This window comes from Citrobacter sp. MGH106, assembly GCF_001037495.1.
GTDB lineage: Bacteria > Pseudomonadota > Gammaproteobacteria > Enterobacterales > Enterobacteriaceae > Citrobacter > Citrobacter murliniae.
Genome location: NZ_KQ089822.1, coordinates 576,714 through 633,680, shown reverse-complemented (window position 1 = coordinate 633,680; position 56,967 = coordinate 576,714). Strand labels below are relative to the sequence as shown.

57 protein-coding genes and 5 tRNA genes (2 of these 62 running past the window's edge) are annotated in these 56,967 nt (G+C 52.8%); 25 read left to right on the top strand and 37 right to left on the bottom strand.

Annotated elements, in window-relative coordinates; all coding sequences use genetic code 11:
- Together emrA and emrB are read left to right on the top strand one after the other, a co-directional pair.
- Positions 1-407: the final stretch of a multidrug efflux MFS transporter periplasmic adaptor subunit EmrA gene (emrA, locus tag SK36_RS02880; protein ID WP_045446596.1), read on the top strand. Its footprint begins 766 nt before the window's first position; 407 of the gene's 1,173 nt are visible here — the last part of the coding sequence; its start codon lies off the left edge, out of view; it ends in the stop codon at positions 405-407.
- A 16-nt stretch (positions 408-423) separates the two neighbouring features.
- The gene (emrB, locus tag SK36_RS02875) at positions 424-1,962 is read left to right on the top strand and encodes a multidrug efflux MFS transporter permease subunit EmrB (RefSeq protein WP_045446599.1); all 1,539 of its coding nucleotides are present in this window, start codon (positions 424-426) and stop codon (positions 1,960-1,962) included.
- A gap of 128 nt (positions 1,963-2,090) precedes the next feature.
- Here emrB and luxS read toward each other — a convergent pair whose 3' ends face one another.
- The 15 genes from luxS to mltB form a co-directional block, all read right to left on the bottom strand.
- Complete coding sequence (luxS, locus tag SK36_RS02870) at positions 2,091-2,606, bottom strand: S-ribosylhomocysteine lyase (protein WP_016154160.1); 516 nt, start codon at positions 2,604-2,606, stop codon at positions 2,091-2,093.
- 149 nt (positions 2,607-2,755) lie between these two features.
- Positions 2,756-4,312, bottom strand: coding sequence for a glutamate--cysteine ligase (gene gshA / locus SK36_RS02865; RefSeq protein ID WP_045446602.1), 1,557 nt, complete (start codon positions 4,310-4,312; stop codon positions 2,756-2,758).
- 76 nt (positions 4,313-4,388) lie between these two features.
- Positions 4,389-4,817, bottom strand: a complete 429-nt coding sequence (locus SK36_RS02860; RefSeq protein ID WP_045446605.1) for a YqaA family protein — start codon at positions 4,815-4,817, stop codon at positions 4,389-4,391.
- Complete coding sequence (gene yqaB, locus SK36_RS02855; RefSeq protein ID WP_048220699.1) at positions 4,814-5,380, bottom strand: fructose-1-phosphate/6-phosphogluconate phosphatase; 567 nt, start codon at positions 5,378-5,380, stop codon at positions 4,814-4,816. The genes SK36_RS02860 and yqaB overlap by 4 nt, the downstream gene beginning before the upstream one ends.
- Before the next feature lie 306 nt (positions 5,381-5,686).
- Positions 5,687-5,763: transfer RNA gene (locus tag SK36_RS02850), tRNA-Arg, on the bottom strand.
- A 194-nt stretch (positions 5,764-5,957) separates the two neighbouring features.
- Positions 5,958-6,034, bottom strand: a tRNA-Arg gene (locus SK36_RS02845).
- Between the two features lie 63 nt (positions 6,035-6,097).
- Positions 6,098-6,174, bottom strand: a tRNA-Arg gene (locus SK36_RS02840).
- A 192-nt stretch (positions 6,175-6,366) separates the two neighbouring features.
- Positions 6,367-6,443: transfer RNA gene (locus SK36_RS02835), tRNA-Arg, on the bottom strand.
- Between the two features lie 3 nt (positions 6,444-6,446).
- Positions 6,447-6,539: transfer RNA gene (locus SK36_RS02830), tRNA-Ser, on the bottom strand.
- Between the two features lie 337 nt (positions 6,540-6,876).
- Positions 6,877-7,062: a carbon storage regulator CsrA gene (csrA, locus tag SK36_RS02825; RefSeq protein WP_000906486.1), complete on the bottom strand. Its 186-nt coding sequence runs from the start codon at positions 7,060-7,062 to the stop codon at positions 6,877-6,879.
- Between the two features lie 237 nt (positions 7,063-7,299).
- Positions 7,300-9,927, bottom strand: coding sequence for an alanine--tRNA ligase (gene alaS / locus SK36_RS02820; RefSeq protein WP_048220698.1), 2,628 nt, complete (start codon positions 9,925-9,927; stop codon positions 7,300-7,302).
- A gap of 128 nt (positions 9,928-10,055) precedes the next feature.
- Positions 10,056-10,556: a recombination regulator RecX gene (gene recX / locus SK36_RS02815; protein ID WP_045446616.1), complete on the bottom strand. Its 501-nt coding sequence runs from the start codon at positions 10,554-10,556 to the stop codon at positions 10,056-10,058.
- Positions 10,557-10,625: 69 nt separating this feature from the next.
- Positions 10,626-11,690: a recombinase RecA gene (gene recA / locus SK36_RS02810; protein ID WP_016154166.1), complete on the bottom strand. Its 1,065-nt coding sequence runs from the start codon at positions 11,688-11,690 to the stop codon at positions 10,626-10,628.
- A gap of 92 nt (positions 11,691-11,782) precedes the next feature.
- Positions 11,783-12,280 (bottom strand): nicotinamide-nucleotide amidase, encoded by a 498-nt coding sequence (gene pncC, locus SK36_RS02805; protein WP_045446621.1) that lies wholly within the window; start codon positions 12,278-12,280, stop codon positions 11,783-11,785.
- Between the two features lie 162 nt (positions 12,281-12,442).
- On the bottom strand, positions 12,443-13,522 hold the full coding sequence (gene mltB / locus SK36_RS02800; protein WP_045446624.1) for a lytic murein transglycosylase B: 1,080 nt from the start codon (positions 13,520-13,522) through the stop codon (positions 12,443-12,445).
- A 242-nt stretch (positions 13,523-13,764) separates the two neighbouring features.
- Between mltB and srlA the strand changes: the two genes are divergently transcribed.
- The 7 genes from srlA to gutQ all read left to right on the top strand — a co-directional run bounded on the left by srlA (position 13,765) and on the right by gutQ (position 18,727).
- Entirely contained in the window at positions 13,765-14,328 is a 564-nt protein-coding gene (gene srlA, locus SK36_RS02795) for a PTS glucitol/sorbitol transporter subunit IIC (RefSeq protein WP_045446627.1), read from the top strand.
- The gene (gene srlE, locus SK36_RS02790) at positions 14,325-15,296 is read left to right on the top strand and encodes a PTS glucitol/sorbitol transporter subunit IIB (RefSeq protein WP_045446629.1); all 972 of its coding nucleotides are present in this window, start codon (positions 14,325-14,327) and stop codon (positions 15,294-15,296) included. The genes srlA and srlE overlap by 4 nt, the downstream gene beginning before the upstream one ends.
- A gap of 12 nt (positions 15,297-15,308) precedes the next feature.
- Positions 15,309-15,671 carry a PTS glucitol/sorbitol transporter subunit IIA gene (srlB, locus tag SK36_RS02785; protein ID WP_045446632.1) on the top strand — a complete coding sequence of 121 codons (363 nt, stop codon included), beginning with the start codon at positions 15,309-15,311 and terminating at the stop codon, positions 15,669-15,671.
- Positions 15,672-15,688: 17 nt separating this feature from the next.
- Complete coding sequence (srlD, locus tag SK36_RS02780) at positions 15,689-16,468, top strand: sorbitol-6-phosphate dehydrogenase (RefSeq protein ID WP_045446635.1); 780 nt, start codon at positions 15,689-15,691, stop codon at positions 16,466-16,468.
- Positions 16,469-16,569: 101 nt separating this feature from the next.
- Positions 16,570-16,929 (top strand): transcriptional regulator GutM, encoded by a 360-nt coding sequence (gene gutM / locus SK36_RS02775; RefSeq protein WP_048220697.1) that lies wholly within the window; start codon positions 16,570-16,572, stop codon positions 16,927-16,929.
- Positions 16,930-16,995: 66 nt separating this feature from the next.
- Entirely contained in the window at positions 16,996-17,769 is a 774-nt protein-coding gene (srlR, locus tag SK36_RS02770) for a glucitol operon DNA-binding transcriptional repressor SrlR (RefSeq protein ID WP_045449764.1), read from the top strand.
- The gene (gene gutQ, locus SK36_RS02765; protein WP_045446641.1) at positions 17,762-18,727 is read left to right on the top strand and encodes an arabinose-5-phosphate isomerase GutQ; all 966 of its coding nucleotides are present in this window, start codon (positions 17,762-17,764) and stop codon (positions 18,725-18,727) included. The genes srlR and gutQ overlap by 8 nt, the downstream gene beginning before the upstream one ends.
- Here gutQ and norR read toward each other — a convergent pair.
- Positions 18,724-20,241, bottom strand: coding sequence for a nitric oxide reductase transcriptional regulator NorR (norR, locus tag SK36_RS02760; protein WP_048220695.1), 1,518 nt, complete (start codon positions 20,239-20,241; stop codon positions 18,724-18,726). The genes gutQ and norR overlap by 4 nt on opposite strands.
- Before the next feature lie 186 nt (positions 20,242-20,427).
- Here norR and norV point away from each other — a divergent pair, with 186 nt between their 5' ends.
- A complete protein-coding gene (gene norV / locus SK36_RS02755) occupies positions 20,428-21,876 on the top strand; it encodes an anaerobic nitric oxide reductase flavorubredoxin (protein WP_048222537.1) in 1,449 nt (482 codons plus the stop codon).
- Entirely contained in the window at positions 21,873-23,006 is a 1,134-nt protein-coding gene (norW, locus tag SK36_RS02750; protein ID WP_048220694.1) for an NADH:flavorubredoxin reductase NorW, read from the top strand. Before norV ends, norW begins: the two co-directional genes overlap by 4 nt.
- 111 nt (positions 23,007-23,117) lie before the next feature.
- Here the strand turns inward: norW and hypF are convergent, their stop codons facing one another.
- The 3 genes from hypF to SK36_RS02735 all read right to left on the bottom strand — a co-directional run bounded on the left by hypF (position 23,118) and on the right by SK36_RS02735 (position 27,165).
- Entirely contained in the window at positions 23,118-25,358 is a 2,241-nt protein-coding gene (gene hypF, locus SK36_RS02745) for a carbamoyltransferase HypF (protein ID WP_048220693.1), read from the bottom strand.
- Positions 25,359-25,460: 102 nt separating this feature from the next.
- Positions 25,461-26,006: an electron transport protein HydN gene (hydN, locus tag SK36_RS02740; protein WP_003037366.1), complete on the bottom strand. Its 546-nt coding sequence runs from the start codon at positions 26,004-26,006 to the stop codon at positions 25,461-25,463.
- Between the two features lie 145 nt (positions 26,007-26,151).
- The gene (locus tag SK36_RS02735; RefSeq protein WP_045446651.1) at positions 26,152-27,165 is read right to left on the bottom strand and encodes a LacI family DNA-binding transcriptional regulator; all 1,014 of its coding nucleotides are present in this window, start codon (positions 27,163-27,165) and stop codon (positions 26,152-26,154) included.
- A 263-nt stretch (positions 27,166-27,428) separates the two neighbouring features.
- On the opposite strand from SK36_RS02735, the gene ascF reads away from it, so the two are divergent.
- The 3 genes from ascF (at position 27,429) to SK36_RS02720 (ending at position 30,742) form a co-directional block, all read left to right on the top strand.
- A complete protein-coding gene (gene ascF / locus SK36_RS02730) occupies positions 27,429-28,883 on the top strand; it encodes a PTS cellobiose/arbutin/salicin transporter subunit IIBC (RefSeq protein ID WP_048220692.1) in 1,455 nt (484 codons plus the stop codon).
- Between the two features lie 22 nt (positions 28,884-28,905).
- Positions 28,906-30,330, top strand: a complete 1,425-nt coding sequence (locus SK36_RS02725) for a 6-phospho-beta-glucosidase (protein WP_048220691.1) — start codon at positions 28,906-28,908, stop codon at positions 30,328-30,330.
- 172 nt (positions 30,331-30,502) lie between these two features.
- Positions 30,503-30,742 carry a SymE family type I addiction module toxin gene (locus SK36_RS02720; RefSeq protein WP_045446659.1) on the top strand — a complete coding sequence of 80 codons (240 nt, stop codon included), beginning with the start codon at positions 30,503-30,505 and terminating at the stop codon, positions 30,740-30,742.
- Between the two features lie 59 nt (positions 30,743-30,801).
- Here SK36_RS02720 and hycI read toward each other — a convergent pair whose 3' ends face one another.
- The 9 genes from hycI to hycA all read right to left on the bottom strand — a co-directional run bounded on the left by hycI (position 30,802) and on the right by hycA (position 38,682).
- A complete protein-coding gene (gene hycI / locus SK36_RS02715; RefSeq protein WP_048220690.1) occupies positions 30,802-31,272 on the bottom strand; it encodes a hydrogenase maturation peptidase HycI in 471 nt (156 codons plus the stop codon).
- The gene (locus tag SK36_RS02710; RefSeq protein ID WP_003037385.1) at positions 31,265-31,675 is read right to left on the bottom strand and encodes a formate hydrogenlyase maturation HycH family protein; all 411 of its coding nucleotides are present in this window, start codon (positions 31,673-31,675) and stop codon (positions 31,265-31,267) included. The genes hycI and SK36_RS02710 overlap by 8 nt, the downstream gene beginning before the upstream one ends.
- Positions 31,672-32,439: a formate hydrogenlyase subunit HycG gene (gene hycG, locus SK36_RS02705; protein ID WP_045446665.1), complete on the bottom strand. Its 768-nt coding sequence runs from the start codon at positions 32,437-32,439 to the stop codon at positions 31,672-31,674. The genes SK36_RS02710 and hycG overlap by 4 nt, the downstream gene beginning before the upstream one ends.
- A complete protein-coding gene (hycF, locus tag SK36_RS02700) occupies positions 32,439-32,981 on the bottom strand; it encodes a formate hydrogenlyase subunit HycF (protein WP_045446668.1) in 543 nt (180 codons plus the stop codon). The genes hycG and hycF overlap by 1 nt, the downstream gene beginning before the upstream one ends.
- A 9-nt stretch (positions 32,982-32,990) precedes the next feature.
- A complete protein-coding gene (hycE, locus tag SK36_RS02695; RefSeq protein WP_045446672.1) occupies positions 32,991-34,700 on the bottom strand; it encodes a formate hydrogenlyase subunit HycE in 1,710 nt (569 codons plus the stop codon).
- Between the two features lie 17 nt (positions 34,701-34,717).
- A complete protein-coding gene (locus tag SK36_RS02690; protein WP_045446675.1) occupies positions 34,718-35,641 on the bottom strand; it encodes a respiratory chain complex I subunit 1 family protein in 924 nt (307 codons plus the stop codon).
- 2 nt (positions 35,642-35,643) lie between these two features.
- Complete coding sequence (hycC, locus tag SK36_RS02685; RefSeq protein WP_048220689.1) at positions 35,644-37,470, bottom strand: formate hydrogenlyase subunit 3; 1,827 nt, start codon at positions 37,468-37,470, stop codon at positions 35,644-35,646.
- A complete protein-coding gene (gene hycB / locus SK36_RS02680; RefSeq protein WP_045446680.1) occupies positions 37,467-38,078 on the bottom strand; it encodes a formate hydrogenlyase subunit HycB in 612 nt (203 codons plus the stop codon). The genes hycC and hycB overlap by 4 nt, the downstream gene beginning before the upstream one ends.
- A gap of 145 nt (positions 38,079-38,223) precedes the next feature.
- Positions 38,224-38,682 (bottom strand): formate hydrogenlyase regulator HycA, encoded by a 459-nt coding sequence (hycA, locus tag SK36_RS02675; RefSeq protein ID WP_045446683.1) that lies wholly within the window; start codon positions 38,680-38,682, stop codon positions 38,224-38,226.
- Between the two features lie 198 nt (positions 38,683-38,880).
- On the opposite strand from hycA, the gene hypA reads away from it, so the two are divergent.
- From hypA to SK36_RS02640, 7 genes are all read left to right on the top strand, one after another.
- Complete coding sequence (gene hypA / locus SK36_RS02670) at positions 38,881-39,252, top strand: hydrogenase maturation nickel metallochaperone HypA (protein ID WP_045446686.1); 372 nt, start codon at positions 38,881-38,883, stop codon at positions 39,250-39,252.
- Between the two features lie 102 nt (positions 39,253-39,354).
- Positions 39,355-40,227, top strand: a complete 873-nt coding sequence (hypB, locus tag SK36_RS02665) for a hydrogenase nickel incorporation protein HypB (protein WP_045446689.1) — start codon at positions 39,355-39,357, stop codon at positions 40,225-40,227.
- Complete coding sequence (hypC, locus tag SK36_RS02660) at positions 40,218-40,490, top strand: hydrogenase 3 maturation protein HypC (RefSeq protein WP_045446692.1); 273 nt, start codon at positions 40,218-40,220, stop codon at positions 40,488-40,490. The genes hypB and hypC overlap by 10 nt, the downstream gene beginning before the upstream one ends.
- Positions 40,490-41,611: a hydrogenase formation protein HypD gene (hypD, locus tag SK36_RS02655; protein ID WP_045446696.1), complete on the top strand. Its 1,122-nt coding sequence runs from the start codon at positions 40,490-40,492 to the stop codon at positions 41,609-41,611. The genes hypC and hypD overlap by 1 nt, the downstream gene beginning before the upstream one ends.
- On the top strand, positions 41,608-42,618 hold the full coding sequence (hypE, locus tag SK36_RS02650) for a hydrogenase maturation carbamoyl dehydratase HypE (RefSeq protein ID WP_048220688.1): 1,011 nt from the start codon (positions 41,608-41,610) through the stop codon (positions 42,616-42,618). The genes hypD and hypE overlap by 4 nt, the downstream gene beginning before the upstream one ends.
- A 157-nt stretch (positions 42,619-42,775) precedes the next feature.
- On the top strand, positions 42,776-44,854 hold the full coding sequence (gene flhA, locus SK36_RS02645) for a formate hydrogenlyase transcriptional activator FlhA (RefSeq protein WP_048220687.1): 2,079 nt from the start codon (positions 42,776-42,778) through the stop codon (positions 44,852-44,854).
- Positions 44,855-44,898: 44 nt separating this feature from the next.
- Positions 44,899-45,327, top strand: a complete 429-nt coding sequence (locus SK36_RS02640) for a TOBE domain-containing protein (RefSeq protein ID WP_003037421.1) — start codon at positions 44,899-44,901, stop codon at positions 45,325-45,327.
- Between the two features lie 62 nt (positions 45,328-45,389).
- Here SK36_RS02640 and SK36_RS02635 read toward each other — a convergent pair whose 3' ends face one another.
- Positions 45,390-45,734 carry a nitrous oxide-stimulated promoter family protein gene (locus tag SK36_RS02635; protein ID WP_048220686.1) on the bottom strand — a complete coding sequence of 115 codons (345 nt, stop codon included), beginning with the start codon at positions 45,732-45,734 and terminating at the stop codon, positions 45,390-45,392.
- Positions 45,735-45,921: 187 nt separating this feature from the next.
- Between SK36_RS02635 and sitA the strand changes: the two genes are divergently transcribed.
- From sitA to sitD, 4 genes are read left to right on the top strand one after another with little or no spacing between them, the layout of a single operon-like run.
- Positions 45,922-46,839 (top strand): iron/manganese ABC transporter substrate-binding protein SitA, encoded by a 918-nt coding sequence (gene sitA / locus SK36_RS02630; RefSeq protein WP_045446707.1) that lies wholly within the window; start codon positions 45,922-45,924, stop codon positions 46,837-46,839.
- Positions 46,836-47,651 (top strand): iron/manganese ABC transporter ATP-binding protein SitB, encoded by an 816-nt coding sequence (gene sitB / locus SK36_RS02625; RefSeq protein WP_045446710.1) that lies wholly within the window; start codon positions 46,836-46,838, stop codon positions 47,649-47,651. Before sitA ends, sitB begins: the two co-directional genes overlap by 4 nt.
- Positions 47,652-47,653: 2 nt before the next feature.
- Positions 47,654-48,517, top strand: a complete 864-nt coding sequence (sitC, locus tag SK36_RS02620; protein ID WP_045446713.1) for an iron/manganese ABC transporter permease subunit SitC — start codon at positions 47,654-47,656, stop codon at positions 48,515-48,517.
- Positions 48,508-49,359, top strand: a complete 852-nt coding sequence (sitD, locus tag SK36_RS02615; protein ID WP_045446715.1) for an iron/manganese ABC transporter permease subunit SitD — start codon at positions 48,508-48,510, stop codon at positions 49,357-49,359. Before sitC ends, sitD begins: the two co-directional genes overlap by 10 nt.
- 49 nt (positions 49,360-49,408) lie before the next feature.
- Here the strand turns inward: sitD and SK36_RS02610 are convergent, their stop codons facing one another.
- From SK36_RS02610 to SK36_RS02575, 8 genes are all read right to left on the bottom strand, one after another.
- Positions 49,409-50,521 carry a M20 family metallopeptidase gene (locus SK36_RS02610; RefSeq protein ID WP_048220685.1) on the bottom strand — a complete coding sequence of 371 codons (1,113 nt, stop codon included), beginning with the start codon at positions 50,519-50,521 and terminating at the stop codon, positions 49,409-49,411.
- Between the two features lie 12 nt (positions 50,522-50,533).
- The gene (locus tag SK36_RS02605; RefSeq protein WP_045446722.1) at positions 50,534-50,998 is read right to left on the bottom strand and encodes a YjiG family protein; all 465 of its coding nucleotides are present in this window, start codon (positions 50,996-50,998) and stop codon (positions 50,534-50,536) included.
- Positions 50,995-51,714 (bottom strand): nucleoside recognition domain-containing protein, encoded by a 720-nt coding sequence (locus SK36_RS02600; RefSeq protein WP_045446725.1) that lies wholly within the window; start codon positions 51,712-51,714, stop codon positions 50,995-50,997. Before SK36_RS02600 ends, SK36_RS02605 begins: the two co-directional genes overlap by 4 nt.
- A 291-nt stretch (positions 51,715-52,005) precedes the next feature.
- Positions 52,006-52,365, bottom strand: a complete 360-nt coding sequence (locus SK36_RS02595) for a hypothetical protein (RefSeq protein ID WP_048220684.1) — start codon at positions 52,363-52,365, stop codon at positions 52,006-52,008.
- Positions 52,349-52,873 carry a chemotaxis protein CheW gene (locus tag SK36_RS02590; RefSeq protein WP_045446731.1) on the bottom strand — a complete coding sequence of 175 codons (525 nt, stop codon included), beginning with the start codon at positions 52,871-52,873 and terminating at the stop codon, positions 52,349-52,351. The genes SK36_RS02595 and SK36_RS02590 overlap by 17 nt, the downstream gene beginning before the upstream one ends.
- Positions 52,870-54,561 carry a diguanylate cyclase gene (locus SK36_RS02585; RefSeq protein WP_048220683.1) on the bottom strand — a complete coding sequence of 564 codons (1,692 nt, stop codon included), beginning with the start codon at positions 54,559-54,561 and terminating at the stop codon, positions 52,870-52,872. Before SK36_RS02585 ends, SK36_RS02590 begins: the two co-directional genes overlap by 4 nt.
- A gap of 14 nt (positions 54,562-54,575) precedes the next feature.
- Complete coding sequence (locus tag SK36_RS02580) at positions 54,576-54,938, bottom strand: response regulator (protein ID WP_045446737.1); 363 nt, start codon at positions 54,936-54,938, stop codon at positions 54,576-54,578.
- A gap of 22 nt (positions 54,939-54,960) precedes the next feature.
- A protein-coding gene (locus tag SK36_RS02575) for a hybrid sensor histidine kinase/response regulator (RefSeq protein WP_048220680.1) crosses the window boundary here: on the bottom strand, positions 54,961-56,967 show its 3' portion. Its footprint extends 120 nt past the window's final position; the window shows 2,007 of its 2,127 coding nt (coding positions 121-2,127); its start codon lies beyond the right edge, outside the window; it ends in the stop codon at positions 54,961-54,963.

Here is a 56,967-nt window from a genome sequence, read left to right as displayed (position 1 = left end):
CAAACTTTAAAGAAACGCAATTAGCCCATATGCGTATCGGCCAACCTGCTACGGTTATCAGTGATATTTACGGCGATGACGTTAAATACACTGGTAAAGTTGTCGGCCTGGATATGGGGACAGGCAGCGCCTTCTCCCTGTTACCAGCACAAAACGCGACCGGTAACTGGATCAAAGTGGTACAGCGCCTGCCGGTTCGCATCGAGCTGGATGCGCAGCAACTGGCGCAGCATCCACTGCGTATTGGTTTATCTACGCTGGTTACGGTAGATACCTCAAATCGTGACGGACAGATTCTGGCAAGCCAGGTCCGTACGACACCGGTAGCTGAAAGTAATGCACGTGAAATCAACCTTGATCCGGTCAATAAGATGATCGAAGAGATCGTGCGGGCCAACGCGGGTTAATTCAAAGGTGCGTGTGATGCAACAGCAAAAACCGCTGGAAGGCGCGCAGCTCGTCATCATGACGATCGCGCTTTCCCTGGCGACATTCATGCAGGTGCTGGACTCCACCATTGCGAACGTGGCGATCCCCACTATCGCCGGGAACCTGGGCTCTTCGCTGAGCCAGGGGACCTGGGTGATCACCTCTTTCGGTGTGGCGAATGCTATCTCCATCCCGATCACCGGCTGGCTGGCAAAGCGCTTTGGCGAAGTCAGACTCTTCATGTGGTCTACCATTGCCTTCGTTATTGCGTCATGGGCATGTGGGATGTCCAACAGCCTGACCATGCTGATTTTCTTCCGTGTGATTCAGGGGATTGTCGCCGGCCCGTTAATTCCACTGTCACAAAGCCTGTTACTGAATAACTATCCTCCTGCCAAGCGGTCTATCGCCCTGGCACTTTGGTCGATGACGGTGATTGTCGCGCCTATTTGTGGCCCGATTCTCGGAGGCTACATCAGCGACAACTATCACTGGGGCTGGATATTCTTCATTAACGTGCCGATCGGCGTTGTGGTGGTGTTGATGACGCTGCAAACCCTGCGTGGTCGGGAAACTCGTACCGAACAGCGGCGCATTGACGCGATTGGTCTGGCACTGCTGGTTATCGGTATCGGCAGTTTGCAGATCATGCTCGACCGCGGCAAAGAGCTGGACTGGTTTGCCTCGCAGGAGATTATCATCCTGACGGTAGTCGCCGTAGTGGCCATCAGCTTCCTGATTGTCTGGGAGCTCACCGACGATAACCCAATTGTCGATCTCTCCTTGTTTAAGTCGCGAAACTTTACCATCGGCTGTTTGTGTATCAGCCTGGCCTATATGCTCTACTTCGGCGCAATCGTCCTGTTGCCACAGCTGTTGCAGGAAGTCTACGGATATACTGCGACCTGGGCGGGTCTGGCATCCGCACCGGTTGGGGTGATTCCGGTGCTCCTGTCGCCGATTATTGGTCGCTTCGCGCACAAGCTGGATATGCGTCGACTGGTTACGTTCAGCTTTATTATGTACGCAGTCTGTTTTTACTGGCGTGCATGGACGTTCGAACCTGGTATGGATTTTGGCGCGTCAGCCTGGCCGCAGTTTATTCAGGGGTTCGCCGTGGCCTGCTTCTTTATGCCACTGACCACTATCACGCTGTCAGGTTTACCACCTGAGCGTCTGGCGGCGGCATCAAGCTTGTCTAACTTTACGCGAACACTGGCGGGTTCTATCGGAACGTCGATTACAACGACAATGTGGACTAACCGTGAATCGCTCCATCACGCGCAGTTGACGGAGTCAGTCAACCCATACAACCCCAACGCACAGGCTATGTATGACCAGTTGCAGGGGCTGGGGATGACCCAGCAGCAGGCTTCCGGCTGGCTGGCGCAGCAAATTACTAACCAGGGCCTGATTATTTCTGCTAACGAAATCTTCTGGATGTCGGCGGGGATTTTCCTGGTGCTGCTCGGGCTGGTCTGGTTTGCCAAACCGCCATTTGGCGCGGGCGGTGGTGGTGGCGGTGCGCACTAACAGAACGTAAAAAGGGCCCGTGTGGGCCCTTTTTTATTGCCCGGTAGTTCGTTGCTTACCGGGCCTGCACTCAGCACAATTCTGTAGGGCCAGATAAGGTGCGTAGGCACCATCCTCCGGCGCGATAACTAGATATGCAGTTCCTGCAGCTTCTCTTTCGGCAACGCCAGCTCTTCATTGCTGTTGACGCGCACATCATGCTCAAGAATATGGCGTGCAATATCCTGCGCCTCACTGAGGGAGTGCATCTGATACGTACCGCACTGGTACACGTTAAGTTCCGGGATCTGATTCTGATCCTGCACTTTCAGCACATCAGCCATCGCTGCTTTCCAGGCATCAGCCACGCGCTGCTCGTCAGGCGTACCAATCAGACTCATATAGAAACCGGTACGACATCCCATTGGAGAAATATCGATAATCTCGACACCATTACCGTTGAGGTGGTTACGCATAAAACCGGCAAACAGGTGTTCCAGAGTGTGGATACCTTTCTCAGGCATCACCTCTTTGTTTGGAATACAGAAACGCAGATCAAACACGGTGATTGCGTCGCCATGCGGGGTGTTCATCGTTTTTGCGACCCGGACTGCAGGAGCTTCCATCCGGGTATGATCGACAGTAAAACTATCTAACAACGGCATTTAGCCACCTCCGATAAATTTTTTAAAAATAATCTGAACTCTTTGTTCCGGGGCGAGTCTCAGTATATGAAAGACGCGCATTTGTTATCATCATCCCTGTTTTCAGAGATGAAATTTTGGCCACTCCCGAGTGGCCTTTTTCTTTTGTATCAGGCGTGCTTTTCCAGCCACACGTCAAACGACTCAGTATCGGCCGCTTCAATTTCCTGCTGACGACGCTTTGATGCCTCGGTTTCAGCAATAAACTCTTCTTCCTGCAACATTTCCAGCGGCTCTTCACGCAGCAGATTACGGTAAGCCTCTCCCAGCGCTTTGCCAGTGCCGCCAATGCCTGTATCAATCATAGACCGCAGGATCCGGGCTGAAAATGTCAGTTCAGGATTGTCAAAGCACGCGACCAGTTCATCACAGACTTTTTGATATTCCTCTCCGCCGTGGATGCTGTCCAGCGTTTGTGCTACGCGTTTCAGATCACGGAACAGATCTTTGCCCACTTTAGGCAGAGGGAACTGGGCAGTTTCGCAGCCAATGCCTAACGTCAGGCCCGGCTTACGTCCTTCCAGAATCACACGGTTCCAGTTAGTACGAGTGCATAACAGCTCATCGCTACTCATCTCCGGCGCATCAGCCAGTACACACCAAACCATAAACAGATCGAGGAAACGCACCTGCTGCTCATCCACGCCAATGGGTGAGAATGGATTAATATCCAGCGAACGCACTTCAATGTACTCAATGCCGCCGCGCAGAAGCGCATCAGACGGCGATTCACCACTGCGAGTAACGCGTTTCGGGCGAATAGGTGCATACAATTCGTTTTCAATCTGCAGCACGTTGCTATTGATTTGCAGCCGCTTACCGTCTTTCTCCAGACCGATCGCCGCGTACTCCTCGGAAGGGGTTTTAATCGCGCGCTTCAATCCTGCCACATACTCATGCAGATCGTTAAACGTAATTCCGAGATTGCTTTGCGACTTATTGGTATAACCCAGGTCACTCAGGCGCAGAGACGTTGCATATGGTAGGTAATACATACCACAGTCGGTTTTTTCAAACGGCAGGGTCGTTGGTTTTCCTTGCAAGAAGGAGGAACAAATTGCCGGAGAGGCACCAAACAGATACGGGATCACCCAACCAAAACGGTAGTAATTACGGATCAGACGGAAGTAGCCTGCGGAGACTTTCTCTTTGGCGTCATCATCGCTCGTTACGCCGCACTTTGCCTGCCAGAATGCCATTGGCAGAGAAAAATTGTAATGTACGCCGGAGATGGTTTGCATCAACGCGCCGTAACGGTTCTTGAGGCCTTCACGGTAGAGCGTTTTCAGACGACCAATATTTGAAGTACCGTACTGCGCCAGTTCAATATCCTGACCTTCGGCAATATAACAAGGCATGCTCAACGGCCACATACGCTCATCGCCAAGGTTTCTGGCGGTATAGCGATGCAGATCGCGCATGAATGTGAGCATTTTCTGAATGTCGTCGCCAGGAGGAGTAATAAACTCCAGCAGCGTTTCGGCAAAATCGGTGGTTATCCATTTATGCGTAAGCGCTGAGCCTAATACATCAGGATGTCCCGTCGTTGCCAATGAGCCATCAGCATTAACGCGCAGCGTTTCACGCTCCAGCCCACGTTGAATCCCCTTTAACGCCTGGGGATTTTTTTCCAGCCAGGCCAGCGCCTGTGATACGTCCGGGATCAAATTGACCTCCCGCCTGTCAAAATCGTTTTAATTAGCATAATGGTATTGGTTACCCTACAGGCTATCCACAACACAATTAGTGCCACCACATAATGCCTTGCGTCGTAACCGCTGCCACCACAACGTAGCGCAGCGCTTTGCCAAGACATAAAAAAAACATCACCGGGCCCCACGAGATACGCATCCATCCCGCTAACAGGCACAGTAAATCACCCACAACTGGCATCCAGCTTAATAATAGTGTGACAGCGCCATAGCGCTTCAACCAGCCAGTGGCTTTCTCTTGCCAGCGTGATGTTTTACGCAACGGAAAGAAACGCCCAAGGATAACGTTAGTTAACCCTCCAAGGCTATTACCCATTGTTGCTGTTAAGACTAAGACCCAGGGATGACTTACCCCAGAGACCAGCAAAGCCACTAAAACAACTTCAGAATTACCAGGTAATAGCGTGGCGCTGAGAAAACTGCTGGCAAACAGTGACAGGAGCGACAGTCCATCACTCACAATAACCGGACATCCACGGCATCCATTCCGGCTGCGTATGCCGCCTGCAGTCCAAAATCGGCATCTTCAAATACTACGCAGCGAGTTGGCTCCACCCCCATACGCTCGGCACACAGTAAGAACGTATCAGGAGCAGGCTTATGGCATTGCACGTGGTCTGCAGCAACGACAGTATCAAAATAGTGACGCAGCCCGAGATGAGCGAGCAGAGCTTCAGCAATCGCACTTTCGCTCCCGGTACCTACCGACATTGGCCGACGACCATGCCAGGCTTTCACCACATCGACTAACGGCAAAGGCTGGACACTGTCCAGCAGCATGCTTTTAACTTTATCGGTTTTTTCGCGAGCCAGTGCATGAGGATCCAGATCGGCCTGATTCAGTTCAATAACCGATTGGGCAATACGCCATGTTGGGGAGCCGTTGAGTGCAACCATGGCCTGCTCATCAAAACGTAGTCCATAGCGCCCTAATACTTCACGCCACGCTTTACGGTGCGTCGGTTCAGTATCCAGGATGGTGCCATCCATATCAAAAATCAAACCCGCATAACGTTCGTACATCGTCTTCTCACAAGCCGAATGACCAGACGTTATTTTATCGTAATTGATTGATTTTGTCGCTGACGGAGAATTGAGGATTGTTCAGATTGAAAGAAAATGACTAAGGAGGAAAATAGAAACTTGCGATTATCTTGCAGATGATGAAACAACAGAATCGCTGTTATCTCGGAGAAGATGGTGCATCCGGGAGGATGACTCACTGACGTTCGCCCTACGGGCCGTTGCTGAAGCAACGTTATCCTCCCTGGTTCTAGCGACTATCTCGCAGACCATGAAACAACAATCCAGCTGTTATTTTGGAGAAGATGGTGCATCCGGGAGGATTCGAACCTCCGACCGCTCGGTTCGTAGCCGAGTACTCTATCCAGCTGAGCTACGGATGCATCAGGGAACTTATTTTACTGCTGATACTGAAATCGCTATAAAAACGGTTTCATGTAATAGATGGTGCATCCGGGAGGATTACTCGGCTGCGCCTTGCCCTACGGGTCGTTGCTGAAGCAACGCTATCCTCCCTGGTGCTCGCGATTATTTCGCAGACCATGAAACAACAGCTTAGCTGTTATCTCGGAGAAGATGGTGCATCCGGGAGGATTCGAACCTCCGACCGCTCGGTTCGTAGCCGAGTACTCTATCCAGCTGAGCTACGGATGCATCAGGGAAACTTATTTTACTGCCGATACTGAAATCGCTATAAAAACGGTTTCAAGTAAGAGATGGTGCATCCGGGAGGATTCGAACCTCCGACCGCTCGGTTCGTAGCCGAGTACTCTATCCAGCTGAGCTACGGATGCATCAGGGAAACTTACTTTACTGCAGATTTGACATCGCTGCTAAAGCAACATCAGATAATATGGTGCATCCGGGAGGATTACTCGGCTGCGCCTTGCCCTACGGGTCGTTGCTGAAGCAACGCTATCCTCCCTGGCACTCGCGATTAACTCGCTGACCATGAAACAACAGCTTAGCTGTTATCTCGGAGAATATGGTGCATCCGGGAGGATTCGAACCTCCGACCGCTCGGTTCGTAGCCGAGTACTCTATCCAGCTGAGCTACGGATGCAAATGGCGGTGAGGCGGGGATTCGAACCCCGGATGCAGCTTTTGACCGCATACTCCCTTAGCAGGGGAGCGCCTTCAGCCTCTCGGCCACCTCACCAACAACGCCTCTTGCGAGTGCTTCGAAGAACTTGTTTCTGCTCATCGTCGCTGCGTGGCGCACATATTACTTTCTGGGACTTATAAGTCAAACAATTTTTCCAGTGCTTTTATCGTTTGCACATTTCACGCGCAATTAGTCTGCAAAAACGGCAAAAAGAGTGTTTTATCAACAGATAAATTGGCATTTTCTCCAGACGATGAACAAACAGAAAAATCGCAGAGAAAGGGGATAAGAGGATAGAAGTAGAGAAACAGGAGAGAAATGAACAACAGGAGAGAAAAAGAAACCAACTAAATCAGGTTGCGCCTCACCTGAAAGGTGAGACGCGAAAACCTTAGTAACTGGACTGCTGGGATTTTTCAGCCTGGATACGCTGGTAGATCTCTTCACGATGGACAGATACTTCTTTCGGGGCGTTGACGCCAATGCGCACCTGGTTGCCCTTCACCCCTAAAACTGTCACGGTGACCTCATCGCCTATCATGAGGGTCTCACCAACTCGACGAGTCAGAATCAGCATTCTTTGCTCCTTGAAAGATTAAAAGAGTCGGGTCTCTCTGTATCCCGGCATTATCCATCATATAACGCCAAAAAGTAAGCGATGACAAACACCTAAGTGTAAGCAGTCACGGCATCACATTCTGTTAAACCTAAGTTTAGCCGATATACACAACTTCAACCTGACTTTATCATTGTCGATAGCATTGATTCGCATGCCGTAACCCAAGGCTACAGCATGCGCTAATGCTTATAGTTATTACAGTTTCGCGCTGACCCAGCCTTTCACACTGGCTAACGCTGCAGGCAGAGCCGCGGCATCCGTACCACCGGCTTGCGCCATGTCCGGACGACCACCACCCTTGCCGCCTACCTGCTGAGCGACCATCCCAATCAGCTCCCCTGCTTTCACGCGGTCTGTCACATCCTTAGACACGCCCGCAATCAGAGAAACCTTACCTTCTACTACCGTTGCCAGAACGACAACCGTAGATCCCAGTTGATTTTTCAGATCATCAACCATAGTACGCAACATTTTAGGTTCAACGTCCGTCAGCTCACTAACCAGCAGCTTCACGCCGTTGATATCAATCGCTTTACTGGAGAGATTTGCACTTTCCTGCGCCGCGGCCTGTTCCTTCAATTGCTGCAATTCTTTCTCGAGTTGACGTGTACGCTCCAGTACCGAACGCACTTTGTCACCCAGATTCTGGCTATCACCTTTTAGCAGCTGTGCAATATCGCTTAAGCGATCGCTCTCAGAATGCACGGTATTGATAGCGCCTTCACCGGTTACGGCTTCGATACGACGAACGCCCGCAGCAGTGCCGGATTCAGACACAATACGGAACAGACCGATATCACCGGTACGACTGGCGTGAGTACCGCCACACAATTCGGTTGAGAAATCGCCCATGCTCAGAACGCGTACATGGTCATCATACTTCTCACCAAACAGCGCCATTGCTCCTTTGGCTTTTGCCGTCTCAAGATCCATGACATTCGTTTCAATCGGCAGGTTGCGACGAATTTGCGCATTCACCAGATCTTCAACAGCACGAATTTCCGCCGGTTTCATCGCTTCAGTGTGAGAGAAGTCGAAACGCAGAACTTTATCGTTAACCAGTGAGCCTTTCTGTGACACGTGCGTGCCCAGGATCTGGCGTAACGCCGCATGCATCAGGTGTGTTGCGGAGTGGTTCAGACGAATACGCGCACGACGCGCTTCATCCACATCAGCCTGTACCGCATCGCCCACTTTCAGTGAACCCGCTGACAGCTTGCCAATGTGACCAATTGCCTGGCCATACTTTTGCGTGTCGCCCACTGCGAACGTAAAGCCAGCGCCTTTCAGCTCTCCTTTATCGCCAACCTGGCCACCGGATTCCGCATAGAACGGCGTCTGGTCCAGAACAACGACGGCATCCTGACCTGCGTTAATCGCATCTACCGCTTTACCATCCACAAACAGGGCGGTCACTTTGCCGTTCAGTTCCAGATGATCGTAGCCTTTAAATTCAGATGCACCATCAACGCGAATCATCGCGTTGTAATCTGCACCAAAACCGCTGGCTTCACGCGCACGACGGCGCTGCTCTTCCATCGCGGCTTCAAAACCAGCTTCGTCAACTTTGATGTTGCGCTCACGGCAAACGTCCGCCGTCAGGTCAACCGGGAAGCCGTAGGTGTCATACAGGCGGAATGCGGTTTCACCATCCAGCGTATCACCAGACAGTTTAGCCAGTTCTTCATCCAGCAGTGCCAGACCACGCTCCAGCGTACGAGCAAACTGCTCTTCTTCCGTCTTCAGAACCTGCTCAACCAGCGCCTGCTGACGTTTCAGCTCTTCACCCGCAGAGCCCATCACCTCTACCAGCGGACCAACCAGCTTGTAGAAGAAGGTATCTTTCGCACCGAGCATGTTGCCATGGCGTACCGCGCGACGAATGATACGACGCAGCACATAACCACGGTTTTCATTCGACGGAACAACGCCATCGGCGATCAGGAATGCGCAGGAACGGATATGGTCGGCTATTACGCGCAGTGATTTGTTGCTCAGATCGGTTGCACCGGTCACTTTCGCCACGGACTCAATCAGCGAGCGGAACAGGTCAATCTCGTAGTTGGAGTTAACATGTTGCAGCACTGCCGCAATACGCTCCAGACCCATCCCCGTATCCACGGACGGTTTAGGCAGCGGTTCCATAGTACCGTCAGCCTGACGGTTGAACTGCATGAAGACGATGTTCCAGATCTCAATATAGCGATCGCCATCTTCTTCAGCACTTCCCGGAGGGCCTCCCCAAATGTGGTCGCCGTGATCGTAGAAAATTTCGGTACACGGACCACACGGACCGGTGTCGCCCATCTGCCAGAAGTTATCGGAAGCATATGCCGCACCTTTGTTATCACCAATACGGATGATACGTTCGCGCGGAATCCCGACTTCTTTTTCCCAGATTTCATAGGCTTCATCGTCAGTTTCATAGACGGTTACCCACAGACGCTCTTTCGGCAGGGCAAACCAGTTTTCACCGGTCAGCAGTTCCCATGCATATTGAATAGCATCGTGTTTAAAGTAGTCGCCGAAGCTGAAGTTACCCAGCATTTCGAAGAAGGTATGGTGACGTGCAGTGTAACCGACGTTTTCCAGGTCATTGTGTTTACCGCCCGCGCGTACGCAACGCTGCGAGGTGGTTGCGCGGGAATAATTACGCTTATCGAGGCCAAGGAATACATCCTTGAACTGGTTCATCCCGGCGTTGGTAAACAACAAAGTAGGGTCATTGTTTGGTACCAGGGAGCTGCTGGCAACTACCTGATGTCCTTTACTATGGAAAAAATCGAGAAACGCCTGACGGATCTCAGCGGTGCTCTTGCTCATAATTATCCTGAAGAAATCAAGCTAACGAAATGTCATTACCAGCATCGGCACGCGATCTGCGCCTCTGGCAATCGAAAAGTGGGAATAAGATAAGTTTTCTTTACTGGGAAGTAAAATCCCGTATGCGCTCAATCGTCAAAATTTCGCCATATCGCCTGAATATCTTCCATCAGATAACCACGATAGAGCAAAAAACGCTGAACCTTTACCTTTTCTGAAAAAGCCACAGGCAAAGGCTCACCGTATTTTCTGATTGCCTGTTCTCGCGCAAGCTGCGCCCAGTCAATTTCACATTCACGCATTGCGCGCTCAATGGATTCACGTTGGATCCCTTTTTGCCCCAGCTCCTGGCGCACACGCGCGGGGCCATAGCCTTTGCGGCTGCGGCTGGCGATAAACTGCCGAACGAATCGGTCATCATCCAGGTAGCGACTTTCAATACACCAGGCAATAACCTTGTCGTAATCCTCAGGCGTAGCATCAATTTCTTCCGGTCCATTTTTCCCCATGACCGGAGCAGCCAGTTTTCGTCTTAGCTCCTGCTCACTGTGATCGCGCATGGCAAGAATACGAACAGCGCGGTCAAGTAGTCGGGACCAGGCGGAACGGCGAGGAGTTGAATCTGTCATAGTGAGCCTTCAGAAATGGAAAAGGGCTGCATGATATGCAGCCCTTCTATGTGCGATAACGTCAGATTATCAGAAATCTTCGTTCGTTTCTTTTACATCTTCACCGCTGTCATCAACAGAGAAGTCTGGTTTTGAATCCGGGTTATTGAGCAGTAACTCGCGTACTTTCTTCTCAATTTCCTTCGCAGTTGCCGGGTTTTCCTTCAGCCAGTTAGTGGCATTCGCTTTACCCTGACCAATTTTCTCACCGTTGTAGCTGTACCATGCACCGGCTTTTTCAATCAGCTTCTCTTTAACGCCCAGATCAACCAGTTCGCCGTAGAAGTTGATACCCTCACCGTACAGGATCTGGAATTCAGCTTGTTTAAATGGCGCTGCAATTTTGTTTTTCACGACCTTAACGCGGGTTTCACTACCCACCACGTTATCGCCCTCTTTTACCGCGCCAATACGACGGATATCCAGACGGACAGAGGCGTAGAATTTCAGTGCGTTACCACCGGTGGTAGTTTCCGGGTTACCGAACATGACGCCAATTTTCATACGGATCTGGTTGATAAAAATCAGCAGCGTATTGGACTGTTTCAGGTTACCTGCCAGCTTACGCATTGCCTGGCTCATCATACGCGCCGCGAGGCCCATGTGAGAGTCACCAATCTCGCCTTCGATTTCAGCTTTTGGTGTCAGTGCAGCAACGGAATCGACAACGATAACATCGACTGCGCCAGAACGCGCCAGCGCGTCACAGATCTCCAGCGCTTGTTCACCGGTATCCGGCTGAGAACAAAGCAGGTTGTCGATATCAACGCCAAGTTTACGAGCATAGACAGGATCAAGCGCGTGCTCTGCATCGATGAACGCACAAGTTTTACCTTCACGCTGTGCGGCAGCAATAACCTGCAGTGTCAGGGTCGTTTTACCGGAGGATTCTGGCCCGTAGATTTCGACGATACGCCCCATCGGCAAACCGCCCGCACCCAATGCGATATCCAGAGAAAGCGAACCGGTGGAGATGGTTTCTACGTCCATAGAACGGTCTTCACCCAGGCGCATGATGGAGCCTTTACCGAATTGCTTTTCGATCTGGCCCAGCGCTGCCGCCAACGCTTTCTGTTTGTTTTCGTCGATAGCCATTAATTACTCCTGTCATGCCGCTTTCGGGTTAAACCGCGAAACGTGAAAGATGATGTTCTGTTGTCGCAATTATACTGTATGCTCATACAGTATCAAGTATTTTGTAGAAATTGTTGCCACAGGGTCTGTAACGCATAGGCGGTCGCCTGCCGACGTACTGCATCGCGGTTACCACTGAAGCATTCCCGACGGGTAACCCCCTCGCCGCTTGCGCTGGCAAAAGCAAACCACACGGTGCCGACGGGCTTATCTTCACTCCCACCATCTGGCCCTGCAATACCGCTGATCGAGACAGCGAAATGCGCACGAGCAGCTTTCAGCGCACCAATCGCCATTTCGACGACTACCGGTTCACTCACCGCGCCATGCTGTACCAGCGTTTCTTCTCGTACACCGATCATCTGTGATTTAGCTTCATTACTGTAAGTCACAAACCCGCGTTCAAACCAGGCAGAGCTTCCGGCAATATCGGTAATGGCTTTCGCTACCCAACCGCCGGTACAGGATTCTGCGGTAGTCACCGTCGCACCGCGCGCTTTCAACGCCAGCCCAACCCGCTCACTTAACTGCATCAGTTCACTGTCAGTCATTTCAGCCTCTGTCAGTAAAAAAAATATGCCGGACAAGATAGCACTTTCATAACAAAGATGGGGATGAGGAGAGTAATTTACGAGGGGGATTCAGAAAATAGATAAGCTGACTTAAAAATAGAGCCGGATACGATGCCTGCACATCGTATCCGGCAAGAATGATTATTGCACCCGTGCCAGCGCCACCGCCTGACCTAACTGCCAGACAGCCATCGCGTAATGCGTGCTGTGGTTATAGCGGGTAATGGTGTAGAAGTTCGGCAGTCCATACCAGTACTGATAACCGGTGCCGATATCCAGACGCAGCAAGCTGACCTGCTGGTGATTCCCTAACGGCTGCTGCGGCGTCAGACCTGCAGCAGCAAGCTGAGAAATGCTGTACTGGGTTTTAAAACCGTTAGCCAGCCCCGGTGCCTGGCCGTTTGCCGGGACAGCCACCATATCTCCTTTCACCCAGCCGTGGCCTTTGAAGTAATTCGCCACGCTACCGATGGCATCAACCGGATCCCACAGATTGATATGCCCATCGCCATTAAAATCGACAGCATATTCTTTGTAAGAGGACGGCATGAACTGCCCGTACCCCATTGCACCAGCGAAGGAACCTTTCAGATCCAGCGGGTCATCGCTTTCATCCCGAGCCATCAGCAGGAAAGTTTCCAGTTCACCGGAAAAGTATTCTGCCCGGCGCGGATAGTTAAATGACAGGGTCGCCAGCGCATCCAGAATACGCGTTTTACCCATCACGCGGCCCCAGCGAGTTTCCACCCCAATAATACCTACGATAATTTCCGGCGGCACGCCGTAAACCTGCCATGCACGCTTCAGAGCATCTTCATGCTGATTCCAGAATGCCACGCCGTTTTGCACGTTATCCGGGGTAATGAACTGCTTGCGATAGCGCAGCCAGGCTCCGTTAGGTCCGGCTGGCGGCTGGGTAGTCGGTGCCTGACGGTCCATCAGACGCAGAACATAATCCAGACGCTTGGCCTGCGACAGGATCTCTTGCAACTGTTGCCGGTCAAAACCGTGCTTGCTCACCATCTTCTCGATGAACTGCTGTGCGTTCGGATTATTGGCAAAGTCACCACCCGACAGCATGACATTGTGTTGCGGCTCAAGCAGGAAGCCGCCGGATGGCGTTCCCGTGGTCGTTTGAGTCTCTGAAGGTTTCGGTTTGCTGCTACAGGCAGCAAGCAACACACAAAGGGGAAGTAATGCTACATAACGACGCTTGAACATGGGACATCCATTAAACAGATTCAGCCTGGGAGAAGTATGGTAAAGCATCCCCCGCCAAACAAGGAAGCAGTCCTCACAGAATAAATACCATTCCCACTCATCTCATCAATCCCCTTCCCATAAACTTTCAAAATAAAATATTTATCTTTCGTTTTGCGATCAAAATAACACTTTAAATTCTTTCATTGTGATTAAAATGAATCACCTTTTGGAAAGGTAACTAACCCCTACAGGAGAGAATAATGATCGAAACCATCACCCTGGGCGCAGAGTGGTTCATTGGGCTGTTCCAGAAAGGCGGAGAAGTATTCACCAGTATGGTGACCGGTATTCTTCCGCTCTTGATTAGTCTGCTGGTCATCATGAACGCGCTGATTAACTTCATTGGCCAGCAGCGCATTGAGCGATTTGCTCAGCGCTGTGCCGGAAATCCGTTATCCCGCTATCTGCTGCTACCTTGCATCGGTACTTTTGTATTTTGTAACCCCATGACCCTGAGCCTGGGTCGTTTTATGCCTGAAAGATACAAACCCAGCTACTACGCTGCAGCTTCTTATAGCTGCCACTCAATGAACGGATTATTCCCTCATATCAACCCCGGTGAGCTGTTTGTCTATCTGGGCATTGCCAGCGGCCTGACGACGCTTGGTCTCCCCCTCGGCCCGCTCGCGGTGAGCTATTTGCTGGTCGGTCTGGTCACGAACTTTTTCCGCGGCTGGGTAACCGACCTCACCACCTCCATCTTTGAGAAAAAAATGGGCATCCAACTTGAACAGAAAGTCCGTCTGTCTGGAGCGACATCATGATGCGTATTCGTATTGAAAAAGGCACTGGCGGTTGGGGTGGCCCGCTCGAACTGGAGGCGACGCCTGGGAAGAAAATTGTCTATATCACTGCCGGAACACGCCCCGCGATTGTCGACAAATTGGCACAGTTAACCGGCTGGCAGGCGGTAGATGGGTTTAAAGAAGGCGAGCCACCTGAAGAGGAAATTGGTGCTGCGATCATTGACTGCGGCGGCACACTGCGCTGCGGGATCTATCCGAAGCGGCGCATACCAACGCTGAACATTCATGCCACGGGTAAATCCGGTCCGCTGGCCCAGTACATTGTCGAAGATATCTATGTCTCTGGCGTAAAAGAAGAAAACATTACCGTTGTCGGTGAAACATCTGCCGCACCTCAGTCCACAAACACCACTGCGGGCCGCGATTACGACACCAGCAAAAAGATTACCGAGCAGAGCGATGGCCTGCTGGCGAAAGTGGGTATGGGGATGGGATCCGCCGTAGCAGTGCTGTTCCAGTCCGGACGAGACACGATTGATACCGTGTTGAAAACCATTCTGCCCTTTATGGCATTCGTCTCGGCGCTGATCGGCATCATCATGGCTTCCGGTCTGGGCGACTGGATAGCTCACGGCCTCGCACCGCTGGCCAGCCATCCGTTAGGGCTGGTAACGCTGGCGCTGATCTGTTCTTTCCCACTGTTGTCCCCTTTCCTCGGCCCTGGCGCCGTAATCGCCCAGGTTATCGGAGTACTGATAGGTGTACAGATTGGTCTGGGTAACATCCCGCCGCATCTGGCACTGCCTGCCTTATTCGCAATTAACGCCCAGGCGGCCTGCGACTTTATCCCGGTGGGTTTATCGCTGGCGGAAGCCCGTCAGGATACCGTGCGCGTTGGCGTGCCATCGGTGCTGGTGAGCCGCTTCCTGACCGGCGCACCAACCGTTCTCATTGCCTGGTTTGTTTCCGGCTTTATTTACCAATAAGAGGTTCCGAAGATGACCGTGATTTATCAGACCACCATCACCCGTATTGGCCAGAGCGCGCCGGATGCACTTTGCGATCAAATGCTGATTACCTTTCGTGAAGGCGCACCTGCGGATATCGAAGAATTTTGCTTCATTCATTGCCATGGAGAGCTGAACGGCTCTCTGCAAGCCGGCGTCCAGTTCGAGCTGGGACAGCATCACTATCCGGTCACGGCCGTTGGCAGCGTTGCGGAACAAAACTTACGTGAGCTGGGGCATATCACCCTGCGTTTTGACGGACTGAGTGAAGCGGAATTCCCCGGCACTGTACACGTTGCGGGACCAGTACCAGACGGTATCGCACCGGGCTGTATTTTGAAGTTTGTTGCTTAAGATTGAAGGAGATAAAAATGAATCAAGTTGCCGTTGTCATTGGTGGAGGCCAGACTCTGGGTGCATTCCTTTGCCGTGGGCTTGCTACAGAAGGATACCGCGTTGCGGTGGTGGATATTCAAAGCGATAAAGCAGCGAATGTGGCACAGGAGATTAATGCGGAGTTTGGTGAGGGTACCGCTTACGGCTTTGGTGCCGACGCCACCAGCGAACAGAGCGTACTGGCGTTATCACGCGGAGTGGATGAAATATTCGGCCGCGCTGATCTGCTGGTTTACAGCGCGGGCATCGCCAAAGCAGCGTTCATCAGTGACTTTGAGCTTGGAGATTTTGATCGCTCTTTACAGGTGAACCTGGTCGGTTACTTCCTTTGTGCACGTGAATTCTCACGTCTGATGATCCGTGACGGCATTCAGGGCCGCATTATCCAGATCAACTCGAAATCAGGCAAAGTAGGCAGTAAACACAACTCCGGTTACAGCGCCGCTAAATTTGGCGGCGTGGGTTTAACCCAGTCGCTGGCGCTGGATCTGGCGGAATATGGTATTACCGTACATTCACTGATGCTTGGTAACTTGTTGAAATCACCGATGTTCCAGTCTTTATTACCGCAATATGCGACCAAACTCGGCCTCAAGCCGGATGAAGTGGAGCAGTATTACATTGATAAGGTTCCCCTCAAGCGCGGCTGCGATTATCAGGATGTGCTGAATATGCTGCTGTTTTATGCCAGCCCGAAAGCGTCTTACTGCACCGGGCAGTCCATTAATGTGACCGGTGGCCAGGTGATGTTTTAATGTTGAATTGCCGGATGGCGGTTCCACCTTATCCGGCCTACGCCCTCCCTGTAGGCCGGGTAAGCCCAGCGCCTCCCGGCACATAAGCAAGGAGCAATAACATGGTTTCTGCACTGATAACCGTCGCCGCCGTCGCCTGGTGCCTGCAGCTGGCGCTGGGGGGTTGGCAAATATCCCGCTTTAATCGCGCGTTCGATAAGCTCTGTCAGCAGGGAAGAGTCGGCGTAGGTCGTTCCGGTGGGCGCTTTAAACCGCGTGTAGTTGTCGCCATTGCGCTGGATGAGCAACAACGGGTAACCGATACTTTATTTATGAAAGGACTTACCGTATTCGCTAAGCCAATAAAAATTGCCACGATAATGGGTAAACATCTTGATGAATTACAGCCTGATGTGATCTTTCCCCATGATCCGCTCTCGCAGAATGCACTATCATTGGCGCTTAAACTGAAACATGGATAATTTCGTTGTGAATGCTAATAGCTTGCGAAATTATCATTTCGCAACCTATACAGGGTGATCATGCCTATGAAACCTCGTCAGCGTCAGGCTGCAATACTGGAGCATCTGCAAAAACAGGGGAAATGCTCGGTTGAAGAACTGGCACAATACTTTGACACTACCGGCACGACCATTCGCAAAGACCTGGTCATTCTGGAAAATGCCGGAACCGTCATTCGTACCTATGGCGGTGTAGTATTAAACAAAGACGAATCCGACCCGCCTATCGATCACAAAACGCTAATCAACACGCATAAGAAAGAGCAAATTGCCGAAGCCGCCGTACGATATATTCACGATGGCGACTCTATCATTCTTGATGCAGGCAGCACCGTTTTACAGATGGTGCCAATGCTCACCCGCTTTAGCAATATCACCGTCATGACCAACAGTCTGCACATTGTTAACGCCCTTTCGGAGCTGGACAATGAGCAAACCATCCTGATGCCAGGCGGTACGTTTCGCAAAAAATCTGCGTCATTTCACGGTCAGTTGGCAGAAAACGCCTTTGAGCAGTTCAGCTTTGATAAACTCTTCATGGGTACCGATGGCATTGACCTTAATGCCGGAGTGACCACCTTTAATGAGGTCTACACCGTCAGTAAAGCGATGTGCAATGCCGCTCGCGAAGTGATTCTGATGGCGGACTCATCAAAATTCGGGCGTAAAAGCCCCAATGTTGTGTGCAGTCTGGAAAGCGTCGACAAGCTGATTACCGATGCAGGCATCGATCCTGTATTTCGTCAGGCGCTGGAAGCAAAAGGGATTGAAGTGATCATAACCGGAGAAACCAATGAGTGATGCACTACTGAACGCGGGCCGTCAGACGTTAATGCTGGAACTACAGGAAGCCAGCCGACTGCCAGAACGTCTGGGCGATGATTTTGTCCGCGCCGCCAATACCATTATCCACTGCGAAGGCAAAGTCATTGTTTCCGGTATTGGCAAGTCTGGTCATATTGGCAAAAAAATCGCGGCGACTCTCGCCAGCACAGGCACCCCGGCCTTTTTTGTGCATCCTGCGGAAGCGCTGCACGGCGACTTAGGGATGATTGAAAGTCGCGATGTGATGCTGTTCATCTCTTACTCCGGTGGTGCAAAAGAGTTGGATCTCATTATTCCGCGCCTGGAGGACAAATCCGTCGCCCTGCTGGCGATGACAGGAAAACCGACCTCACCGTTGGGCCTGGCGGCAAAAGCCGTACTGGATATTTCGGTGGAGCGCGAAGCCTGCCCGATGCGCCTGGCGCCGACATCCAGCACCGTCAACACCCTGATGATGGGCGATGCGCTGGCAATTGCCGTGATGCAGGCGCGTGGTTTTAACGAAGAAGATTTTGCCCGTTCCCATCCGGCCGGTGCGTTGGGTGCACGTTTGTTAAATAAGGTGCACCACCTGATGCGTCGCGACGATGCCGTACCACAGGTCACGCTCACCACCAGCGTCATGGATGCCATGCTGGAACTGAGCCGTACCGGTCTGGGCCTGGTGGCGGTCTGCGACGAACAAGCGTTAGTGAAAGGCGTATTTACCGACGGTGACCTGCGCCGCTGGCTGGTCGGTGGCGGCGCGCTCACTACTCAGGTTAGCGAAGCGATGACCCCCAATGGCATTACGCTGCAGGCGCAAAGCCGCGCAATTGATGCCAAAGAGATCCTGATGAAGCGCAAAATTACCGCCGCACCGGTGGTGGACGAAAACGGCAAACTCACCGGCGCTATCAACCTGCAGGATTTCTACCAGGCAGGAATTATCTAATCCTTCAGTCCCAGACGTTTCGCCAACCGGTGCAGGTTGGCGACGTCGGTTTCCAGCGCTCGCGCGCTTGCCGCCCAGCTGTGGTTATTCTGCGCCAGTGCCCGGCGGATCATCTCCCGCTGAAATGATTCTGTTGCCTCACGCAGGTTATGAGCCTGCGGCATCTCTGCGATGACTTCGGCCTGCGGCGAATGAACATCTTCCTGTAAAGCAAAATGCTGTGCTTCCAGTACCACTTCATCCCCTGCCCTTGTCGCCCTTGCCAGCACCACTGCACGATGAATAGCATGCTCGAGTTCACGGACGTTTCCGGGCCAGCCGTAGTTCAGCAGATGAGTTCGTGCCCCAGGGCTGAGCACCACACGAGAAAGCCCCAGTCTTAGCCGACACTGTTCGCAAAAATACCCTGCCAGCAACACGACATCGTCACCGCGTTCACGCAGCGGCGGTACGGAAAGCGGGAAGACGCTCAGGCGATGGAACAAATCGGCACGGAAATTTCCGGCCAGCACTTCTTCACGTAAATCACGGTTAGTGGCCGCCAGCACACGGACATCCACACGCAGACTGCGATCGTCCCCGACGCGTTGAATATCCCCATACTGCAACACGCGCAGCAGCTTGGCCTGTAGCGCCAGTGACAGCTCGCCAATCTCATCCAGAAACAGCGTGCCGTTGTCTGCCATTTCAAACTTGCCGCTACGATTGCTGATGGCTCCGGTAAATGCCCCCTTCACGTGACCAAACAGCTCGCTTTCCGCCACACTTTCCGGCAACGCGGCACAGTTCAGATACACCAGCGGATTCACCGCGCGCGGTGAGCCCTCATGGATGGCTTTCGCCACCAGCTCTTTGCCTGTCCCCGTTTCACCGCTGATAAGCACGTTGAGATCAGAGCCTGCCACAATCTCAATTTCTTTTTTCAACTGCATCATATTGGGCGACAGGCCAATCATCTGCGTTTCAGTGACCTGCTCAAAGGCAGTTGACGAACCCGGCAGCATATTCTGGCTTTCCAGTTGTTCAATCAACAATGCATTGCTCAGCGCGCCCGCCGCCAGAGCGGCAATCAGGCGTAGTTCTTCATCGCTGAACACATCGAACTGGTCAGGTTCCATACCATCAAGCGTCAGCGCGCCTATCAGATTTTGTCCGGCAAACAGCGGCAACCCGATGCAGGCATGAACCTTCAGGCTTTCCTGACCCGGAATCAGCCCGTCGTATGGGTCGGGTAAATCGCTGTCGGCAGGAAAGCGCACGACATCGCCTGCACGGGCGATCGCTTCCAGACGCGGATGGCCCTCCAGCGTAAAACGCCTGCCGAGGACATCCTGTGCCAGCCCGTCAATTGCCAGGGGAATGAACTGTCGGGACTCGTAGCGCAGCAGCGCCGAAGCATCACACTCCAACACCTGGCGCAGGGTGGTAATCAGACGTTGAAAACGATCCTGATGCCCAATACCGCTTTGTAATTCAATGGCGATGCCCGCCAGGACATCAACTGAAAAGCTCATGACTACCTCATTGTCATTTTGACAATTCATATTGTCATATTGACAATAAATTAAATAGTCATTTTGACTACCATTTTTGGGGTATAAAAATTAAAACTTTATAAATCAAATAAATAAAAAACTGGCACGCAATCTGCAATAAGCAAAACATCTTTTTTGAAAAACGCTGAATTAATTGAGGTTGCTATGTCTATTCTGGTTAAAAATAACATTCATTGGGTTGGCCAACGTGACTGGGAAGTTCGTGATTTCCACGGAACCGAATACAAAACGCTGCGCGGCAGCAGCTACAACAGCTATCTCATCCGTGAAGAAAAAAATGTCCTGATCGATACAGTAGACCACAAGTTTAGCCGTGAATTCGTGCAAAATCTGCGCAGTGAAATTGACCTGGCGGATATTGACTACATCATCATTAACCATGCAGAAGAAGATCATGCCGGTGCGCTGACCGAACTGATGTCCTGCATTCCGGATACCCCGATTTACTGTACCAATAACGCCATTGATTCCATTACCGGACATCATCATCACCCGGAATGGAACTTCAACGTGGTTAAAACCGGCGACTCACTGGATATTGGTAACGGTAAGCAGTTGATCTTCGTAGAAACCCCGATGCTGCACTGGCCTGACAGCATGATGACCTACATGACCGGCGACGCCGTCCTGTTCAGTAACGACGCCTTCGGTCAGCATTACTGTGACGAACGTCTGTTTAACGACGAAGTGGACCAGACTGAACTGTTCGAACAGTGCCAACGCTACTATGCCAACATCCTGACGCCATTCAGCCGTCTGGTGACACCGAAAATCACCGAGATCCTCGGCTTTAATTTGCCGGTCGATATGATTGCCACCTCTCACGGTGTGGTATGGCGTGACAACCCAACACAGATCGTTGAACTGTATCTGAAATGGGCGGCAGATTATCAGGAAGATCGCATCACGATTTTCTACGACACCATGTCCAACAACACTCGCATGATGGCAGATGCTATTGCGCAAGGGATCAACGAAGTTGACCCAAATGTGGCGGTCAAAATCTTTAACGTCGCCCGTAGCGATAAGAACGAAATCCTGACCAACGTCTTCCGCTCCAAAGGCGTACTGGTCGGTACATCTACCATGAACAACGTGATGATGCCGAAAATCGCGGGTCTGGTTGAAGAGATGACAGGTCTGCGTTTTCGTAACAAACGCGCCAGCGCCTTTGGTTCACACGGCTGGAGCGGCGGCGCAGTAGACCGTCTGTCTACCCGTCTGCAGGACGCTGGTTTCGAAATGTCTCTGAGCCTGAAAGCGAAATGGCGTCCGGACCTGGATGCGCTGGAACTGTGCCGTCAGCACGGTCGTGAAATTGCACGTCAGTGGGCGCTTGCTCCGCTGCCGGAAGCCAATGTGAAAGCAACAACTAAAGAAGAAGAGTGCGCCTGTGCCGCCGCCGCTGCCGCCGATCTCGGACCTTGCATGCAGTGCAGCGTCTGCCAGTGGATCTACGATCCCGCTAAAGGCGAACCTTTACAAGATGTCGCACCGGGTACTCCGTGGAGCGACGTGCCGGATAACTTCCTGTGCCCGGAATGTTCATTAGGTAAAGATGTCTTCGACGTACTGGCAACGGAGGCAAAATGAGCCACGGAATTGTCATCATTGGTTCGGGCTTCGCCGCCCGCCAGTTAGTCAAAAATATCCGTAAACAGGATGCAACAGTCCCGTTGACGCTGATTGCCGCTGACAGCATGGACGAGTACAACAAACCCGATCTCAGCCACGTTATCAGCCAGGCACAGCGTGCCGATGACCTCACCCGCCAGTCGGCGGGGGAGTTCGCCGAACAGTTTACATTACGCTTATTCCCGCACACCTGGGTTACCGATATTGATGCCGACGCCCACGTAGTGAAAAGCCAGGACAAACAGTGGCAGTATGACAAACTGGTGCTGGCAACCGGGGCGTCAGCCTTTGTACCTCCGGTTACCGGACGTGAGTTAATGCTTACTCTTAACAGCCAACAGGAGTATCGCGCCTGTGAAACACAACTTCGTGACGCCCGGCGTGTTCTGATTGTCGGCGGTGGCTTAATTGGCAGCGAACTGGCAATGGATTTCTGTCGCGCCGGTAAAGCGGTGACGCTTATCGATAACGCCGCCAGTATTCTGGCTTCGTTAATGCCGCCGGAAGTGAGCAGCCGCTTGCAGCATCGCCTGACCGACATGGGTGTGCATTTGCTGCTGAAATCGCAATTACTGGAGCTGGAGAAAACCAGCACCGGTATTCGCGCCACGCTCGATCGTCACCGTAGCGTAGAAGTTGATGCGGTGATTGCGGCAACAGGTTTACGTCCTGAAACGGCGCTGGCGCGACGTGCTGGATTAACCATCAACCGTGGTGTTTGCGTCGACAGCTACCTGCAAACCAGTCATCCGGATATTTACGCCCTTGGCGACTGTGCGGAAATCAATGGTCAGGTGTTGCCGTTCCTGCAACCCATTCAGCTTAGCGCGATGTATCTGGCGAAAAATCTGCTCGGCGGCAACGCCCCGCTGAAACTGCCAGCCATGCTGGTAAAAATCAAAACGCCGGAGCTGCCATTACATCTGGCAGGGGAAACCCAGCGCCGGGATCTGAACTGGCACATTGCAGCGGAAGCACAAGGTATGGTCGCCAGAGGAACGAACAGCGAAGGCCAGTTATGCGCCTTCGTGGTCAGTGAGGACAGAATGAAGGAGGCTTTCGCTCTGTTGAAAACGCTGCCCGTGTAAACAATGTAGTGCCATCGCTTGATTTATTAACCTCACGCACACGGATGTGCGCTGCCACTTGTCGGTATGCCCCGACCTGTTTTTCTTGCCCCGCCAGTCCCGGGGCTTTTTTTATTTTTGTGTAAGCACCCGCGCCGCAGCAATTACGCCTTGTCCCAGCGATAATCCCCCATCTCCTGCCGGTAAACGCTGCGGAAACAGTAACGTAAAATCGGCCAGATAAAATGCCAGCCGCGACGACAGTAACCGGTTATGCATCACACCACCGCTGAATGCCAGCGTATAAATACCGCGAGAGACCGCCTGCTCGCGCATCAGCGTGGCAAACCCACGCGCCAGTGCATCATGGAAGGCCCAGGCGCGTTCCGGCGCTGTCGCCTGCCAGTTCAGCCACTGCTGCCAAAAAACAGCCAAATCGAGTTGATTAGCACTTACTGGAATCTTCACCGGATGCTCAACGCCCGCGCATTGTGAGGCCAGCGCCTCCAGCGTACAGGCGGCCTCACCTTCATAACTCAGCGATTCCGGCGCGCAATGGAGCGCTGCCGCAACGGCATCAAACAACCGCCCGCATGATGACGCCAGCGGAGCATTAATTCCCCGCTCAATGGCACGTGCCAGCACGCTCCAGTTTTGTTGTTGCAGTAACGCCGTTTCCGGGTAACGTTGCCAGTCAGGAACAAAACGCAGACACTGCGCCAACAGATTACGCCACGGCTGTTTAGCCGCGAGATCGCCACCAACCAGCGCTACGGGAGGCAAACCGCCGAGGTGTTCGCACTCACGATAATTAACCCGCAGACACTCGCCTCCCCACAACGCACCGTTTTCGCCCATACCGATACCATCCAGCGTCAGGGCAATAACATCCCCTCCATCCAGCGACCAGCCGTGCTCGGCAAGACTTGCAGCGGCGTGAGCATGATGATGCAGTACCGTTTCGGTTGGCAGGTTCATCTCACTGGCCCACTGGCTGGAAACGTAGCCAGGGTGCGCATCGCAGACGATACGCTGTGGCGTGAAATCATAAATGTTCTGGATCAGGTGCAGCGCATCACGCCACTGGTTTTGAATGCCATCGTCGCTGAGATCTCCCAGATGCTGGCTGATAACCGCCTGTTCGCCTCGCACCAGGCAGAAGGTATTTTTCAGATCAGCGCCTAAGCACAGTATGGGTGGCACATCGCGAAAACCTGGCGGTAGCGCCACAGCATCCGGTACGTAACCCCTGGAACGGCGCAGCATTTCCCCGCTATCACGCACGACGGAATCATCCATACGCTGGACGATTTCACGGTTATGCAGCAGAAAACCATCGGCAATCTCGCGCAAATCTTCCAGCGCTTGCGCATTGGTAATCGCAGGTGGTCTGCCGCTGAGGTTGCCGGAGGTCATCACCAGCGGGCCATTCATTTCCTGTAAAAGCAAATGCTGTAGCGGGTTGGCTGGCAGCATAACGCCGACTTCCATCAGCCCTGGCGCAATCCCCTCGCACAGCGAAACCACATATTGCTTATTCACCAGCACTATTGGCGCTGCGGGGGTGGCCAGTAAACGACGCGCAGACTCTGGTAGTCCATCATCACCAGGCAGCATTACCGCCAGCGGTTTGGCCGGGCGGTGTTTGCGCGTCCTGAGCATCGCCACCGCCTTGTCGTTGCGCGCGTCGCAAACCAGATGGAATCCACCAATCCCTTTGACGGCCACAATGCCACCTGCTTTCAGCAGTGTCACTGCCGACTGCAACGCGTCTTCTTTTTCCGCCCGAACGCCTGCGCTCAACCACTCAAGATGTGGACCGCACGCCGGACAGGCAACCGGCTGTGCATGGAAGCGGCGGTCATAGGGATCGCGGTATTCTTTATCGCACTGGAGACAAAGCGGAAATGACGCCATCACGGTAAATGGACGATCATATGGCATTGCACGAATAATCGTAAAACGCGGGCCGCAGTGGGTACAGTTGATAAAGGGGTAGCGATAGCGGCGTTCGCCGGGCGTATTCATTTCAACAAGACAGGCCGGACAAGTTGCGGCATCGGGCACGATTTGCGTATTCATCGTCCCGCCTGCGCTTTGACGTATCGAGAAATCAGCAGGCTGCTGCGGCCAGGCAAACGGCTCGCTCTCAACGCTGTCAATGCGAGCCAGCGGCGGGCAGTGTTGGTGCAGTTGGGCAATAAATACCGCCGGATCTTCCAGCATTCGCACAACCACACCATCACCGTCGTTACAGACGTCGCCATGCAATTCTAGCCGCTGCGCCAGTTGCCAGACAAAGGGACGAAATCCAACGCCCTGTACCTTACCGCGAATACGTAGCTGTACGCCGGAGTGGTGGTTTATTGTCATTATGAATTCCCGCGGTCATGTTTCCCTGAAATGCCCGTTTGCCGGATAAGCGAAACGCTATCCGGCAAAAATATCGCCTTATTTTACGCGGATTTTCGGGGATCAGAACAGCAAAGATGCGGTGGAATCCAGCGCCGCACGACGGCGTTTTTCTGCACTCAGTTGTTCAAGCTTATTGCGATCCACATAAATCAGGGCGTGAGTCGGACAAACTTCCATACAGGCGGGGCCAGCTTCGCGATGGTGGCACAGGTCGCACTTGTTGGCTTCGGCTTTCTCTGCACGTACGTTCAGACCCGCGCCGCTGTTGCGAACAACGGGACGAACAACGACTTCCATTGCGCCGTAAGGACAGGCCACAACGCAAGTTTTGCAACCAATGCAGCGTTCCTGCATTACGTGGACAAAACCTTTATCGCGGCTGATTGCACCGTTCGGGCAGACGTTAGCGCACGGCGCATCTTCACACTGACGGCACAGCGTCGCAGTGGAGACGTTAACGCCTTTGATCACGTGAATACGCGGTAAAAAGGTTTCAGGGGTCAGCGATGCGCAGTCCTGGTTATCCTGATGGGATACCACGCAGGCCACTTCACAGGTACGGCAACCAATGCATTTATTGGCGTCTGCAATGATGAAACGGTTCATCAATTTCTCCAGCAATGACAGAATATCAGCCGAAGCATTCACAAATCGTGCCAGATTTTAATACATTGTTATAAAAGGATTTTTATTTCCCAGTACGTGAAGGATATGTGTCATCGTCACTAGTGACGATGACTAACGACAGCGATCAACGCAAAACTGACGGCGCAACAGAGTCGCGAGGAATCAGCTCACCGGTGAAGGTTTTCGGTGGCGCAAAGTCCCCGCCGTCCAGCATAAAGATGAGGCGTCCAATCGTCTCCTGGATCATCTCAGTTACCGGTATTTTGACACTGGAAAGTGCCGGGATCGTGTATGGCGCAAGAGCGATATCATCAAAGCCGATAACCGACACCTGCGCAGGAACGTTAACACCCTGCTCGTGTAGTTGCTTCATGGCACCGATTGCCATGTCATCATTACTGGCCACCAGCGCGGTAAAATTCACGTTGCGTGAAAGCAAAGTATCTACCCCTGCAGCACCGCAAGCTGGAGTCCATTTTCCTTTAACAATCAGATCATTATTTAAGGAAATACCATGATGCGCCAGTGCGTCTTTGTAGCCTGAAAGACGCTCCACGCCGGTGGGAGAATCCATTGAACCAGTAATAAAACCAATTTCCTTATGCCCGGCGGCGATAAGCTGCGTTACGGCATTAAAGCTGGTTTGCTTTTGATCGCACCAGACACAGTGGCTGCTGTTTTTGCGCAGTCGTCGGTTAAGCACCATAATCGGCTGCGAGTGCGCATCAATAATATCGTCAATTTCATCGACGCTGAGAAAACGTGGGTAGATCATAATCGCATCACAACGCAGGTCGAGCAGGTACTGAATCGCCTGACGCTCTTCTTCAGCACTGTGTTTACCATCGGCAAGCAAAAGCTGGCGTCCCCTGTCCTCTGCCATCCGTGCGGTGTGAAACAACAATTCGCTAAAATAAACGCCATGATACAGGGTGTTGGTCACCACCAGCCCCAGCGTCTGAGTACTTTTCGCCGCCAGGTTTCGCGCCAGCAAATTGGGGCGATAACCGCTTTCTTCAATGGCCTGAAACACGCGATCTTTGGTCTCCTGGCTGACGTAGCCGTTCCCTGAAAGCACCCGGGAAACCGTCGCTTTCGACACGCCGGCACGCTTCGCCACCTCCAGCATCGTGGTCATATTACTCATCCCTTATCACTCAATGTGACGCAGTGTACTGCACCGTTTGGCTACTGTCCCCGCTGCTCAACCGCAGTACCCCATATCTGGTGATCGTAATCACATTTATAATAACCGATCAAAATTAAAGCTTGCTCATATTACAAAAAATAAACATGCTTTTATGAAACCGGTTTCCTAACACTGTTTCACCGACACAGAAATGAGACCAGAGTAAACGGCAAGACATAACGTACCCTACTGATAAAACAGGATTAAATTCGATGTCTAAGAATTATGCAGCGCTGGCGCGCTCCGTTGTGACGGCTCTGGGCGGCGTCGGGAATATCACCGCAGTGACGCACTGCATGACCCGATTACGTTTCGTTATCAAAGATGACTCACTGGTCGACAGCGCCACACTGAAAACACTCCCTGGCGTACTCGGTGTGGTGCGTAACGACAATCAATGTCAGGTGATCATTGGTAACACCGTTTCGCAAGCGTACCGTGAAGTCGTCAACCTGCTGCCTGGTGATATGCAACCTGCCGAGTCGGAAGTAAAACCTAAGCTGAGCCTGAAGCGTATTGGCGCAGGGATCCTCGATGCGCTGATCGGTACCATGTCGCCGCTGATCCCGGCGATTATTGGTGGATCGATGCTGAAATTGCTGGCGATGATCCTTGAGATGACCGGCATTCTGGAAAAAGGCTCCTCAACGCTGACCATCCTGACGGTGATAGGTGACGGCGCATTCTTCTTCCTGCCGCTGATGGTCGCTGCCTCGGCAGCCATTAAATTCAAAACCAATATGTCGCTGGCCATCGCCATTGCGGGCGTACTGGTGCATCCAAGCTTTATCGAGCTGATGGCGAAGGCCGCACAGGGTGAACACGTTGAGTTTGCGCTGATCCCTGTCACTGCGGTGAAATATACGTATACGGTGATCCCGGCGCTGGTCATGACCTGGTGCCTGTCGTATATCGAGCGTTGGGTGGATCGCATCACTCCGGCGGTGACGAAAAACTTCCTTAAACCGATGCTGATCGTCCTGATCGCCGCCCCACTCGCCATCGTACTCATTGGCCCGATCGGGATCTGGATCGGCAGCGCGATTTCGGCTCTGGTTTACACCATTCACGGTTATCTGGGCTGGCTCTCAGTCGCCATTATGGGCGCGCTGTGGCCGTTGCTGGTAATGACCGGCATGCATCGCGTCTTTACACCAACCATCATTCAGACCATCGCCGAGACCGGCAAAGAAGGCATGGTCATGCCATCTGAAATCGGCGCCAACCTGTCGCTGGGCGGCTCATCTTTAGCTGTGGCATGGAAAACCAAAAACCCGGAACTGCGCCAGACGGCGCTAGCGGCGGCAGCCTCCGCGATTATGGCGGGCATTTCCGAACCCGCGCTGTACGGTGTGGCGGTACGCCTGAAACGTCCACTGATTGCGAGTCTTATCAGTGGCTTTATCTGTGGAGCCGTTGCCGGAATGGCCGGGCTGGCAAGCCACTCGATGGCAGCACCAGGGCTATTCACCAGTGTACAGTTTTTCGATCCGGCCAATCCAATGACTATCGTCTGGGTATTTGGCGTAATGGCGCTGGCAGTTGTGCTGTCCTTTGTATTAACGCTACTTCTCGGCTTTGAGGATATTCCCGTCGAAGATGCAGCCGCACAGGCCAGAAAAAACCAGGCTACGCAACCGGGCAATATCAATGGAGCCAGCATCTGACTGGCCATAACTGAGGTTTACTATGTCTGTTTTTCCGCAAGGATTTTTATGGGGCGGCGCACTGGCCGCCAACCAGTCTGAAGGGGCATATCGGGAAGGCGGCAAAGGGCTGACTACCGTGGATATGATCCCACACGGCGCGCACCGGATGCCCGTCAAACTAGGTCAGGAAAAGCGCTTTCAGCTGCGGGATGACGAGTTTTATCCCAGCCATGATGCGATAGATTTCTATCATCGTTATCAGGAAGATATCGCCCTGATGGCGGAAATGGGATTTACGGTTTTTCGCACCTCAATTGCATGGAGCCGCCTCTACCCGAATGGGGACGAACTCACGCCGAATGAAGAAGGTATCGCTTTTTATCGCGCGGTATTCGCTGAATGCAAAAAATACGGTATTGAACCATTAGTTACCCTGTGTCACTTCGATGTACCAATGCACCTGGTGACCGAGTACGGCTCCTGGCGTAACCGCAAAATGGTGGAGTTCTTTACCCGTTACGCCCGTACCTGCTTCGAAGCCTTCGACGGTCTGGTGAAATACTGGCTGACGTTTAATGAAATCAACATCATGTTACACAGCCCTTTCTCAGGCGCAGGACTGGTGTTTGAAGACGGTGAAAATCAGGATCAGGTGAAATATCAGTCCGCGCACCACGAACTGATTGCCAGTGCACTGGCAACCAAAATTGCTCATGAAATCAACCCGCACAACCAGGTTGGTTGCATGCTGGCTGGCGGAAATTTTTATCCTTATTCATGCAAACCGGAAGATGTGTGGACCGCGCTGGAAAAAGACCGCGAAAACCTGTTTTTCATTGATGTCCAGGCGCGCGGAGCTTATCCCGCTTATTCGGCCCGGGTGTTTCGTGAAAAAGGCGTAGTGATAGAGAAAGCCCCGGAAGATGACGAGATCCTGAAAAATACCGTCGATTTTGTCTCTTTCAGCTATTACGCATCACGTTGCGCTTCGGCGGAAATGAATGCCGGCAATACCAGCGCCGCCAACGTAGTGAAATCGCTACGCAATCCCTACATTAAGGCCAGCGAATGGGGCTGGGGCATAGACCCGCTGGGTCTGCGTATCACCATGAACATGATGTATGACCGCTACCAGAAACCGCTATTTCTGGTGGAGAACGGGCTTGGGGCAAAAGATGAGATGGATGCCAGTGGCAACATCAATGATGACTATCGCATAAGCTATTTACGCGAACATATTCGCGCCATGTCTGACGCTATTGAAGATGGCGTACCGCTAATGGGTTATACCACCTGGGGGTGTATCGATCTGGTCTCCGCCTCAACCGGCGAGATGAGCAAACGCTACGGTTTTGTCTATGTGGACCGGGATGATGCAGGTAACGGGACGCTCGCACGGACACGTAAGAAGTCATTCTGGTGGTACAAAAAGGTCATAGCCAGCAATGGGGCAGACCTGGAGTAATCTACCTGCCGGAGGGTTCTGCCACCTTCCGGCATTGCTTTACATCTTCATTTCATTCATTGCATTTCAAATGTGGAATCATCCTTCCAGTTTCAGGTTTGCCCCCGCGCTTTTTTACTGTCATTTTATTCAGTAGTTTTTAATCTTAACCCTCCGCCACAAGGAATGGCTCATGTCTGATGAAAATGGCAAAACAGCAGTGGTTATCACCAAACCCGTACGTCGTTTAAAAGTAGGTTATGTCAGAAAGCGGTACGAGGATCGTCACACCGGGTTCACGCTACGTATCAGCAGGCATGCCTCATTAACGCTGAACGGTGACTGGCTTGAACAGGCAGGGTTCCCTACCGGCACAGCGGTAAATGTTTCGGTAATGCAGGGGAAATTAATTATTGAGCAGGCAACGGAGTAACAACCGGCGCAGGCGAGATAAACAGGCCGGATGCGGCAAACATCCGGCACTGATACGGTTTACTCTTCAGGTGCTTCTAACTCCGAAAATCCACCATGGCCTTCCCACCCGGCTAATCGTTGATAGACGGTTTCAACCGCCTCTTTGATCGGCTGCGTCATCGGGTAATAAAAGCCAACGATGTCCGGCTGAATACCGAGGAAAATCACCTCGCCGACATCCTCTTTCAGTTGATCAACCAGGTAGTTCAGCGGCATGTTGTGCGTGGTCATCATGAACATCTCGGCAATATCATCAGGATCGATAATGCGGATTTCACCAGGATTCAGCCCCATATCGGTAGCATCGACAATCAGCAAACGCGCCGGGCGCAGCTCGCGGATTGCCACAATATCATTCTCCGGGGCACTGCCACCGTCGATAACCACCCAGCTACCTTTAGGTTCCGCAGCACACATTTCCGCCAGCAGCGGACCCGCGCCATCATCCCCCATCATGCTATTACCGACACACAATAAAACGTCAGTCACGGTGTCTCCTCACCATCAGATAGATGGCGCTTTCCTGATGAATATCATGGAGCATACTGAGCATGAGCTTGCTCCATTCCTGCTGCTGTGGAGTTTGTACGGCGCGCGCGTCATCAAACGCACGCGCCAGCATCTGTACATGGTTAAAATCGATGACGATCTCGCCGTACTTCGGCACGCCTTCCATTTTGCGGCGGGCTTCGCTTCCTTCGGCAAGCGTCGCAATCCACGCCAGATACTCATCCCACGGACAGGTTAACGCCGCTTCCAGGCAATCGATGATGCCTAAGTGATGGCCAATCGCCAGGCTGTAATAGACAACCTGCTGCGCCTCGGCGGGCGTCGCATCGTTCTCATCAATAAACTTACGGCTCAGTTGACTGAACACCACCGTTTCACTCATCGGATACGCGCCTCTTCAACTACATGGTTAAGATGAGTAACGATCTCGGTCAGACGCGGATCGTTTTCCGCTTCCAGCCAGCGCGCCACCTGATTTTCGCCCTGCCCTAACTGCGTCATATAATCATCGGCAATCTGGCGACCATAGCGATAACCCGCCAGACGACGCGCTTCACGATCCACCTTCACACGCAGAGGCTGTATCATATCCGGGTGCAGAATTTCAGCTGGTTGTTCGTCCAGTTCACCCGGTGCACGCGCGTGAATTTTCTGCTCCAGCAGGCCCAGCGCCATCGCAAAGCCGTACAGCGTCGCCGCAGGCGTCGGCGGACAACCAGGGATGTAAACATCCACTGGTACGATTTTGTCGGTGCCGCCCCATACGCAGTATAAGTCGTGGAAGATGCCACCACTGTTACCGCAGGCTCCGTAGGAGATACAGATTTTCGGATCTGGCGCTGATTGCCAGGCACGCAGCGCCGGAGAGCGCATCGCGCGGGTTACCGCGCCGGTAAACAACAGGATATCCGCATGGCGCGGTGACGGAACAACTTTGATACCGAAACGTTCGGCATCAAACAGCGGGGACAAGGTAGCAAAAATTTCGATTTCGCAACCGTTGCAGCCACCGCAGTCAACACGATAGACGTAAGCAGAACGCTTGATGCTTTTCAGCAGCGACGCTTTCATGCTGGCAATAGATTCATCTACCGTCATCGGTACCGGAATACCGTTGGCATCACGTGGGCCTAATAAATTGCTCATCAGCTGGCCTCTTTCATATGGCGAGTCAGTTCAATACGGTCAGACGGCACCAGGCATTTCTGGCGTTTACAGTCCGGGCAGGTCTCAAAGCTTTCACGGTGATTTTCCGCACGGCTATCACCGTTATGCTTCAGCAGTGCAATGGCGTAATCAATCTCTTTTTGCACCGCAAAAGGACGGTTACATACGCGGCAATTGCACAGCGCAAAGCGAGACTGCTGCAGGAAATCTTCTTTCTTCCACACCGCCAGCTCATATTCCTGAGACAGTTTGATCGCCGCCGTCGGGCAGACTTCTTCACAACGGCCACAGAAGATGCAGCGACCAAGGTTGAATTGCCAGGCCAGTTCATTGGTGACCAGATCGGTTTCAACCGTCAGCGCGTTTGACGGGCACGCATTCACACAGGCTGCGCAGCCAATACACTGCTGCGGATTATGCTCCGGCTTACCACGGAAGTTTTTATCGACCGCGATCGGCTCCAGCGGATACGACGACGTCGGTGCACCGGTTTTGATGACTTTTTTGATAAAGGTAAACATGGCGATTCCTTATTTCAGCGGCGAGTTTTTACGCTCGATGCTGTAGCGCTCAAGTTCTTTGTACGGCACGACTTTGCTTTTCTTCTTACGCACATCAACCACGGTCATACGGTCAGTACAGGAGTAGCAAGGATCGAGGCTACCGATAATCAGCGGGGCGTCGGAAACCGTGTTACCACGCAGCATATAACGCAGCGTCGGCCAGTTAGCGTAGGTGGCCGCACGGCAACGCCAGCGGTACAGTTTCTGGTTGTCGCCGGTCATGCTCCAGTGGATATCATCCCCACGCGGCGCTTCCGCAAAGCCCAGCGCGAAACGGTGTGGAATATAGGTAAAACCTTCCACCATCAGCGGCCCGCCAGGCAGGTTATCCAGACCAAAGTCGATCATATTCAGCGCGGTATAGACTTCATTGATGCGGACTTTCAGACGAGAAATGACGTCACAGCCCTGCTCGCTGTGAACTTCCATCGGCAGCAGACCGTAACCCACAAACGGGTGATCTGCGCGGGTATCACGCGCGTGACCGCTGGCGCGAACCATCGGGCCAACGTTACTGAAGTCACGGGCAATTTCCGGATCCAGACGGCCAATCCCGACGGTACGCTGTTCCATGTTCGGCGTACTCAACAGCATATCAACCAGTTCCTGCACGTCACGACGCATCTGTTGCGCCAGTTGACGAGTCTGGATCATGTCCTCTTTCAGCAGGTCGCGACGGATCCCTCCGATCAGGTTCAGACCGTAAGTTTTACGCGCACCGGTGAGGATCTCTGCCATTTTCATTGACGTTTCACGTACGCGGAAGAACTGCATAAAGCCGGAGTCGAAACCGGTGAAGTGGCACGCCAGCCCCAGGTTCAGCAGGTGAGAGTGCAGACGCTCAACTTCCAGCAGAATAGCGCGGATCATCTGCGCACGCTCCGGTACTACGATACCCATCGCATTCTCAACGGAGGTGGTGTACGCGGTGCTGTGGGCAAAACCACAGATGCCGCACACGCGATCCGACAGGAAAGTCACTTCGTTATAACCCATGCGGGTTTCTGCCAGTTTTTCCATGCCACGGTGGACATAGAACAAGCGGTAGTCGGCGTCGATAATGTTTTCGCCGTCAACGAACAGACGGAAGTGACCCGGTTCATCGGAGGTCACGTGCAGCGGGCCAATAGGCACTACATTATTTTTCTTGTCGCCCAGTTCGTTGATGAACTCATAGGTTTCAGCATCGGTAGTCGGCGCCGGACGTTGACGGTAATCCATGCTGTCTTTACGCAGCGGATAGAGTTCGTCCGGCCAGTCATCCGGTAGCACAAGACGACGTTCGTCCGGCAGCCCCACCGGGATCAAACCGTACATGTCACGCACTTCACGTTCGCCCCAGACGGCAGCCGGTACGCGTGGCGTGACAGACGGGAATTCCAGTTTATTGGCGTCAACTTCTACGCGAACGGTTATCCAGCATTTAGTGCCCTGCTCCATCGACAAGACATAATACACCGCGTAATGGCCGCACAGCTGGCGTTCGTCGTTACCAAACAACACGGACAACCATCCGCCCTGTTTGTAATAAAGGAACTCCACCACTTCCGGCAGGTAGTTTACCTTCACGGTGATGGTCAGCTGATCTTTGGTCTGCCAGGCTTCGTCCAGTACGACGCCAGGGAAAGCCTGGTGCAGTGCAGCAAGGTATTGTTGACCTAATTTTTCTTCAGACATGCTCAAACTCTCTTAAATCACGCCACCAGCAAGGAGACGAACGCTAAAAACGCAAACCCAAAACCGGCCCAGGTCACGCGTGAAGTGGCGCAAAAACGCAGACGCGCCATGCTGTTTTCAAACAGGGCGATGACCAGCACGCCGAGGATCAGCTTTACGACGGCTATCACCAGTGCCAGCAGCAGTCCACCCGCAGTAAAGGTTTCCATCTGTCCCCACGGCAGGAACACGCCGACAAACATTTGCAAAACGACCAGTTGTTTGAGGCTGATACCCCATTTCAGCACCGCAAAACCGCTGCCGCTGTATTCAGTCAGCGGACCTTCCTGTAGCTCCTGCTCGGCTTCTGCCAGGTCGAACGGCAGTTTGCCCATTTCGATAAAGGTGGCGAAAGCACAGGCGCATAGCGCCAGGATCAGCGGGATGCTGCGCGCCGCAGGCCAGTGATAAACGGTGTCAGCGATATTGCTTATATGGGTTGAACCGGCAACCTGCGCTGCGACCCACAAACCCAGCAGCAGAATCGGCTCAACCAGTACGCCGAGCATCGCTTCACGGCTGGCGCCGATCGCGGTGAACGGGCTACCGGTATCCAGCCCCGCAATAGAGAAGAAGAAACGGGCGATGGCGAACAGGTAAATTAACGTGATCAAATCACCCAGTTGCGGCAGCGGAGAACCTACCGTCACTACCGGCAATGCGGTAGCGATAGTCAGCATGACGCCGACCATCACAAATGGTGTCAGGCGAAAGACCCAACTGGAATCCGCAGGCGCAATGCTCTGACGCCCCAGCAGTTTGATAATGTCACGGTACTCCTGCAAAACACCCGGACCACGGCGATTGTGCAAACGTGCACGCGCCACGCGGGTAATGCCGGACAGCAGCGGCGCAACGGCAAACAGCACCAGCGCCTGAATTAACGGATATAAAACACTCATTCTCAGGCTCCTCGTGAAACCACAATCACCACCAGCACCGCCAGCTCAATCAATGCCAGGCGACGGAACAGAACCGGTGCAGCCGCATTCTGCCAGCCCGGAACCAGTGACACCGGGTTAAGCCATTTACGCAGTTTCAGTACCGGAGCAAAGGCTTCTTTAACCGGCATAGCAAAGCCATGCGCGGTGATCACCATTGACTGCTCATGATCGTAACCACATACCCAGGCGGAACCGCGCGAACGCGACGGCAGACGGTTGCCTTTGAAAATCGCCATGATAATGAACGGCAGCAGCGGACAGGCAATCAGCAACAGGGTGATCATTGGTTGGGAAACGGTCGTGTTCGCGGTTTCCAGCGGCAGTGGCACAGCTGAAGAGATAAGTGGCAGCAACCATGGTGCGGCAACGCCGCCAATCACACAGCAGACTGCCAGCGCAACCACGCTCACCCCCATCAGGATCGGTGCGCAACAGGCGTTTTCAGCTTCCTTCGTACGCGGTGCGCCAAGGAACGTTACGCCATAGACTTTCGCCATACACATCACAGCCAGCGCGCCGGTAATCGCCAGCCCGACCGCCAGCAACGGACCTAACAGACGGCCGATAAACGCTCCGCTGTTACCCAGCTTGAAGAAGGATTGATAGATGACCCATTCACCGGCAAACCCGTTCAGTGGCGGCAGCGCGGCCATCGCCATCAGACCAACCAGCATCGCCAGGGAAATCACCGGCATGCGCTTACCGATACCGCCCAGTTTTTCGATATCACGATGACCAGTACGGAACCAGATGCTGCCAGCCCCCAGGAACAGGACGCTTTTGAACAGACTGTGGTTCACCAGATGATACAAACCGCCGGTCAGACCAAGTGCAATCAGCGCCGGTTGATTAAGGGAAATGCCGGTCACGCCGGCACCCAGCCCCAGCAGAATAATGCCGATGTTTTCCAGCGTGTGGTACGCCAGCAGACGTTGAATGTTGTGCTCCATCAACGCATACAGACCGCCAACAAATGCGGTGATCATCCCCAGTACCAACAGGGTAATGCCCCACCACAGCGGTGCATTACCGCCCAGCAGCGACAGGGACAGAATGCCCAACAGGCCAACCTTCATTACCACGGTAGAGAACAGCGCCGCAGCAGGTGCGCTGGCGTTGGCATGTGCCTGTGGCACCCAACCGTGCAGCGGGATAATCCCGGCCAGCAAACCAAAACCGGCAACGCCCAGCAGCCAGATGTCAGAGCCGAGCGGCAATTCCTGGGTGCGAAGGTCGAGCAGACGCAGTTCGAGCGTGCCGTAGCGTTGCCATACCAGATAGCAAGCGACCGCCAGCAGCAGCGTACCGATTCGGCCCAGAGCAAACCACAGTTTGCCCTCTTTACTGCAACTGGTCAGGAACACCGCACACAACGCCATGATTTCAGCCATCACCACCAGCGTACCGAGGTTGCTGGCAACCACTGCACACACGGCCGCAGCCATCAGCAGATTCACCAACAAACCGTTGGCTTTAACCTGTGGATGACGATGCCAGTCGATGTTGTACAGGCTGACAAACAGGCCGCACAGACCCAGTGTGATAAGCCAGATTGCGTTCAGTGGAGTTATTTGCATGCTGTGACCGATAAACGGTATCACGCTGCTGACCGCCAGCGCATTGGTCAGCACGGTGAAACCCGCTGCCGCCGTACACAGGCTGCCGACTGCTCCACCAACACCGGCAATCCAGCCGCTTAGCGCTTTATGAAATGAAAACAGAAATGCCAGAACCGCCGCAGCCGTAAACCAGGCCACGCCGCTGTTAATCAGTGAAATTGCGCTCATTTTGCATCCCCACTCTGAGCCTGCTGAAACAAGGTGAGATCGCCGAAATCGGTATTAAAAGTCAGCTCACGCTTACGTTTGCTGGCGCGAGCGATATCTGTATTGCTCACCAGGTGCAGGGCTTTCGTCGGGCACATACGTACACAAGCCGGACCTTGTTCATCAAAGCTACACAGGTCGCATTTCACCGCAATGGCACGAATACCTGGAACCCAGTCCAGCAGCGTGCTGACGCGAGCCGGTGCAGGTGGAGCCGGAGGGGCTTTTGAGGTATTCGCGTTCGCCGGGATGTGCAGTGGACGACTGCCGGAAAACTCAATGGCGCCAAACGGACAGGCGATCCCACACAATTTGCAGCTTACGCACAGGCTTTCATTTAGCTGTACGGCGCCGTCGACACGGTTAATCGCATTGACCGGGCAAACGGTGGCACAAGGTGCATCTTCACAATGGTGGCAAAGCTGCGGTGCAGATTCTTTTTCATTTAGCATCACTTTCAGGCGCGGCATTGACTGCAGGCCATGCTGGCGATGCGTCTCTGAGCAGGCGGCTTCACAGGTGTGGCAGCCAATACAAAGAGTGGAGTCAGCAATTACAAAACGATTCACCAGGCATTCCTCAGGTGATAGTCATTTTTGACGAAAACATGTTTATCAAATGTCATTTTCGACATTTTTCGACATGTCCATTCCCTAAAATGTCGTGATACAGCGTAAAAATCTCATCACGACTCAAGCGAGCATCACCCGAGGCTTATGCCGGGTTATGTCCTTCTACCAGTTGGCTTAAATTTACCGGCATATTGTTTTCAACCGCGGTGTACAGGCTGTCGTAGACTCTGGCGATTTTTTCGAGATAGTGCTCCAGCACCTGCTCGCGATCGCGGTTGCTAATGCGGTCATCAACTTTGCCGTCAATGGTCAACTGTGCCTGTGCAATCAGTTGCTTATCATCACCGTCTTTGGTTTCAACGTAGTACTCGATGGTATGGCTGTTAAAGCCGTCCGCCAGCGTGACGTAGATAGTGAAGTGTTCAAAAAGGACAAAGCACAGATCTTTGTCCGGCGCACAGCTCATTGCATGATGCAAACGCGCTTTCGACAGGGTGATCCCCTGTACCAGCGAGTTGCAGTAAATACGCCACTGGTCCTGTAGGCGACGGTGCCGTTCAGCGATGTAATCGGCTTTTTCGCTTATTTCCCAAATAGTCATGTCAGGTTACCCGTTTAGCAGAGACTAACTGCCTTAAGCATATTTCATGCCAACATTAAAACTCTTTATTTTCATTAAGATACAAAAACAAGCATGCATGACGACATGTCATTTCGTCATCGTCGTCATTGTCACGAGAGGAAAAATTCAACCTGGCATGTTTATTGCTTTTGAAACGACAACAACATGGGAGGCGATATGCACGAAATAACCCTCTGCCAACGGGCACTGGAATTGATTGAACAACAGGCCGCACAGCACGGTGCTCACCGGGTAACTGGGGTCTGGCTCAAAATTGGCGCATTTTCTTGCGTAGAAACCAGCGCTCTCGCCTTTTGTTTTGATCTGGTATGCCGTGGCACCCTTGCAGAAGGTTGTAAACTCCACCTCGAAGAACAAGAAGCCGAATGTTGGTGCGAGTCCTGTCAGCAATACGTCACGTTACTGACACAACGCGTTCGTCGCTGTCCACAATGCAATAGCGACATGCTGAGAATTGTGGCCGATGACGGGTTACAGATTCGACGAATAGAAATAGACCAGACTCCAGCGCCGGATGGCGACGCTTAAGCCTCTTATCCAGTCTACAGAAAGAGCACGTTTGTAGGTCGGAAAAGGCGAGATGCTGTCCGGCAACAGATTTACCGAAAGTGAAAAGATCAGGAGTGAGCGATGTGTACGACATGTGGTTGCGCGGAAGGCAACCTTTATATAGAGGGTGATGAACATAACCCCCACTCAGCGTTTCGCAGCGCGCCATTTGCTCCGGCGGCTCGTCCGGCGCTAAACATTACCGGTGTGAAGACCTCCAGTTTCACGCCGAGCCAGACCGCAGAAGGCGATTTACATTACGGTCACGGCGAAGCAGGTACCCATGCTCCAGGCATGAGCCAGCGCCGTATGCTGGAAGTGGAAATTGACGTGCTGGACAAAAACAACCGTCTGGCCGAGCGCAATCGCGCCCGCTTCGCTGCCCGCCAGCATCTGGTACTCAATCTCGTATCAAGTCCAGGTTCCGGTAAAACGACGCTGCTGACCGAAACACTGATGAAGCTGAAAGACAGCGTGCCGTGCGCGGTCATTGAAGGCGACCAGCAGACGGTCAACGATGCAGCGCGTATTCGCGCCACCGGAACACCAGCAATCCAGGTTAATACGGGTAAAGGCTGCCACCTTGATGCGCAAATGATTGCCGATGCAGCACCACGCCTGCCTTTAGCCGATAACGGTATTTTGTTTATCGAAAACGTCGGTAACCTGGTTTGCCCGGCAAGCTTCGACCTCGGCGAACGTCATAAAGTGGCGGTGCTTTCCGTCACCGAAGGCGAAGACAAGCCGCTGAAATATCCCCATATGTTTGCTGCTGCATCGCTGATGCTGCTCAACAAAGTGGATCTGCTGCCGTATCTCAATTTTGATGTTGAAAAGTGCATCGCCAGCGCCCGGGAAGTGAACCCGGAAATTGAGATAATCCTGATTTCCGCCACCAGCGGCGAAGGGATGGATCAATGGCTGTCGTGGCTGGAGAATCAGCGATGTGCATAGGTGTTCCGGGTCAAATCCGCACCATTGATGGTAACCAGGCTAAGGTCGATGTTTGCGGTATTCAGCGCGACGTCGACCTGACGCTGGTCGGTAGCTGTGATGAAAATGGTCAACCGCGTCTGGGCCAGTGGGTACTGGTCCACGTAGGTTTTGCCATGAGCATCATTAACGAAGCCGAAGCGCGCGACACACTCGAGGCGCTGCAAAATATGTTTGACGTTGAGCCGGATGTCGGCGCGTTACTGTATGGCGAGGAGAAATAATGCGTTTTGTTGACGAATATCGGGCACCGGAACAGGTGATGCAGTTGATAGACCACCTGTGTGAACGTGCCGCTCACCTCCCCTACACCGCTGAACGCCCACTGCGCATTATGGAAGTTTGTGGAGGCCACACCCACGCAATCTTCAAATTCGGCCTTGACCAGTTGCTGCCCGAAAACGTGGAGTTTATTCACGGTCCAGGCTGCCCGGTTTGCGTTCTGCCGATGGGCAGAATTGACAGTTGTGTGGAAATTGCCAGCCATCCGGAAGTGATTTTTTGTACCTTCGGCGACGCCATGCGCGTGCCAGGTAAACAGGGTTCACTGCTGCAAGCCAAAGCACGCGGCGCGGATATCCGCATTGTCTATTCTCCGATGGATGCGCTGAAGCTGGCGCAGGAAAATCCAACCCGTAAGGTCGTGTTCTTTGGTCTGGGTTTTGAAACCACCATGCCGACGACCGCCATCACTCTCCAGCAGGCAAAACAACGCGATGTGCAGAATTTTTACTTTTTCTGCCAGCACATCACGCTTATCCCAACGCTGCGTAGCCTGTTGGAACAACCGGACAACGGTATCGACGCATTTTTGGCACCAGGCCATGTCAGTATGGTTATAGGCACCGATGCCTATAATTTTATCGCCTCTGATTTTCATCGCCCGCTGGTGGTCGCTGGTTTCGAACCGCTTGATCTACTGCAAGGCGTCGTGATGCTAATCGAGCAGAAAATAGCGGCCCACAGCCAGGTGGAGAACCAGTATCGCCGCGTAGTGCCGGATGCCGGTAACACACTGGCGCAACAGGCGATTGCCGACGTGTTCTGCGTCAATGGCGACAGTGAATGGCGCGGTCTGGGCGTTATCGAATCCTCCGGCGTTCACCTGACGCCTGAGTATCAGCGTTTTGATGCAGAAGCGCATTTCAAACCAGCGCCGCAGCAGGTGTATGACGATCCGCGCGCGCGCTGCGGAGAAGTACTGACCGGCAGATGTAAGCCGCATCAGTGCCCATTGTTTGGTAAAACCTGTAACCCGGAGACCGCATTTGGCGCCTTAATGGTCTCCTCCGAAGGCGCATGTGCCGCCTGGTATCAGTATCGTCAGCAGGAGTGTGAAGCATGAACAGCGTACAACTCGCCCACGGTAGCGGCGGTCAGGCTATGCAGCAGTTGATCAACAGTCTGTTTATGGAAGCTTTTGCTAATCCGTGGCTGGCAGAACAGGAAGATCAGGCCCGACTGGACCTGGCGCAACTGGTCGCCGAAGGCGATCGTCTGGCGTTTTCGACCGACAGCTACGTTATCGATCCGCTGTTTTTCCCCGGCGGTAATATTGGCAAGCTGGCAATCTGCGGCACAGCCAACGACGTTGCGGTCAGTGGCGCTATCCCTCGCTACCTCTCCTGCGGTTTTATCCTCGAAGAGGGCCTGCCGATGGAAACGCTGAAAAGCGTCGTCAACAGCATGGCAGCAACAGCTCGCGAAGCGGGAATTGCTATCGTGACCGGCGACACTAAGGTTGTACAGCGTGGCGCAGCGGACAAACTGTTCATTAACACCGCCGGAATGGGCGCGATCCCCGCCAATATTCACTGGGGCGCACAGACTCTGGGCGTGGGCGATGTGCTGCTGGTTAGCGGTACGCTTGGCGATCACGGTGCAACCATCCTTAACCTGCGTGAGCAACTGGGACTGGACGGTGAACTGATCAGCGACTGCGCAGTGTTAACACCGCTGATCCAGACGCTACGCGACATTCCTGGCGTGAAGGCGCTGCGCGATGCCACCCGTGGCGGCGTGAATGCAGTGACGCATGAGTTCGCCGCGTCATGTGGCTATGGCATTGAGTTATCTGAAGCAGCCCTGCCTGTGAAGCCCGCGGTGCGTGGTGTCTGTGAACTTCTGGGTCTGGATGCGCTCAATTTTGCCAACGAAGGAAAACTGGTCATTGCCGTTGAACGTCAGGCCGCTGAAGCCGTACTCGCCGCACTGCGCGCACATCCGTTAGGGTGCGATGCAGCGCTGATTGGCGAAGTGGTCGAACGTAAAGGCGTTCGCCTTGCCGGACTTTACGGCGTGAAACGAACTCTTGATTTACCACACGCAGAGCCGCTGCCGCGGATATGCTGATATATTGCCCGGTACGCTACGCTTACCGGGCCTACAGTCAATGAATTACCCGTAGACCGGATAAGGTGAAACCGCCACCCGGCAATAATTTACAACTTATACCTATAATTCATTTACCGTTTTTGCACCGCGCTACGGTGCTTCCTGGAAAAGCAATATGTCGTATACACCGATGAGCGACCTCGGACAGCAAGGCCTGTTCGATATCACTCGTACATTATTACAGCAGCCCGATCTTCAGTCTCTCAGTGAGGCGCTTTCGCAGTTGGTCAAGCGTTCGGCGCTGGCCGATTGCGCGGCTATTGTGTTATGGCAGGCGCAGACGCAGCGTGCGCGTTATTTCGCGACACGTGAAAATGGTAAACCCATCGATTATGAAGACGAAACGGTGCTGGCTCACGGACCGGTGCGCCGCATTCTGTCTCGTCCCGATGCGCTGCACTGTAACTACCATGAGTTCACAGAAACCTGGCCGCAGTTAGCATCCGGTGCGCTGTACTCAGAATTTGGACATTACTGCCTGCTGCCGCTGGCGGCTGATGGACGGATCTTTGGCGGTTGTGAATTTATCCGCAACGAAGACCGTCCGTGGAGTGAAAAAGAGTACAACCGCCTGCAGACCTTCACCCAGATAGTCGGCGTCGTCGCCGAGCAAATTCAGAGCCGGGTCAGCAATAATGTCGATTACGACCTCTTGTGTCGCGAGCGTGACAACTTCCGTATCCTTGTCGCCATCACCAATGCGGTGCTCTCCCGTCTGGATATTGATGAGCTGGTCAGCGAAGTCGCCAAAGAAATCCACCATTACTTCAATATCGATGACATCAGCATCGTACTGCGCAGCGATCGCAAAAATAAGCTGAGCATATACTCCACTCACTATCTGGATGAACACCATCCGGCGCACGAACAGAGTGAAGTGGATGAAGCAGGTACGCTCTCTGAACGGGTATTCAAAAGCAAAGAGATGCTGCTGATTAACCTGAACGAACGCGATGCCCTTGCACCTTATGAACGCATGCTGTTCGAGACCTGGGGCAACCAGATACAAACCCTGTGCCTGCTACCACTCATGTCAGGCAATACGATGCTTGGCGTCCTCAAGCTGGCGCAGTGTGAAGAGAAAGTCTTCACGACCGCAAACCTCAAACTGTTACGCCAGATTGCCGAGCGCGTGGCGATTGCTGTTGATAACGCTCTCGCCTATCAGGAAATCCACCGCCTGAAAGAACGTCTGGTCGATGAGAACCTGGCACTGACCGAACAGCTCAACAATGTGGACAGCGAGTTTGGTGAAATCATTGGCCGCAGTGAAGCAATGTACAGCGTACTCAAGCAGGTCGAGATGGTGGCGCAAAGCGACAGCACTGTTCTGATTCTGGGTGAGACAGGTACGGGCAAAGAGTTGATCGCCAGAGCGATTCATAATCTGAGTGGACGCAATGCCCGCCGGATGGTGAAGATGAACTGCGCGGCAATGCCTGCCGGGTTGCTGGAAAGCGATCTGTTTGGTCATGAACGCGGTGCGTTTACCGGAGCCAGCACACAGCGCATTGGTCGCTTCGAACTGGCAGACAAAAGCTCGTTATTCCTCGACGAAGTCGGCGACATGCCGCTGGAGCTACAGCCGAAACTGCTGCGCGTCCTCCAGGAGCAGGAGTTTGAACGCCTGGGCAGTAATAAGCTGATCCAGACCGATGTCCGCCTGATCGCCGCCACCAACCGCGATCTGAAAAAAATGGTGGCCGATCGCGAGTTCCGTAACGATCTGTACTATCGACTGAATGTCTTCCCGATCCATCTCCCCCCACTGCGCGAGCGTCCGGAAGATATTCCGCTGCTGGTCAAGGCCTTCACCTTTAAAATTGCCCGTCGGATGGGGCGCAATATTGACAGTATCCCCGCTGAGGCGCTGCGCACTCTGAGCAACATGGAGTGGCCGGGCAACGTGCGTGAACTGGAAAACGTGGTCGAACGCGCGGTTCTGCTGACCCGGGGCAATGTACTGCAACTGTCCCTGCCAGATGTCACTGCGCTGCCCCCTTCCACACCGCCAGTGGCGACAGAAGTTGCGCAGGATGGAGAAGATGAATATCAGCTGATTATGCGCGTACTGAAAGAGACTAACGGCGTCGTAGCCGGTCCTAAGGGAGCTGCGCAACGGCTGGGTCTGAAACGCACCACCTTGCTCTCACGTATGAAGCGTTTAGGCATTGATAAGGATGCGTTGGTTTAGCCATTGTGGCTATACTGGGTGATAACTCAACGAAAGGAGGCAGTATGGCGGTATCAGCACGTAATCAATTAACCGGTACAGTAAGTGCAGTTGCAACTGGCGCCGTGAATGATGAAGTTGAACTGACGCTGGCAGGCGGCGCAAAGCTGGTCGCTATTGTGACTCATAGCAGCCAGCAGGCGCTGGGGCTGGCGAAAGGAAAAGAAGCAATTGCCCTGATCAAAGCCCCTTGGGTCACGCTGGCGACAGAAGACTGCGGCCTGAAATTCTCCGCCCGCAACCAGTTTGCCGGTAGCGTTTCACAGGTAACCGAAGGCGCAGTCAACGCCACGGTACATATCAAAACTGACGCTGGTTTTGACATAGTTGCCGTCGTGACTAACGAAAGTCAGCAAGAGATGAAGCTAAGCCAGGGAAGTCGTGTCATTGCGCTGATCAAGGCCTCAGCAATTCTGATTGCCACCAAAGCGTAATTTATTGCCCGACGGAGCTTTGCCTGTCGGGCCAGTATCGCCGCCGCTATCCGGCAAAAAATCTATTTCTTCCGCTGGTATTTTTCGGGTAATTCCGGGACCGGGCGTTTATCGTCAATCAGGTGGCGCACTGTCAGGATCGGATGACGCCAGAGCATTCTTGGTCCAGCCCAGCGCATGATTTGCTTCATCTCTTCACGCTTTGCGGGTTGATAACAGTGCACCGGACACTGTTTGCAAGCCGGTTTTTCCTCACCAAAGACGCACTTATCCAGCCGCTTTTGCGCATAGGCAAACAGCGCATCGTAATGCCCCTGTTCGTTCGAAGCCTGTGGACACTGGCTCTCGTACAGCGAGATCATTTTCTGGATCGTCATTTTTTCACGTGCAATACGCTTGCCGGACATAATGCCTCCGTATTTAAGGTGCATATATAATATACCTTAACCATACACAGGACTATTACCTGAAGGTGATACATCCTTAGCACCCTACGCAAATAAGAATTATTTTCATTTATCTATGCCATGTGCTATATAACATAGCAAAGGCTATATTCGATGATAAATTAACCACTTTCTTGTGAGGGATACTATGCCGCACCTGCCCCGTCTGAAGTCGTTTCTCCTTGCCAGCGTTCTTACGGCACTTACACTTTCGCCGGCCTGGGCAAAAGAGAAGTTTAAGGTGATTACCACCTTTACAGTTATTGCCGATATGGCGAGCAACGTGGCGGGTGACGCGGCGGAGGTCAGCTCAATAACTAAACCCGGCGCAGAAATTCATGAATACCAGCCCACTCCAGGGGATATTAAACGGGCGCAGGGCGCGCAGCTTATTCTCTCCAACGGCCTTAACCTGGAACTGTGGTTTGCCCGTTTCTACCAAAACTTATCCGGCGTACCTGAAGTAATGGTCTCAGACGGAGTAAAACCGATGGGCATCAGCGAAGGCCCCTATAACGGAAAACCGAATCCACATGCCTGGATGTCGGCAGAGAACGCGCTTATCTACGTAGATAATATTCGCGATGCATTGAGCAAGTACGATCCGGACAATGCCGCCACCTACCAGAAAAACGCCGAGAGCTATAAAACGAAAATTCGTCAGACTCTCGATCCCCTGCGCGCGGCGCTGGCCAAAATCCCTGCCGATAAACGCTGGCTGGTCACCAGTGAAGGCGCCTTCTCCTATCTGGCCCGCGATAACGATCTGAAAGAGCTGTATCTGTGGCCAATCAATGCCGATCAGCAGGGCACGCCGAAACAGGTGCGCAAAGTGATCGACGCGATAAGAGAACATCAGATCCCAACAGTATTCAGTGAAAGCACGGTTTCTGACAAACCTGCGCGTCAGGTGGCACGTGAGTCCGGCGCACATTACGGCGGTGTATTGTACGTCGATTCCCTGAGTGCAGCCGACGGGCCGGTACCAACCTACCTGGATCTGCTGCGCGTCACGACCGAAACCATCGTCAGCGGTATCAACGACGGTCTGAGGAGCCAAAAATGAGTCAATCTGCGATTACCGTGAATCAGGTTACGGTGACGTATCGCAACGGTCACACCGCTCTGCGGGATGCCACTTTTCAGATCCCCGGCGGCTCTATTGCCGCCCTGGTGGGGGTGAATGGTTCAGGAAAATCAACGCTCTTTAAAGCACTTATGGGTTTTGTCCGCCTGGCGCAGGGAGACATATCCATCCTGCAACAGCCAGTCAGCAAAGCGCTGAAGCAGAATCTGATTTCTTATGTTCCGCAATCGGAAGAGGTGGACTGGTCATTTCCGGTGCTGGTGGAAGATGTAGTGATGATGGGGCGCTATGGTCATATGGGCTGGCTGCGTCGGCCAAAGGCACGTGACTATGAATGCGTCGATGCGGCGCTGGCGCGGGTCGACATGCTGGAATACCGCCACCGTCAGATCGGCGAACTCTCCGGTGGACAAAAAAAACGTGTCTTTCTGGCAAGGGCTATCGCCCAGGACGGACAGGTCATTTTACTGGATGAACCCTTCACAGGCGTAGACGTAAAAACCGAGGCCCGCATCATCGACCTGCTGCGCGAACTGCGCGATGAGGGGCGAACCATGCTGGTCTCCACTCATAATCTGGGTTCAGTCACCGAGTTTTGTGATTACACCGTGATGATTAAAGGCACCGTACTGGCGAGCGGTCCGACCGAAACAACATTTACCGCGGAGAATCTCGAGCTGGCCTTCAGCGGCGTCTTGCGCCATGTCGCGCTAAGCGGCGGTGAGCAGCATGTTATTACCGACGATGAGCGCCCATTTATTTCGCGACGCACGGTTAACGAGGGGGAATAATCATGAACTGGCTGACAGAACCGTTTGGCTACCAGTACATGCTCAACGCCATGTGGGTCTCCGCGATGGTCGGCGGGCTGTGTGCGTTCCTCTCATGCTATTTGATGCTCAAAGGCTGGTCGTTAATTGGTGATGCGCTGTCGCACTCCATCGTGCCGGGCGTTGCCGGTGCCTGGATGTTAGGGCTTCCTTTCGCGCTCGGCGCATTTCTTTCCGGGGGGCTGGCTGCGGGCAGTATGCTGTTTCTTAACCAGCGTTCGCGCCTGAAAGAAGATGCGATCATTGGACTGATTTTTTCTTCTTTCTTCGGTATCGGGCTGTTTATGGTGTCGCTTAACCCGATGTCAGTAAACATTCAAACCATTATTCTCGGTAACGTACTGGCGATTGCCCCGGAAGATATTCTGCAACTGGCGATTATTGGTGTGATCTCGCTGACCATTTTGCTGCTGAAGTGGAAAGATCTGATGGTGGTGTTTTTCGATGAAAATCACGCGCGCTCGATTGGTCTGAATCCGGGCCGTCTGAAGCTACTGTTCTTCACACTGCTCTCGGTTTCCACAGTTGCAGCGCTACAAACCGTTGGCGCATTTTTGGTTATTTGCCTGGTAGTAACGCCTGGCGCTACCGCGTGGTTATTAACCGATCGCTTTCCCCGCCTGCTGACCATCGCCGTAGCCATCGGCAGCCTGACCAGCTTTTTTGGCGCCTGGCTAAGTTACTGGCTGGACGGTGCGACCGGCGGGATTATTGTCGTCCTGCAAACGCTGTTGTTCCTGCTGGCATTTGTCTTCGCTCCTAAGCACGGTCTGTTAGCGAATCGCCGCCGCGCCCGTCAGGTGAACAAGGAGTCCACATGCTCTTAACCACGTTGCTGGAACCCTTTCAGTTCAGCTTTATGGTCAATGCACTGACCATCTCCACTGTTGTCGCCGTACCCTGCGCGTTGCTGTCGGTGTTTTTGGTGCTTAAAGGCTGGGCGCTGATGGGCGACGCCATGAGTCATGCCGTGTTTCCGGGGATAGTACTGGCCTACATTGCGGGCATTCCTCTGGCGATTGGTGCGTTTGTCGCCGGGCTGTTCTGTGCGGTGGCTACCGGGTATCTCGATGATAACAGTCGTATCAAGCGCGACACCCTGATGGGCATTGTCTTCTCTGGGATGTTTGGCGCGGGGCTGGTGTTGTATGTTTCGATCCAGTCTGAAATCCATCTGGATCATATTTTGTTCGGTGACATGCTGGGCGTATCACATGGCGATATCGCGCAGACGGCAGCAATTGCGCTGGGGATCGCGCTTATCATCGGGTTAAAGTGGAAAGATCTTCTGCTGCATGCGTTTGATCCGCATCAGGCAAAAGCCAGCGGGCTGAACACCACGCTATTGCACTACGGTCTGCTATGTATGATCGCCCTGACCATTGTGGCCACGCTAAAATCGGTAGGCATTATTTTGTCGATCTCACTCTTAATTGCCCCCGGCGCTATTACGATATTAATTACGCGAAAGTTTTCCCATGCGTTGTTACTGGCTGTCGTCATGTCACTTGTGACCTCGTTTATGGGAGTGTACCTGTCATTTTTCATCGACAGTGCACCCGCGCCAACGATTGTTGTCTTATTTTCCTTGCTATTTGTTATCACTTTTATTTATTCAACGCTACGCGATCGCCGTTTAGAACGGCGACGTCAGCAATATGATATATAAGAGATACTAAATAATATAGCCTCGCACGCGAGGCTATATTAATTGATGATTACAACATGGTAATGATGCGTTTTAATAAACGAATCCGTGGTTCGATTGAGGCAATATCCAGCCATTCATCCGAACTGTGGAAGCCTGCGCCGATCGGCCCCAATCCGTCCAGCGTAGGAATACCTAACGCTGCCGTATGGTTTGCGTCGCTTCCTCCTCCCACAGCCTGCCATGTCACCGTAATCCCCTCTTCCAGACCCGCGCGCTCGACCAGCGCCATCAGCCGTTGAGTCTCTTCGCTCGCCGCCATTGCAGGTTTATGGCTTACACGGGTGAGCGTGGTGGTCACACCATCCAGGAAACCTTGCTGGCAGAGCGACTCCAGCGCGTGATGAACACGTTCATATTCCTCGTTTTCCCAGAACCGTACATCCACTTCCGCGTGCAGCTTTGCCGCTACCACGTTCGCCGCACTTCCGCCCTGCACCACGCCGACATTAAGTGTGGTGCCGCGCGCCACGTCGGTTAACGCGTTAATCGCCAGTACGCTATTGGCAAATGCGGTAATAGCGGACCGCCCTTTTTCCGGCTCATTACCAGCATGTGCAGCAACACCGTCAAACGTCAGCTGATACCCGCCCACGCCTTTTCGCGCTTTTACCAGCGAGCCGTCAGCCCGGGCAGCCTCACATACCAGTACGTAGCGTGATTGCTTCGCCAGTTCCCCAATCCACTGGCTGGAGTGAACACTACCGGTCTCTTCATCCGGGTTCATTGCCACTGCGATAGATAAGCGATCCAGATGCTCCGCTGGCAATGTACGCATTGCCCAGACAATATTCAGTAAGCCACTTTTCATATCGGAGACACCCGGTCCGTACAGACGACTGGCATCACGGCTCATCGGGCGTTCAGCCACCGTCCCCTGTGGAAATACTGTGTCCAGATGTCCAATCAGCAGCACATCGTAATGTGTCGCTGCGGGTTTATTGGTCGCCAGCAACGCCGGACCTACCGCACTGCCTAAATCGACCTGTTCCGTGTACCAGCCTTCCTGCTGCCAGAGTTCGCGCATCACCTCAGCCACCCTGGCAACGCCATCTAACGTCTGCGTACCGCAATCCACGTTGACCAGCGTTTGCAGTTCATCAATATACTTTTCCAAATCCATGGTAATTCCTTATCAGAGAATAACGCGCATCAGCAGCATCGCTAAAAAAGCGTTCAGAACGGAGATAACAATCATCAGGGGAATACGTTTCGCACTGGTGCCAATAACCCCTAGAATGCGGCCAAGATACTGCACTTGAGAGCCCATCAGATAAATTGCCGGAGCGAGGATAGCCAGGTGCTCTCCCGTCAGGATGCCTTTGTCGAACAGGCCAATCGCCACGCCGATACCCCCACCCATCGACATCCAACCGCCAATGAGTACTGCGGCAGCTTCGCCAGGCAAACCAAACAGCCCCATTAGTGGGGCAAATATCATGCCCAGCCCTTTCAGCGCACCGGTAATCTCCAGCGCTTTGATGATAACAAAAGCCATGACTACGTTTGGCAGAGTGCTGGTTGTCGCAATGTTCCAGCCTTTACGGGCACCTTCTACAAAGACATCGGTAATAACTGGATTAGAGGTTGGTGCGCTCATGATGCTTCTCCCGGTACAGTTGATTCGGCTTTTTTATTGGTAAAGGTCAGAATCAGGCGCATCACGTTGGCGCCAACAATTTTCATAATGAACATCACAGCAACGCATGCACCAATGGATGCAGGCACCGCCGGTGTGCCGTCAACCGCCATCAGGGTGAACAAGATTGCACCTGAGGAGAAGAAATTGGTGATCATAGCCCCAGCGGAAAACTGGAACATGGCAAAGATATCTTTCTCATTTTCAGTGATTTCGCCCTCATCAGCCAGGTTACGCGTCAGAGATGCGCCGACGTCTGTACTCTGCAAACTGCCGATGAGCGCAAGGCCGGTATTCCCCGGGATTCCCATCAGCGGACGCAGCAAAGGCGTTAACAAACGACGCGCCGCACGCAGGGCACCGTAGTGCTCCAGCACGTTAATCATTCCCAACGCAAACATAACCGCGGGAATCAACCCTAACGCGAAGAGGAAACCATCCATCGCCCCGTGACCACCGGTACCGCGAAACGCGCTGGTCGCCGTTGTCAGCGTATCGCCGTCAAGGCTCGCTTTACTAACTACTTTGCCAAAAGCACCATTCAGGGTGGTGAAATCAAATACGCCGTACCACTCTTTTCCCCCGAGTAATCCGGAGAAAAATACGGCGGCGAATGCCAGGGCAAAATAAGCCCCCGGCCCAACCTTATTATCCTGGGAAGGTAAACTCATATCCATTTCCTTGTTATCGTAGAGAGTCACCAAACCATTTTGAGTAAATAAAGAATAAATAAAGTGATTTAAATCATCCCGAAAGCGCTGACCACCCTGAAAAATTTAAAAATGTGACGTACCTGATATTACGACCGAAATAAAGTCATCATGTAGACATTTAAACTAATCATTATTTATGTAATGAACGGTAAATAAGACGCCAGGAAAGTGAGCGACTTTAAAAATAAAAAACAAAATGATTTACAGGTAAAATAAATCATGCACATGAAAACGTTCTTGCAACCATATATAAGATCAGCGCCAGCTTAACAATGGGCTAAACGTTTCGCTGCCTACCAATGCACAAAGAGCAGGCAGGCGACAACCGCGAGCCAGAAGTGGGGGAACCGCAAATATCGTATCACTGGATAGCATTACGTTTTCCAGTTGCCCCCATAAGTACCACCCGCACTCAACACCACTATCCGGGACAAACAGATGTAAATGGCTTCCCTCTTGCGGTTCATCTGCAATACCAAGCCACTGGCTAAAACGCGGGATCTCCGGCAAAACTTGCTCTACCCGCGCACAGCGCTTTACCTGGTTTGCCGGAATGTAAAAATCCTGCACGCCCAGCGTCACGCGCACCGCATCCAGATTAATGAGAGACTTCATAGCCGCTGGTCTCCTGATAGCGGTCAAAGACCAGATCCAGATCGAGCAGGGTGAACCAGGTTTCTGCCACGTTGACCACCCCTGCCGCGATGGTTTGTAGCACCGGAGGAAGAGAATCACCTGGCTGATGAATCTGACTTTCTGCCACTTCAAGAACATCAATCAGCTTATCGATCAGGATGCCACTTTGCATTTTCTCACCGCAGCCGATCAGGATCGTACGTTTTCCCGCCGGGTTAGCTACGGGTTTATCAATGAGACTATCCAGCCTCATCACCGACTCGACCCGCCCGCGATAGTTGATCACCCCTTCCAGCATTGGCGCACAGCACGGTACCCAGGAGATAGGACGTTCCGCGAGGATCTCTTTGATCTGAGCGCCATAGAACGCAAAATTATTCTCTGCCAGTTGAAATAACACCAGCGTACGCTGCGGCTCATCAACACTTTCGCACTCAGGTTTTTCACCATGATTCAGCGCGAGAATTTGCTCCAGTTGTTGGCTCATACTCTCTCCTTTTCTTCTGCAATACAGTAGGTATTGCGACCCTTTTGCTTCGCGGCATACAGCGCCTGATCGGAACGTTCACGGAGTACTTCAATACGATCGCCAAATTGCCACTGCGCAATACCTGCGCTAAAGGTACTGTGAAAACGGGTGTCATTGACGGAGAAAACAACCTGCTCGTAATCCTTGCGTAATCGCTCCACCACCAGCGCGGCGGTTTCGCTTTTAGTATTAGGCATAATGATGGCGAACTCCTCTCCGCCATAGCGGCCCACAATATCTGTGCTGCGCAGGCGATGGGAAAACAGTTGCGAGATCCCCACAATGACCTGATCGCCGACTACATGACCGTAGGTATCGTTAATGCTTTTAAAGCGATCCAGATCGACCATCACCAGACAGAACGGTTTACCGCTGTAGTTTGCTTCAGCGATAGCGCTTTTAAGAAAATGGGTTGTCGTCGAGTGGTTATATAAACCGCTCAGGCTGTCCTGCGACATGCGGGCGCGCAAGGCGCGCATTCTTTCCGCCCGGATAGATACCGCGTGAATGAGCTCCTGAGGATCTGCCTGCTTGAGAATAAAATCCTCCGCACCGATGCGCATTGCGCCAAGCTGCGCCGTCTTGTTGGTCTCGCTGGAGAGATAGGCAATCGGCAGACCAATATGCTGCGGTATTTGGCGGATCAGCTTAGTCAGTTCCTCACCGCTAAACTCGGGCATATGGTAGTCCATCAGGACAAGGTCGACAGGATGGGAATTCAGAACATGCAGTAAATACTGGGGTTTCTCCAGAACATGCACTTCCATTCCCGCCATACGCAGCATTTCCGCATTGTATTCCGCGACCGCTGGCTCATCATCAATCAGCAACACCTGATAGGGCTTTTTCAGCGACGGCTGGGTCAAACGATGAAGCTCCTGCACTAAGTCAGTAATGGAAGCCGGTTTGACATAATAGCCGTCACAACCTGATTTAATGGCGTTAATCCGCGCCTTAAAGTCGCTATGGCACGAGAGGAACAGTACCGGAAAAGACGTTCCAACCTTATTCTTCAGATCTGACATGGTCAGCGGACCACCGTAGGCGTTATCCGGAAAACTGACATCCATGATCACCACCGAAGGCGGCTGCGACAGCACGGCCTGAGTAAAATCATCTGTGTTGGCGAAAACATGGCAGGTAAAACCAAAACAGCGCAACTGAGTAGCAAGCAGTTCAACCTGGTCGACATCATCATCACACAGATAGATCGGTTTGCTGGTCCGACGGACGAATCCTTCATTTGTGCGTGATGAGGCGATCGGTAATTTGAAATCCGTATCGCTGATACGATGTTCAAGATTGAGTTGCTCTTGCGTCAGGGTATACAGCCACCTGATTATTCGACGTAGCTCGTCGGAATGCAGTTTGCTTTGCTCCAGCACCGGATCTGCAAGTAAACGCTCACCTTCAGCAGAGGCATTCGCCAGAGGGGTAAAACCAAACGAGCCAGCCGAACCATGGATACTGTGTAGTAGAATGTGCAACTGTTTCCGACAACCTTCACTGGGTACTTCGACCAGTTGAATCAATAACCTTTCCGCTTGAGCCAGCATGTCGGGGATACGGCGCAAAAACCCCTGCCGCAGACGCGATATCTTTTCCTGTGCAGCCGCCATGGCAATGTGCTTATTATCTTGTTTCATCGTAAGGTTATGGCTTATTCAGTAACAGCAGCAGGCTGCAGCAACGCATTAACCGCAGCGCCCAGATTTTCCGCCAGGTTTTCATCTTTCTTCACCCAACGGTCATACGGTACGTCACTTCCAGTGACTTCATTTGCACTCAGCAAAATGAAGGGTTTAGGCCAATCCTGAGCGCGCAGAAGCGCCAGCAGATCCAGTCCGCTAATTTCAGGCATATGCAGATCGCTAATGACCAGATCGATATTTTTTTCTGAATCAAGACACGCTAAGGCGGAGATTGCACTTTCCACAATCACCACATCGTAGCCGTCCATTTCCAGGAAAACAGACGCCAGTTCAGCCGCAAAGAGATCATCATCAACTAATAAAATTCGCATCTTCTCTCTCGATTTTGCGCCATCAGCACAAAAGCATTTTTAATGTTTTTATCAGGCTGTCCTGCTCAAAATCGCCTTTCGCGATGTAAGCATCCGCCCCCACCTGAATTCCCCGGCGACGGTCTTCTTCCTTCGCACGGGAGGTCACGATAATGATCGGTGTATGTTGGTAGTTCTTCTCCCCACGCAACGATTTCGTGAAGGTAAAACCGTCCATAAACGGCATTTCAACATCGGTAAGTACGGCATCAAACTGGGTCAGCTTTGCTTTTTGCAACCCGGACAACCCATCCTCCGCCAGCGTGACCTGATAACCGTGAGCTTCCAGCACATTTTTCTCTATCTCTCGGGTATTCAGTGAGTCATCGACCACCAGCACATGCCATGCATTTTGTACGGCGTTAACTGGCTGAATGACCGGGCTGGTTTGTCGCGATTGTTGCGCCATCGCCATCAGAGCGGGGACTTGCAGAATGCTGACCAGTTGGTTATCCGGCGTCTGAACCATTCCGGACACCAGCGACTGCTGTTGCATATGTTTTGGTAACGGTTTGATCATCATCTTGCGTTCATCGAGCAGCTTATCTACCCGCAGCGCCATCTTGCTGTACTGGTTCTGCACGATGATTAAACGTTGCCCTGTCGATGGCAAACTCCCCTGGCGCTCCTGAATCCTCAGCAGAGCACCTGCGCAGACCACCGGAATAAACTCGTTATGCAAAATAATGGCCGGGCGTCCGGCAATATCGCTAATACTCTCGGGAGTACACTCCACCACCTCAACCACATACTGAGCCGCCAACCCGAACAGATGGCCTTGCTCTTCAAATTGCAGGATGCGCATCATCGTCAGTGAGACCGGTAAACGCAGAGTGAAGCTCGTTCCTACCCCCTGTCGGCTATAAACCTGCAGATCCCCCTGCAGATCGGTGACCACCGTTTTACGCACGACATCAAGACCTACACCGCGACCTGAAAGCTCAGAAACAATCTGGCTGGTAGAAAATCCGGGATGAAAAATAAGCTCGTTACACTCCTGTTCCGAGAGCTGTCCGGCCATGGAGGCAGGCACCAATCCTTTACTCACCGCTTTTGCGCTGATTGCCGGGTAATTCAGACCACGACCATCATCCTCCACGCGCAATAATATTCCGCTGCCATCTTGCTGCGTGGTAATGGTAATCGTGCCGCGCGTGGATTTACCGAGCGCCAGTCGCTCATCGATTTCCCCAATGCCGTGATCGACCGCATTACGCAGTAAATGCGTCAGTGACTCTGACAGTCGGTCAATTAGCTGACGGTCAATTTCCACTTCTCCCCCGACAAAGCGGCAAACCACCTGCTTGTTCAGGGTGGAGGCCAGTTCACTGACCTGGAGGGAGATCGGCTCAAATAAGGTTGAAAGCGGGAGCATACGGATCCGTGCCGCCACGTCGTACAGTTCGAACATTTGCAAATGCTGGACCTGAACGCTCTCCTTCAACTGGGCACTGAAATCGCGGATTTGCTGACGAAGCTGCTCTGCGCTCAGTCCTAACAGTCGCGGAACAAGCTGACTCAGGTTTTGTATCTGCTGTTCGAGGCGGTCATGGCCAGCGACAACTTCCCCCAGAATATCTATCAGACTGTCCAGTTTATTCAGTTTTACACGAACAAAATCAGCTTGTTTAATGCCGCCGTCCACAGCGATCGAGCCCGTCGAAGCCGCATTTTTTTCTGATTGCCCGCTTGCTTCCACCACCAACGAGACACTTTCTCCGCGACTCGCACAGGCAAGTCGTTCACACAACCCCGAATCTGCTGGCGGCAGTTGGTTATCCCCCTCACTGACAAAGAGCTGGGTCAGTTGGTTTGAAAGATACTCCACGGACTCATGAATCAGGTTGCCAAGCCCCCTGTCAGGCGTCAGTTTTTTATCCCGCAGCTCGCTCAGAACGTCCTCAAGATGATGGGTGACATCTGCGATGCTCTGCAGTTTCAACATCCGTGCGCCCCCCTTCAGGGTATGCGCGGCCCGAAACATCTCACC

What these genes read in the sequence shown, in the direction of transcription:
- emrB (WP_045446599.1), top strand. Translation starts at nt 424, where the DNA reads ATGCAACAGCAAAAACCGCTGGAAGGCGCGCAGCTCGTCATCATGACG.
- luxS (WP_016154160.1), bottom strand. Translation starts at nt 2,606, where the DNA reads ATGCCGTTGTTAGATAGTTTTACTGTCGATCATACCCGGATGGAAGCT.
- yqaB (WP_048220699.1), bottom strand. Translation starts at nt 5,380, where the DNA reads ATGTACGAACGTTATGCGGGTTTGATTTTTGATATGGATGGCACCATC.
- csrA (WP_000906486.1), bottom strand. Translation starts at nt 7,062, where the DNA reads ATGCTGATTCTGACTCGTCGAGTTGGTGAGACCCTCATGATAGGCGAT.
- alaS (WP_048220698.1), bottom strand. Translation starts at nt 9,927, where the DNA reads ATGAGCAAGAGCACCGCTGAGATCCGTCAGGCGTTTCTCGATTTTTTC.
- recX (WP_045446616.1), bottom strand. Translation starts at nt 10,556, where the DNA reads ATGACAGATTCAACTCCTCGCCGTTCCGCCTGGTCCCGACTACTTGAC.
- recA (WP_016154166.1), bottom strand. Translation starts at nt 11,690, where the DNA reads ATGGCTATCGACGAAAACAAACAGAAAGCGTTGGCGGCAGCGCTGGGC.
- pncC (WP_045446621.1), bottom strand. Translation starts at nt 12,280, where the DNA reads ATGACTGACAGTGAACTGATGCAGTTAAGTGAGCGGGTTGGGCTGGCG.
- mltB (WP_045446624.1), bottom strand. Translation starts at nt 13,522, where the DNA reads ATGTTCAAGCGTCGTTATGTAGCATTACTTCCCCTTTGTGTGTTGCTT.
- srlA (WP_045446627.1), top strand. Translation starts at nt 13,765, where the DNA reads ATGATCGAAACCATCACCCTGGGCGCAGAGTGGTTCATTGGGCTGTTC.
- srlE (WP_045446629.1), top strand. Translation starts at nt 14,325, where the DNA reads ATGATGCGTATTCGTATTGAAAAAGGCACTGGCGGTTGGGGTGGCCCG.
- srlB (WP_045446632.1), top strand. Translation starts at nt 15,309, where the DNA reads ATGACCGTGATTTATCAGACCACCATCACCCGTATTGGCCAGAGCGCG.
- srlD (WP_045446635.1), top strand. Translation starts at nt 15,689, where the DNA reads ATGAATCAAGTTGCCGTTGTCATTGGTGGAGGCCAGACTCTGGGTGCA.
- gutM (WP_048220697.1), top strand. Translation starts at nt 16,570, where the DNA reads ATGGTTTCTGCACTGATAACCGTCGCCGCCGTCGCCTGGTGCCTGCAG.
- srlR (WP_045449764.1), top strand. Translation starts at nt 16,996, where the DNA reads ATGAAACCTCGTCAGCGTCAGGCTGCAATACTGGAGCATCTGCAAAAA.
- gutQ (WP_045446641.1), top strand. Translation starts at nt 17,762, where the DNA reads ATGAGTGATGCACTACTGAACGCGGGCCGTCAGACGTTAATGCTGGAA.
- norR (WP_048220695.1), bottom strand. Translation starts at nt 20,241, where the DNA reads ATGAGCTTTTCAGTTGATGTCCTGGCGGGCATCGCCATTGAATTACAA.
- norV (WP_048222537.1), top strand. Translation starts at nt 20,428, where the DNA reads ATGTCTATTCTGGTTAAAAATAACATTCATTGGGTTGGCCAACGTGAC.
- norW (WP_048220694.1), top strand. Translation starts at nt 21,873, where the DNA reads ATGAGCCACGGAATTGTCATCATTGGTTCGGGCTTCGCCGCCCGCCAG.
- hypF (WP_048220693.1), bottom strand. Translation starts at nt 25,358, where the DNA reads ATGACAATAAACCACCACTCCGGCGTACAGCTACGTATTCGCGGTAAG.
- hydN (WP_003037366.1), bottom strand. Translation starts at nt 26,006, where the DNA reads ATGAACCGTTTCATCATTGCAGACGCCAATAAATGCATTGGTTGCCGT.
- SK36_RS02735 (WP_045446651.1), bottom strand. Translation starts at nt 27,165, where the DNA reads ATGACCACGATGCTGGAGGTGGCGAAGCGTGCCGGCGTGTCGAAAGCG.
- ascF (WP_048220692.1), top strand. Translation starts at nt 27,429, where the DNA reads ATGTCTAAGAATTATGCAGCGCTGGCGCGCTCCGTTGTGACGGCTCTG.
- SK36_RS02725 (WP_048220691.1), top strand. Translation starts at nt 28,906, where the DNA reads ATGTCTGTTTTTCCGCAAGGATTTTTATGGGGCGGCGCACTGGCCGCC.
- SK36_RS02720 (WP_045446659.1), top strand. Translation starts at nt 30,503, where the DNA reads ATGTCTGATGAAAATGGCAAAACAGCAGTGGTTATCACCAAACCCGTA.
- SK36_RS02710 (WP_003037385.1), bottom strand. Translation starts at nt 31,675, where the DNA reads ATGAGTGAAACGGTGGTGTTCAGTCAACTGAGCCGTAAGTTTATTGAT.
- hycG (WP_045446665.1), bottom strand. Translation starts at nt 32,439, where the DNA reads ATGAGCAATTTATTAGGCCCACGTGATGCCAACGGTATTCCGGTACCG.
- hycF (WP_045446668.1), bottom strand. Translation starts at nt 32,981, where the DNA reads ATGTTTACCTTTATCAAAAAAGTCATCAAAACCGGTGCACCGACGTCG.
- hycE (WP_045446672.1), bottom strand. Translation starts at nt 34,700, where the DNA reads ATGTCTGAAGAAAAATTAGGTCAACAATACCTTGCTGCACTGCACCAG.
- SK36_RS02690 (WP_045446675.1), bottom strand. Translation starts at nt 35,641, where the DNA reads ATGAGTGTTTTATATCCGTTAATTCAGGCGCTGGTGCTGTTTGCCGTT.
- hycC (WP_048220689.1), bottom strand. Translation starts at nt 37,470, where the DNA reads ATGAGCGCAATTTCACTGATTAACAGCGGCGTGGCCTGGTTTACGGCT.
- hycA (WP_045446683.1), bottom strand. Translation starts at nt 38,682, where the DNA reads ATGACTATTTGGGAAATAAGCGAAAAAGCCGATTACATCGCTGAACGG.
- hypA (WP_045446686.1), top strand. Translation starts at nt 38,881, where the DNA reads ATGCACGAAATAACCCTCTGCCAACGGGCACTGGAATTGATTGAACAA.
- hypB (WP_045446689.1), top strand. Translation starts at nt 39,355, where the DNA reads ATGTGTACGACATGTGGTTGCGCGGAAGGCAACCTTTATATAGAGGGT.
- hypC (WP_045446692.1), top strand. Translation starts at nt 40,218, where the DNA reads ATGTGCATAGGTGTTCCGGGTCAAATCCGCACCATTGATGGTAACCAG.
- hypD (WP_045446696.1), top strand. Translation starts at nt 40,490, where the DNA reads ATGCGTTTTGTTGACGAATATCGGGCACCGGAACAGGTGATGCAGTTG.
- hypE (WP_048220688.1), top strand. Translation starts at nt 41,608, where the DNA reads ATGAACAGCGTACAACTCGCCCACGGTAGCGGCGGTCAGGCTATGCAG.
- flhA (WP_048220687.1), top strand. Translation starts at nt 42,776, where the DNA reads ATGTCGTATACACCGATGAGCGACCTCGGACAGCAAGGCCTGTTCGAT.
- SK36_RS02640 (WP_003037421.1), top strand. Translation starts at nt 44,899, where the DNA reads ATGGCGGTATCAGCACGTAATCAATTAACCGGTACAGTAAGTGCAGTT.
- SK36_RS02635 (WP_048220686.1), bottom strand. Translation starts at nt 45,734, where the DNA reads ATGTCCGGCAAGCGTATTGCACGTGAAAAAATGACGATCCAGAAAATG.
- sitA (WP_045446707.1), top strand. Translation starts at nt 45,922, where the DNA reads ATGCCGCACCTGCCCCGTCTGAAGTCGTTTCTCCTTGCCAGCGTTCTT.
- sitB (WP_045446710.1), top strand. Translation starts at nt 46,836, where the DNA reads ATGAGTCAATCTGCGATTACCGTGAATCAGGTTACGGTGACGTATCGC.
- sitC (WP_045446713.1), top strand. Translation starts at nt 47,654, where the DNA reads ATGAACTGGCTGACAGAACCGTTTGGCTACCAGTACATGCTCAACGCC.
- sitD (WP_045446715.1), top strand. Translation starts at nt 48,508, where the DNA reads ATGCTCTTAACCACGTTGCTGGAACCCTTTCAGTTCAGCTTTATGGTC.
- SK36_RS02610 (WP_048220685.1), bottom strand. Translation starts at nt 50,521, where the DNA reads ATGGATTTGGAAAAGTATATTGATGAACTGCAAACGCTGGTCAACGTG.
- SK36_RS02605 (WP_045446722.1), bottom strand. Translation starts at nt 50,998, where the DNA reads ATGAGCGCACCAACCTCTAATCCAGTTATTACCGATGTCTTTGTAGAA.
- SK36_RS02600 (WP_045446725.1), bottom strand. Translation starts at nt 51,714, where the DNA reads ATGGATATGAGTTTACCTTCCCAGGATAATAAGGTTGGGCCGGGGGCT.
- SK36_RS02595 (WP_048220684.1), bottom strand. Translation starts at nt 52,365, where the DNA reads ATGAAGTCTCTCATTAATCTGGATGCGGTGCGCGTGACGCTGGGCGTG.
- SK36_RS02590 (WP_045446731.1), bottom strand. Translation starts at nt 52,873, where the DNA reads ATGAGCCAACAACTGGAGCAAATTCTCGCGCTGAATCATGGTGAAAAA.
- SK36_RS02585 (WP_048220683.1), bottom strand. Translation starts at nt 54,561, where the DNA reads ATGAAACAAGATAATAAGCACATTGCCATGGCGGCTGCACAGGAAAAG.
- SK36_RS02580 (WP_045446737.1), bottom strand. Translation starts at nt 54,938, where the DNA reads ATGCGAATTTTATTAGTTGATGATGATCTCTTTGCGGCTGAACTGGCG.